This window comes from Mycobacterium innocens, assembly GCF_900566055.1.
Classification (GTDB): Bacteria; Actinomycetota; Actinomycetes; order Mycobacteriales; family Mycobacteriaceae; genus Mycobacterium; species Mycobacterium innocens.
In genome coordinates this window covers 1-41,500 of the sequence record NZ_UPHQ01000216.1, presented here as the reverse complement: position 1 = coordinate 41,500, position 41,500 = coordinate 1, and the positions used below count along the sequence as shown (strand labels likewise).

Here is a 41,500-nt window from a genome sequence, read left to right as displayed (position 1 = left end):
CTGACCAACTGTCGATTCCATGTAACCGGCCGCGCGTAACTCCGCCACGACAACCGCGCCGATCCCACCGACCGTCGTATCCATCACCGTCTCCTTCCACAGACGTACAGATACGACGGACGCTAACCACCACCCGAAACGTTAAGCCGAGAAATTCACCAGCACTCCCCCGCGAGCGCAGGCCATTGATGCAGATCCTCGGCTTAACACAAACCTCGGCATAATCAGAATTAAGCCGAATCCGGCTTAATTCTGACGCCGGAAGCCAGTACACCGCAATACATTTCGGAGAGACATTGATGCTTGAAGGGCTCGTACCGTCGATCGGAACGGTCGGCGACGCCCTCGACAACGCGCTCTGCGAAACGACGATCGGGCTGTACAAGACCGAGTGCGTGCGCGAGGGATCCCCGTTCCGCAACGGACCGCTGGCCAACCTCGCCGACGTCGAGAGCATCACCTCTGCGTGGGTGCATTGGTACAACACGGCCAGGCTGATGCACCGCCTCGAACGACGCCCACCAGCCGAAGTCGAGGCCGAGTACTACGCTCAACAACAGATCGGGCAGCACACCGGTCACACGTAACGAGGTGTGCATGAAACCCGGGATGGTTCAGTATTTCCGTCGTAGCTGTGGCGGCAGCGGCATTGGCCTCGCCGAGCGAGGATCTGATAGTCGCCAAGTCGGTTGCGGCGGTCTGCAACGCCTCGGGCACCACGGACACAAATGACATTGGAGATCTCCTAATCGCACTGAGCGCTTGTCGGGTAACCACATGCTCCCGGACTGCACGCGCCCATTCCCCTCCGTGCAATTGGGTCTCAGCAGAGTAGCACTGCAGTCGCTCGGTTGCAGCATGTCTTTCGACGGTCGTCATTCAGAGTCCCTGGCGTAAGCTACATTTCGGTCAGGCGCCGGCCTTGATCGAGCGGCCGGCTCGTCGTGAACGAGTTCCCACCAGGTATTTCAGGTGATTGCGGGGTGGGCTATCGGACCTTTCGGCGGCCATTGCCGCCGCCTGAGCGCCGGCAATGGCCGGCGCTCCGCTCCGCAGGGCAGGCCGGGGATAGCGGGGTGCCGTGCGGGATACTCCGCATATGCGAAATAGTGCTAATAGACCACGAATTCGTAACCTCCGGCTACGTAAGCGTAGTCATAGCAAACAGTTGACAAAGCGTATAGTTTGTGGGAGCTTTTGTCCGGCTGAAGATCCCGGTTCGGCTGCGGTTCCCGACGACCGCGACGCGACAGCAGATAACCGTCCGCATTGAAAAGGCTGGATTCACTGGATGACTCGGATACTTGTTCACGGATTCTAACTGCTTAGTATTGCGCGCAAACTAGTTCGGCCACCGCCCAGTTGGAATGTCGTTCTAGTCAGCGCGGTTCGGCACCGTTTGGCTTGGTCGTGCGGTAGCCCTTGGGATCAGCGAACATCGTGCGGACGGCCCTCGTCACCAACTAGTTCGAGTTGTCCTGGAGTACAACGAATATCAGTGCGTCTACATTTCAGCGAACGGTCCTGCCGGCTCGTCCACGAAGACCGCCACTGCCAGTCAGGTCGTGCCAGTTCGGTCACGGCATCCTGGTCGAGGCCATTGCCGCGGAGAGGGCAGAGGTGACATCTGAAGGCTGACAGGAGAATTCCCGGAGGTTTCTAGCAGTGCGTCCGAGCCGTGATACGGCGGAAGGTTTGGGGTTGAGATGATTTTGGACTTTGCTTGGTTGCCGCCGGAAGTCAATTCGGCGCGAATCTTTGCCGGCTGCGGGTCGGGCCCGCTGTTGAGAGCGGCGTCGGCCTGGCTGAGCCTGGCAGTGGATTTGCGGGCATCGGCAACGTCGTTTGATTCGGTGGTGACCCGATTGGCGACCGGGCAGTGGTCGGGTCCGGCATCGATGTCGATGGTGGCTGCGGCGGCACCATTTGTGGGCTGGCTGAGTGGGGCGGCCGGGGAGGTGGAGTTGACCGCTGCTCAGGCTCGGGTTGCGGCGACAGCGTTTGAGGCGGCTGTGTCGGCGACGGTGCATCCGGCGGCGGTGACGGCCAATCGGGTGAGATTGCTGTCATTGGTGGCGACGAACTTCTTGGCTCAGAACACCCCGGCGATTGCAGCTACGGAGTTCGACTACCAGGAGATGTGGGCACAGGATGTAGCCGCGATGGCGGGGTATCACGCGGGCGCGGCATCGGTGGCGTCGACAATGACGCCGTTTAGTCCGCCGCCGTCCAATCCTGGGTTGGCCGGGTTGGCGTCGCAAGCTGCCTCGGGTGTGCCGGCGATGCTTTCGTCGGCGGCTGCGCCGGCGCAGGACATCGCGGCGATCGGTTCAAACGCCGGGTCGGGGCTGGGTTCATTGCTGTTGTCGGGTGTGCCGGTGTTGATGTATCCGCTGAGCATGGCGATGTCGCCGATCATGAGTTTGATGAGCAATGCGGCGCGCACGCCAACGGGCGGAATGGCCGGTGCGGTTGCCAGTGGGTTGCCCGCGGACGTGCCGAAGTTGGTGACGCTTCCTCATGCTGAAATCACGTCATTGGGTGGCGGAGGGCTGGGTTCGGCGATGGCGGCGGACTTGGGTAACGCTCGGATGGTTGGAGGCATGTCGGTTCCGCCGACTTGGCAGGGGTCTGTGCCGGCTCCGATGGGCAGTTCGGCGATGTCGGGCTTGGGTGCAGCCGGTATCCCCACCCCGGCGGCGCTGACCGGGGAGCCAAGTTCGCCAGGTATGCCGATGATGCCGATGCCGAGCGGTACCGGTGGTGCCGGGATGCCCGGCGGGATGATAGGTCGCGGCGGGGCCAGCCCTAATGCACCGCAGTCCCGGTCCGGCGTGATACCGGTAACCGGGATCGGATAGCGACTGGGACGGCGCTGCCCCAGTGCCCGAGTTGTAGGACGCGACTGCGACTCCTCTGCCACATCAGTCTCTACGGGTTTGGGGTGCGCGTTGTGCTCCGCCTTGTCAGCGACAAATTCGTTGCGCACCTCGGCGTGTCGCTCAAAGGTGGGCGAATTGTGTACCGGTTCGGCCAGATACCAACGTGAAAGATGCGATTGCCGGGCCCAGGAAGCCGACGAGCGCGGTGATTGGATCAGCACGTCTTAGCTTAGGTAGTCACGCCAAACCGCGCGCAGACGCTGAAAACCTCTTCGAAAATCGAGGCGGGCACGGGTGAACGGCTCGGTGGCAGACACTTCCGACCAGTGCGCCGCGATGTCCTCGGCGGTCGGTTCGCAGTCAGCGCCGGCTGACCATCCCTGACCCAGGCCGACGAATACCCGCGCAAAGCGCCCGGCGCAGGCCGAGTAGTCGTGATGGGTGACCTTGCAGGCCCGGCTGGCCAAAAACACCACGATCGATACCACCAGCTCGGGCCTGATCACCTGCAAAAGCCGCGATCTCGGCGCCGACCTCGTCGGCGACGCTGAGTCGGAGCCCTCGCCATGCATGGTCGCGCCGACATCGTTGACCACCACCGCGGCACCGCGGCGGGCCAACTCCAGCGCGTACAACCGGCCGAGCCCCCGGCCGGCACCCGTGACGATCGCGATCTGGTCGGTGAATCGATCATCGGCAGCCCTCCGTTCTTGGATGCGCAAGGCGCGCACCGACTTCAGTGAGATAGCGGTCGGGTCCACCCAGAAATGCGCTCCAGCTCAGCAGGCGTTTGAGGTACAGGTGAGCGTCGTGCTCCCAGGTGTAGCCGACGCCGCCGAAAATCTGGATCGCCGTGTCGGCGACGGTGGCCAGCCGCCCTGCGAATGCCTTGGCCCGCAGCGCGCACAAGTGTCGCTCGTCGGCGGCGTCGTCGGGCAAGGCATCCGAGGCCCACAACGCGTGGATCACCCCGCTGCGGGCCAGCTCGACCGTCTCGTACATGCCGACGCACAGCTGCTGGATCGCCTGGAACGAGCCGATAGCCTGGCCGAATTGCTTTCGCACCTTCGCATATTCGATGGCCAGGTCCATGACGGCGCCGGCCGCACCGAGCGCGTCGGCCGCCATGGCGATCAGCACGTCGTCGACGACTGCCGCGACGGCGGCCGGCGACGGGGCGGCCAGCCGGTGTGCCGTCACACCGTCGAGCTCGACCCGAAACATCTTGCGGGCCTGGTCGATACCGCGCTCGGGCGTCACCGAAACGCCGGTGGAAGCGGTGTCGACGGCGAAAAGTGCGGTAGTGCCGCCGTTTTGAGCGAAAACCAACAGCACGTGGGCGGCTGCGGCGTCGGGAACCGAGGCGAGCTCACCGTTGAGCGCCGTGCCGTCTGCTGTCGGCAGGGTCTCGACGTCCAACGGGCCCAAGGTGGCGATCGTGGTCCCCTCGGCTATCCCGGTGAAGATCTGGGCCGCGGCTGGGCCGGCGTCGCACCGGCTCAGCGCCCGCGTCGCCGCGACCGCGGTGGACAACCAGGGTCCCGGGTGCAGGGCGGCGCCGAGCTCCTCGGCGACGACGCCGGCCTCGACCATCGTCATGCCGGCACCGCCGTATTCCGGTGGCACCAACAGCCCGGTGGTCCCCAGCTCGGCGAGGCCACGCCACACCGCCTCGGTGGTGCCGGTGGGATCGTCGAGCAGCGCGCGCACGTGTCCCGAAATCGGCGCCTTCTCGGCGAGAAAGCGCCGCACGGTGTCGCGCAGCGCCACCTGCTCCTCGGACAGTTCCAGGTTCATCGGCGCGGCAACCCCAGCACCCGCTGCGCGGTGATGTTCGTGTTGATCTGCGTGGTGCCGCCGGCGATGGTCAGCGAACGTGACGTCAGCCGGTAGTCGGCCCACCGGCCTGCCTGCGGACCCAGCACGTCGAAAGCCAGCGCGGCCAGATCTTGCCCGATCTCGCCCCATACCGTTTTGGCCAGGCTTGCCGACCCGAAGGCGGTGATTTCCGAGCCACCGTGCAAGGTCGCCGAAATCGACCGCAGACAGAGCACTTCGAGATACTTGACGCGCACCGCGATCTCTCCGAGGCGCCGCAAGGTCACCGGGTCTTCGCCGACCCCGAATGCGGCGAAGTCCGCCGCCAGCTCCTCGAGTCGCACCTGCAGTTCGGTGTAAAGTCGCGCCGCCCCGGCCCGCTCGTGGCTCAGCGTGGTGGTGGCGACCTGCCAGCCCGCGTTGAGCGGACCCAGCAGCGCGTCGGCCGGCACCACCACATCGTGGAAGAACACCTCGGCGAAGTCGGTGTCGCCGTTGAGCGTGACCAGCGGCCGTGCCTCGATGCCCGGCAGCCGCATGTCGACGATCAGGCAGGAGATGCCCTGGTGTTTGGCCGCCTCGGGATCGGTGCGGACATACAGTTGGCACCAGTCGGCGCGGTGCCCGAGCGAGGTCCAGATTTTCTGTCCGTTGACCACGAAGGTGTCGCCGTCGCGTATCGCGCGGGTACGTAGCGCGGCGAGGTCGGATCCGGCCTCGGGCTCCGACATGCCCTGGCACCAGATATCGTCCGCGCGCAACATCCGGGGCAGCAGTGTCGTCTTCTGGGCTTCGGTGCCGTATTGCATGATCGCCGGAGCAATGTTGTTCATGCCGATGACGTTGAGCGGCAAGGGGGCTCGGGCGCGGGTGGTTTCCTCGGTGTAGACCAGCTGCTCGAGCACGGTGGCGCCCCGGCCGCCGTACTCACGGGGCCAGGAGACGGCCGCCCAGCCGGCGTCGGCCAAGGCGGCGTTCCAGGTGCGCAACATGTCGAATATCGCGTCGCTGCGGCCGGGGGATCGGCGGGCGGCGATCAATTCGTCGGTCAGATTCGCCGAGAGCCAGCTGCGCAGCTCATCGCGGAACTGTTCCAGGTCCGCCGGGTATGAGAAGTCCACGTGCGTGTGTCGACCTTGCGCAATTGACTGCCTGTCAAGCCGGACTCTACGTTGGAACAGATATTTGGTCAACACGATGAACCAGGACGAACCGCTTGACTGGCGACCAGCACAACACCGATCGGCTGCCGCGACTGGGCATCGTGGCCTCGGCCATCGCGGGCCGTACGGTGCGGGTTACCCCGGCCGGCACCGGTGAGTCGACGTGGACGGATGGCCGGGTGATCTTTGTCGATGCCGGCCTGCCGGGACGCGATCAGCTTGCGTCGCTGGCCGTGCAGGCGTCGCTGCTGGCGGCGGGAAGTCTCGAACCGGATGTGGTCCGCGCGCTCATCCGGCGCCCGGCGGTGGCCAGGCGATATCTCGCGGTGGAAGGGCACCGGGCGCTGGCGGCCAACGAATACTGGTTGCCGGAGCCGACACGGGGGTTGATCGACCGCGACATTGCCGCTCGCACCGCTTCGCCGGCCGACTCTTTGGCTGCCGCGCGAAGCCCGCACCCCATCGCCGGCGCACCGGCGAGCTTCGGCGCCATCCACGCCCGGAAGCTGTTGGCGCAGTTGGCAACGCACAGAGATGCGCCGACGGGCGGTGAGCATGGTCGTCAAGCCGGCCGGGCACTGGCCGACCTCGACGACGATCCCGCCGACCAGCAGGACGTCTTCCCCAGCCCGATCGGCGGCGCCGGAGCCCTCGGCCGGTTGCTGCACCGCATGCTGCGCCCGGTGCGCCGGCTCGGGGACAGCGGTCAGCCGGGGGCCGACGCCCCCGCCCACCGCACCCGCTCAGGGATCGGGGCCGCGCGAGGGGTGTTGTCGACGGCACCGGCCGGATTGTTCGACGAACGCGCCGCCGGACCAAGCGGGAAAGCGGGGTCGGTCAGTTATCCCGAGTGGGATGTCCACCGGCGCTGCTATCGGCCGAACTGGTGCATGGTGCGCGAAATACCGGCGGTTGTCGGCGACACCTCGTTTCCGGATGGCCTGAACCGCTATGCATTGCGGCGCTCCCTGGCCCGCCTCGGTCTGGGGCCGGACTGGTTTCGCCGGCAGCTGCACGGCGAGGACATCGATATCGATGCGGCCGTCGAGGCCCGCGTCGACGCGGTGGCCGGTTCGCTGCCCACTGACGCGATCTACCTCGATCGGCTGCGCCGCCGACGCGATCTTGCGGTGTTGCTGCTGCTGGACATCTCCGGCTCGGTCGCCGAGCCGGGTGCGACCGGAAAGACGGTGCACGAACAGCAGCGGGCCGTCGCCGCAGCACTCGCTGTTGTCTTTCGTGATCTCGGAGATCGGTTGGCGCTCTACGCATTTCACTCGCAGGGGCGGGCGGCCGTACAGCTGGTGCCAATCAAGCGTTTCGACGACCGGCTGGATGCCCTCGCGCTGCGAAGGCTCGGCGGCTTGGTGCCCGGCGCGTATTCGAGGCTCGGTGCCGCGATCCGGCACGGTGCGGCCGTGCTGGAATCCGGTGGCGGCACGACGCGGCGGCTACTGGTCGTGGTGTCCGACGGGTTGGCCTACGACCACGGCTACGAACGCGCCTACGGGGCGGCGGACTCCCGTCGTGCGCTGGCCGAAGCCCGCGGCCGTGGCACCGGCTGTGTCTGCCTGGCCGTCGGGGCTAGCACCGATCCCGAGGAACTGCAGCGGGTGTTCGGCAGCGCCGCGCTGGCCGCCATCGCCGAGCCGGAGCAGCTGCGGCGGGTGGCCGGGCCGGTGTTTCGAGCGGCCCTGCGCTCGGCCGAAGTCCGCAGGCCCACCGAGAGTTGAGCCAAATATCTGTTCCGCGTTACGCTGCGGCCATGCCAGGCACAGGCGACGACGGGACGACACCCGCGGCGGCCCGCCCCTTCTACGTCTCGGTGGGCAATGAGGAACAGGTCTTCAAGGCCGCGTTCCGTCAAGGCCTCTCGGTGTTACTCAAGGGGCCCACCGGCTGCGGCAAGACGCGGTTCCTGGAAGCCATGGCCCATGATCTGCAGCGGCCGCTCGTCACGGTGGCCTGCCACGACGACCTCACGACCGCGGATCTGGTCGGGCGGTTCCTGCTGCGGGGTGGGGAAACGGAGTGGGTCGACGGCCCGCTCACCCGCGCCGTTCGCGAGGGCGCCATCTGCTACCTCGACGAAGTCGTCGAGGCGCGCCAGGACACCACCGTCGTGCTGCACCCACTGGCCGATCACCGACGGCAGCTTCCGATCGAACGCCTGGGCGTGACACTGGACGCCGCACCCGGCTTTTGCCTGGTGGTGTCCTACAACCCCGGGTACCAAAGCGTCCTCAAGGATCTCAAGGACTCCACCCGGCAGCGCCTGGTGGCCATCGAATTCGGCTTTCCCGCAGCCGATGTCGAGGAAAAGATCGTCGCTCACGAGGCCGGTGTCGGCTCCGACGTGGCCGCCGAGTTGGTGCGGCTGGCCCAAGCGATCCGGCGGGTGGAAAACCGCGGATTGCGTGAGGTGGCGTCGACCAGGGTGCTCATTGCCGCGGGCCGGCTGATAGCCGAGGGGCTCAGCACCCGGGAGGCGGCCCGCGCCGCCGTCGCCGGCCCGTTGACCGACGACATTCATACCGGTAACGGCCTGTTGGAGCTGATCGATGTCTACCTGTGCGACACCTAGCCGGTGGCGATTGACGCTGCGCCGCCCACCGCGCTAATGTCAGAACAAATTTTAGGTTTTCGGGACGGCCGCTGACGGAGATGGAGACTTGTCCTACGAGAGCACCGCGCAACCGATCAAAATCGGCTACCTGTTCGACTTCCTGCTGCCCGAGTTCTACCCGCAGGAGATGCGCGACGACCTGACCCGGCCGTTCGAGTTAGTATTCGCCGACGGGCTGCGGCAACGGGTCATCGACCGTCCGGTGGAGATTGTGTACCGGGAGGTGGAGGGGCTGCCCAAAGGCGCCGTCAAGTCCGTGATCGACGCCTACGGCGAACTGGTCGACGAGGGCTGTCTGGCGGTGTTCGGGCCGCATATCAGTGAGAACGCCGTGCCGACCAAGGAGGCGATCGAAGAACGGTTCCGGGTTCCGGCCATCAACGTATGCGGCAGCGACGACTGGTTGGGAGAGTGGACGTTCGCGTTCCCGCAGGGGTCGATGACCGACGAGCCGATCTTCTGGGCGGACTTGCTTGCCAAGGGCGGCCACACCGAGGTGGCCGTGCTGGTCGAGCAATCGCTGGTCGGCCAGAGCTATCTCACCAACTTCCGAAACGCGGGCCGGCGCAAAGGCATTCGCATCGTGGCCGAAGCGCAGATCGCCCAAACCGCCCAGGACGTCGGCCAGGCGATGCGCACCGTGCACGAGTCAAAGCCGTCCGCGCTGGTGCATTGCGGGTTCGGCTTCGGCATCGTGTTCATCAACCCGGCCCTGGCCGAACTCGACTGGGATCCGCCCCGGTTCACCAGCACCGCGTTTCAAAACGCCTGGATCAATCCGATTATGTGGCAAGCCTTGATGGGATGGACCGGGATCGACCAGTACGACGAAGCCAACAGTGTGGGCCAGGCGTTCCTGGACCGCTACGAGTCGGAATATGGCCGTCGCCCCCAATATTGCGTGCCGGTGGTGAACCACGACGTCGCCAATACGCTGCTGCATGCCTTCGCCGACGCCCACCCGCTGAGCCCCCGCGGCGTGAAGGAGGCACTGGAGCGGGTGAAGATGCTGCCCGCCGCCGCCGGTGCCCCAGGGACCCGGGTATCGCTGGGTAAGTGGACCCGGCGGGCCTGGATGGGGGCGGGCTACCTGGTGGCGCGAAGGCTGGACCCCGACGGCGTCAACTCCCGTCTCGTCGATCGCTTCGGCGCCGGTTGAGCGATGACGACGCAGCAGGCAACCCCGTCGATCACGGCCACGCGCCAGAGGAACTCGATGTGGGCGGTCGCGTGGATATTCATGGCCGTCGCCGTGCTCGCCGTTGTCGTTCACTATGCGCGTAAAGGCGCTGTCTCGCCGCGAATCCGCAATCCGGAGGTCGCCGGCGCACCGAGCCCGGTTGAGCCGCTGTTCGGCTACCAGCACTGGCTGGGGCTGTTCCAGATCTTCACGATCATCTCGATGTCGGTCATCATCGCGGTCTACGTGGTCGCCTGGCGCCGCTACCCAGCCCACCCGGTCCTTTTGATGGGCATCGTCACCACCCTGATCGTCTGGCAGGACCCGATCATGAACTGGGCGCCCTACGCGGTTTACAACCCGCAGCTGTGGCATTGGCCCGAAGACTGGCCGCTGGTGTCGCTGTCGCCCACCGTCGAGCCGTTTCTGGTGATCGGCTACATCATGTTCTATCTGGGCCCCTACTTCCCGGCCATCTGGATCCTGCGCAAGGTTCAGGCCCGGCGCCCGCTCGACTCGTTCGTCTGGCGGCACCCGCTGATCACGCTGGCGGTGATCATCCTGCCGGTGGGCATCGTCATCGACGCGATGCTCGAGATGACGCTGGTGCGCACCGGCTTTTATATCTATTCCCAGGTCATTCCGTTCGGGTCGGCCTTCGCCGGCCAGACCTACCAGTTCCCGTTCATCTGGGAAACCGTGATGGTGACTTTCGTGATGATCCCCGCGGGAGTCCTGCTCTACCGCGACGACACCGGCCGCACCGTCGGCGAAAAGCTCGCCCAGGGAGCGCGCATTTTCCCCCGTCGGCCCAAGCTCGCGATGTTCGTGGTGATGTTCGTCCTGATCAACCTCGCCTACTTCGGCTACGGCACCGGCTTCGCCATCATCAAATGGACCAGAACCGCTACCTCCGTCGCCTGCCCGTGGCCGTATCCGGAGGCCAAAGTCTATGACCCGCAAGGCTTTTACGAACGCAACGGTCAGCCGGGCCCGTATTCGGTGGGCATCTGGTCGACCTGGATGAGCGCGCAACCGCACGGCCGCCCGGACGTGACGCCGCCGGCCGATGGTGGTCGCTGTGGACCGGCGCATGGGTGAGCCCCCTGCCGTCGTCATCACCGGCGCGTCTCGCGGGCTGGGCCTCGCGTCGGCCGCGCACCTGTATCGGCAGGGGTGGCGGGTGCTGGCCGCGATGCGCTCACCGGATTCCGGACTGGCAGCTCTGCGATCGAAGTGCAGTGCCGCAGATGGTGATTCGCGGCTGATCCCGGTTCAGCTGGATCTTACCGACCAGGCATCCGTCGAGGCCGCGGCCAAGGCGATAGAGGAGGCCGTCGGCCCGCCGCGGGCGCTGGTGCACAATGCGGGCATATCCGCGGCCGGGACGGTCGAGGAGACGCCGATCGACCTGTGGCAGCGGATGTTTGCGACCCATGTGTTCGGGCCGGTGCTGCTGACCAAGGCGCTGTTGCCGGCAATGCGCGCCGCGGGCCAAGGGCGCATCGTGATGATCTCCAGCCAGGGCGGCGTGCGCGGCATGCCGGAGATCGCGGCGTACTCCGCGGCCAAGGGCGCGCTCGAGCGGTGGGCCGAATCGTTGGCCTCCGAGGTGGCGCCGTTCGGACTCGGCGTCACCGTCTTGGTTGCCGGAACCTTCGACACCGACATCATCACCGACGCCGGAACGTCGGATCACCGTGACCTGTCCGGGCCGTACGCCGCGCTGCACGGCAAGGTCGACCGGCGCGGCCGGGCGGCCATGCGATTGGCGCGCCCGCCCGAGCAGTTCGCCGCGGCGCTGGCCGGCGCGCTGGAAGACCGCTCGCCCTTTGCCCGGCGCGCCGTGGGTCCCGACGCCCGGATGCTGATGGTTGCCAACCGGCTGCTTTCCGGTAAGGCTCTCCATAGGGTGACCCGGCTGGCGCTGGGCCTCCCGCGTCCAGGCACGCTGGGCGCCGCCCGTTCTGCAGAAAGCGACTAAAGATGGCTGACACCGTCCGGTTCGAATCCAGGATGATGATCGACGGCAAGCTCGTCGACGGACAGGCGGGCACCTTCACCAACATCAACCCGGCCACCGAGGAGCCGATCGGGGAGGTCGCCGACGCGTCGCAGGCGGATATGCACCGGGCCATCGACGCGGCCCGGCGAGCCTTCGACGAGACCAACTGGTCGACCAATCGCGCGTTGCGCAAGCGCTGCCTGGAGCAATTGCAAGAGGCCATCGAGGCCGAACGGGAGGAGCTGCGCGAGGAGCTCATCGCCGAAGCCGGCGCGCCCCGGGCGATCACCTACGGTCCGCAACTGGATGCGCCGCTGGCCGACGCGCTGCGCTATCCCGCCAAGCTGATCGACGAATACCCCTGGGAAATCGACCTGGGCGACGCGCTGGTCAGCATCACCGGGCAGATGACCAGCCGCAAGCTCTGGCGGGAACCGGTCGGAGTGGTCGGAGCAATCGTGCCGTGGAACTTCCCGTTCGAGGTCACCATCAACAAGCTCGGCCAGGCGCTGGGCACCGGAAACACGGTGGTGCTCAAACCGGCGCCGGACACCCCGTTCAACGCCACCCGCCTGGGCCGACTGATCGCCGAAAAGACCGACATCCCACCGGGAGTCGTCAACGTCGTCACCGCGTCGGATCACCTGGTCGGCGAAGAGCTCACGTTGTCGCCCAAGGTCGACCTGATCTCGTTCACCGGCTCGACCGTCGTCGGGAAACGGATCATGGAAAAGGGCGCGGCGACGCTCAAGCGGCTGTTCCTCGAACTTGGCGGCAAGTCGGCCACCATCGTCTTGGAGGACGCCGAGTTCGGGTTGGCGTGTGCGATCGGCATCGCGCCGTGCATGCATGCCGGGCAGGGCTGCGCCAACCCGACCCGGATGCTGCTGCCGCGGTCCCGCTACGACGAGGGTGTGGCGATCCTCAAGAGCATCTACGACAACGTCATGCCGGGCGATCCGCAAGACCCGGCCACGTTGTGCGGACCGGTGATCTCCGACAAGCAGCGCAAGCGGGTGCTCGGTTATATCAGCAAGGGAGTCGAGGAGGGCGCCACCTGCCTGGTCGGCGGCCCCGACGCCGCCACCGGTTTCGACAAGGGATTCTATGTCCGGCCAACGCTTTTCGTCGACGTCGATAACTCCATGACGATCGCCCAGGAGGAGATCTTCGGCCCGGTGCTGTCGGTCATCGGATTCGACGACGAGGAAGACGCGATCCGGATCGCCAACGACAGCGTGTACGGGTTGGCCGGCAACGTGATGTCGGGTTCGCTGGAGCACTCGCTGGCGGTCGCCCGGCGGCTGCGGGCCGGCTTCATCGGTGTGCAGGGCGCCGCGCCGTACGGCGCCGACACCCCGTTCGGCGGCTACAAGGACAGCGGGGTAGGCCGGCAGAACGGGATCGCCGGGTTCGACCAGTACACCCAGATCAAGTCGGTGGGCTATCCGGCTACCTGAAGGGGGTGCGCATGCAGCTGTTCGACGATCTCGAGGATTTCGGGGCCTTCGACGACGTGGTCTCCGGCGACGTCCGGGATCCCTACACCGAGCTGGCCCGGTTGCGGCGCGAGGAACCGGTGCAGCGCATCGACTTCTCGGCCATGCCGCACGAGGAATCCAAGCCCGTCTTCATCGTCTACCGCCATGAAGACGTCGCGCAGTTGCTGCGGGACAACGAGACGTTCTCGTCGGCGATCATCATCGATGCCTTCGGTGACGTGCTGGGCCGCCACGTCATGCTCGGCATGGACGAGCCCGAACACGGCCGCCATCGCGCCCTGGTGGCAAAAGCGTTCTCGCAGAAGGCATTGGCGCGCTGGGAGGACGGATTGGTCAGGCAGGTCGGCAACGAGCTGATTGACCGGTTCGCCGGCCGCGGCCACGCCGATCTGGTCAAGGAGTTCACCTTTCCCTATCCGACGCAGATCATCGCCGGTCTGCTAGGGCTGCCGCGCGAGGACTATCCGCAGTTTCAGCGCTGGTCGATCTCACTGCTCAGTTTCACTGTCAACCCGGAGCGGGGCCGCGCCGCTTCGCAGGCTTTGCAAGAGTACTTCGCGCCGATACTCGCCGCGCGGCGCCGGGAACCGCGCGACGATCTGATCAGCGGCCTGGCCCAGGCCGAGATCGACGGGGAGAAGCTCTCCGATGAGGAGATCTTCTCCTTCCTGCTGCTGCTGCTTCCGGCCGGCGTGGAAACAACCTACCGCTCGCTGGGCAACATGTTGCTCGGATTGCTGTGCAGCCCAGAGCAACTCGACGCCGTCCGAACCGACCGCTCGTTGCTTCCGCAGGCGATCGAGGAGGCGGTTCGCTGGGAACCGCCGCTGCTGACCATCACCCGCGTCGCCACCCACGACACCGAGTTGGGCGGGGTGCCGATTCCGGCCGGCTCCTCGGTGATGCCGATGCTGGGTGCGGCCAACCGGCAGGAGGACCGCTACCCCGATCCGGATCGGTTCGACATCTTCCGCCCGCCCAGGGCGCACATCGGCTTCGGCCACGGCGTGCACGTCTGCCTGGGCATGCATCTGGCCCGGCTGGAGATGCGGGTGGCGCTGAACCTGATGTTCGACCGGTTGCCCCGCCTGCGTCTTGATCCCGCGGGTGACGATCCGCATATCCGCGGCCAGGTATTCCGGTCGCCGACGTCGCTTCCGGTGCTATTCGATACGACTTGCCCCGGGGTGTCCTGATCGGGCCTATCCCGATCGTCCTCTTGATGAGATCCGGGAACAGCCCGGATGATCATCTTCGACAGGAGGACACCATGCCGCAATACGCCGCACTGACCTACACCAGGGACGTCGACTGGTCAGCCCCCGAGCAGGCCGCCGACATGGCCGACTACATGAAGTTCGGCCAGGACCACGCCGCAGTGATCCGCGGGGGCGCAGCGCTGTATCCGACCGCGACCGCGACGACGGTGCGGGTCACCGGCGCCCGCGGCGGTGGCGTCGTCACCAGCGACGGTCCGTACGCCGAAACGAAAGAAGCCCTCACCGGCTTCTACCTCATCGAGGCGGCCGACTTGGACGGGGCGCTGCGGATCGCCGCCGAGATCCCGGCGGCCTGGGACGGTGCCGTCGAGGTGCGTCCCATCATCGATTTCGGTTGACCGCGGAATCGGCTCTCGCCGAGACGGTCCGGATGGAGGGGACCCGCATTCTGGCGACCCTCGTCCGGACGCTCGGCTCGCTGCAGGTCGCCGAGGACGCGGTGCAGGAAGCGGCATTACGCGCGCTGCGGGACTGGCCGCGCAACGGTGTGCCCGACGAACCGCGGGCCTGGCTGACGGTGACCGCGCGGCGGGTCGCGATCGACCTGCTGCGACGTGAGGGCGTTCGAGCGCAAAAGGAGCGTGCCAGCGTGGAGCTCGCGGTCCCCGATCTGCCGCCCGACAGCATGGTGGCCGATGACCGGCTGCGGCTGATCTTCACCTGTTGTCATCCGGCGCTGGGGCTTTCGGCTCAGGTGACGCTGGCGTTGCGCACCTTGTGCGGCCTGTCCCCGGCACAGATCGCGACGGTGTTGCTGACCAGCGAAGCGGCCGTCGCCAAGCGCCTGACCCGCACACGCGCCAAGATCGCCCGGGCCGGCATCCCCTATCGGGTGCCGGCCGACGAAGAGCTGCCGGCCCGGGTGGCGGCGGTGTGCGCGGTGGTGCACACGTCCTACACGATTGCCCACACCACGGCCGGCGGCGACCGGCTGACCGACGTCGACGGCACTCGCGAGGCACTGCGCCTGGCGCGGCTGGTGCACCAGCTGATGCCCGACGAACCGGCGCCGATGGCGGTGTTGGCGCTGCTGCTGGTGACCGAATCCCGGCGCGCCGCACGGCTCGACGACGCCGGCGATCCGGTGCCGCTGTCCGAGCAGGACCGCTCGTCGTGGGACGCCGGCGCGATCGCTGAAGGGCTCGGGCTGCTGGATGAATCGCTGCGCCGCACGGGCACGGTCGCCGATCCCTACCAGCTGCAGGCCGCGATCGCGGCCGAGCATGCCCGGGCCGCGTCGTATGAAGCCACCGACTGGGCCGAGATCGTCCGGCTCTACGACCTGCTGTTGTCGGTGCAGCCGAGCGCTCCCGCTGGGCTGGCCCGGGCGGTCGCCGTCGCCGAATCAGGCGGGCCCGCGGCGGGTTTGGCGGAGCTGGACGAACTCGAGCCGGATCAGCGCTGGCATGCCGTCCGGGGTGAACTGCTGGCCCGTCAAGGTAAATTCGCCGAGGCGGTCGCGGCGACACGGCTGTCGCTGACCGATGCGATCACCATGCCGGAACGCCGATACCGCCAGCGGCGCATCGCCGAATGGTCTGCGGGACGAGAAGTGACATGAAAGTCGATGTGACAAGCGAGATACTGATCGCCCGGCGGCGCGCCGAAGTCTTTGGCTATGCCTGTGATCCGGACAACGCTAAGGCGTGGTACGCCAATATCACAGCAGCACAATGGAAAACACCGAAGCCGTTAACCGTCGGCTCGCAGTGTGCCTTTACCGCAAGGTTTCTCGGTCGGACGCTGAGCTATACCTATGAGGTGGTAGACCTGCGGCCGGGCACCAGGTTCGTGATGCGCACCGCGGAAGGACCGTTTCCCATGGAGACGACCTACGTGTGGGAAGACGGCCCGAACGGTACGACCAAGATGATCCTGCGCAATCGCGGTGAGCCGTCAGGGTTTTCCGGACTTGCGGCACCTGTTTTGGCGAAGGCGATCAAGCGGGCCAACGGCAAGGACCTCGCCCGGCTCAAGGCGGTGCTGGAATTGGCGACCTAACCCTCGGGTAGCTGCAGGTTGTCGTGGCGCGCCCAGATATCGGCTCGGTCGCAGCTGCGAGCCGCAAACCCACCAAGAGGCGCGCTCGAGACCCGGGGTCCTCTCGACGACCTGATGCGCTGAGTCCTTACTCCACATCGGCAACGGGTCAGGAGGCGCATAGGACTTGGAACATGCCCCACACTGAAGGACCGTCGGTGGACTGGCCCGCGATTGACAGAACTGTGCGGCCACATTGGTTGCGGACTGGATACGCGTTCTTTCCTTATGCCGCACAGCAGTCCGGTCAGTGGTGGGTGCTGCGACTTAACCACGGATTCCCGGAGCACGAACTGTACACCTTGTTCATCGACGGCAGGCCCGTTGCCGACATCACGGCCAAACCCGATGACCGATCCCCATTGGTCGCCAGCGTGGCTGCCCTTAAGCCGTTCGATCAGGCGGCCGCCGAGCCGGTTCTTGATGTCGGTGCGGCCGCGGCGGTGGTAAGGACCGTCTCGCGCTATGCCAACTACGGCAGCGAATACGACGAACCCTGTGGCTTCTGCTCCGACAACTACGACGGCATGGCGCGCATCTAGTCGGGTTGCGCCAGAATGAGATTCAGGCGCCGGATATCGCCCGAATCGTCTGAGACAAGATCTGATCACTCCCGAACCTGTCGAAATTAGCCTGCTTGGTTGGCTACGCGTCAAGTTTGTGGGGCCGGAGTCTGCGGTCTGAGTACGGCCTGGCGCGGTGGCGTTCGAATTGTGATCACTTACGCATTGGCCATCACCGGGCCGCCCTGATACGAAATGATCGCAGTCTGCCCCAGCGCTTCCGCCCTCAATCGACCACGGAGTGCGTTATTTGGTCGTTAGCAACCTCCAGCGTTCTGCAGCCCACACTCTCGAAGGTCCTGGCGTCCAGCGCACCGTTCTTCACAATTTGGTGCGGTCTCAAAAAGCTGTGAGATCAGCACCTGTCGTTGGGTGACTTTGCTCAATCGAGACGAGAACCAAGACGCACCAAGGGGTTTCGGCGCTGACGACGATCGAAGCAATCCGCAATGTAGGTGCAGCTAGTTCGCTGCTGATTGGCTATTTCGGAGGAGAGCCCGGGACAACTTCGCCCACGCCAAAACGGAATGCACCATCGTGGGGTCAGCTTCGGGAGTCCCGGGCTTTCTTGCCGACGAACACTGATAACCCGCCAATCATCGCAGCTGTGACCAAATATGTGATGTCAGAGCCGGTAGGCCGGTGCAGACACCAGTCGATGACGGTCATGGCACCCAAAGCGGTCAGCAGTAATGTCAACGTGATCCAGGCTCGCCGTGATCGTGCCGGGGCGGCGATGATCAAACCGACCCCGGCTGCCGCGATAATCAGCGGTAGGTAGCTCATTTGCACTGTTGTGGAAGCGGGTGTTCTTTTCGGGTTTCGTTGAGGAACTCGCCCACGCCGCCCATGAAAGCTCCGCCGATCGCACCTTGGACGGCTCCCACGCCCTCGGTCGGTACTCCTGCAGCCAGACCCCCTAAGACCGCGCCCCCGAGCGTCGCGCCCCCGAGATTTTGCAACAGGCTTTGCTGCTGCTCATCGAATGCTTGCTGGCAGGCGACGCTGCCCGGACCGGTCGCGGGCCGTGGCGCCGGCGGTGGGGATGCGGGCATCGGCGGACCCGGCTGCGCAGGCGCTGGCGGTGCCGTGAGGGCCTGCTCGTACTGCGGCAGGAACGCGGGCTGGGGCGCCGGCGGCGTTCCGTCAGGGGTGTCCCACGGCGCGAATGGGGGCGGGGGGCTAGTGCCGCCGTCTTGTTTGAGGTCGACCAACCGGATTCCATTGCGCTGGGTGGCGGGAGCTTGCGGGACAGGGGTGGAGATCGGGTTTTCCGCAAAGCTGACGCTGCTGAGACCTGCGGTGGTGGCGGTAAGTTGGCCTGCAACCTTGGCCTCTGCCCCGTCGAGCTGTTCTGCGCGCAAGCGGATGTCACCGGCGAAAGCTTGCGCCTGAGCCTGTCGGGCGGCCTGCTCCGCGGCCGTCCTGCTCGTGTGTGCGTCAGTGACCGATAAGTCTTCGCCGACAGCGAATCCCGCATTCTGGGCGTCCTCAACGGCATACAGGACTCTTCGCTGGGCCGCACCGATCTCGCTGGCGCCATTGCGCGCAATCCCGGCTGCCTGACGCAACAGATCGGCTTTGGCACTGACAATCGGCAGGTCGGCGCTGGTTCGTTGCCGCAGCCCGTCACCACCAGCGCCATGCCAGGCAATGGCATAAGACTGGTTTCGCATCTGCAGGAACGCGTCTTCCCACTGATCGGCGGTCTTGGTCCAGTAGCCGGCTGTATCGATTAGATGCTCGATGCTCCATGCCCGGATTTGCGACAGGGTGGCCGGCATCTAAACCACCGTCACCTGCGTCACGGCGGCCATCTCGGCGGCCGCCGTCGTCTCTTGATGGGCGTAACCTGCCGCCGCCGCAGTCACCGCGGCAGCCGTAGCCTGAGTTCGGGTGCCAAATTCCGCCGCAGCACCGCCGATTGCTGCGTTGATACCACTCACCGCCGCCGTCGTTGCTTGGAATGGCTGGCCCGGTGACGGCGGCGTGTTCCAGCGGCGAGTTGGGCACCGAGGCCCTGCCATTGGCTGGCCGTAACCCCTAGCTGCCCATGGACGACCTGCAATTCATCCGATCCCACGCGGGCGAGTCTAAATCGAGGCCACCTGGAGGGCTACTCAGACCGCTTCAAGACCGACGAAGGTTAGGACACCACCTCTTGGGGCCAAAGGCAGGGCCCGACCATTCCGAACCCAGATCTGAGATGTGGCCGATCAGAACGCCTGATGCCCGGGCGGGGTCGCTTCTTCATCGACACGTACTCGCCGTGTCCGGGCTCCCAGCTTCGAGTCGTTCAGGAAACTGTCGATGAGCCGAACCGGTCCACCGATACAGGTCCAATCGTCCTCCCAGAGGGTGGATAGCAGCCAGGATCGATCCGCCGGGAAGATCAGGTCCGGTAGGCGGGTAGACCGTGGTGACCATGAGTCGTCGCCGCGCCAGCTGGCGGCCTGCTCCGGTCCGGCCTTCACAAACACGTACGGCCAATCTGCATACATGCGCACCCTCGGAGCGTCGGGAAAGACGACGTCGGAGCAACCGGTATCGAGGTACCCAATCCACCACTGCTGGGCGGACGACTGCCTGCTGAGCAGCGCGACCACAGCCCGCTCGTGCGCGAATTGCTCTTCCGGGGTTTCTGGCAGTACCACGGTGGCGTAGTCGTCGAACACCGGCGGGATCGCCGAGGTGATGCTGAGGCCGATGGACGTGGCTGCGTCAATCCACGCGACATCCGCAGGCGTGCCGAGCAGCCAGCTCCGGTCATCTCGGATGACGCGACTCACCGCACCGACCAACACCGATAGCGCGCTCGCACCAAATCATCATCGCCACATCGTGGGGGATTTCGCCGGCCACCACGCGGCGACACAAAGACCGATCGCCCCGGGCGTCAAGGCGGCGACCTAGCCTGGAGTCCGACCCCCGCCCCTGCCCGCTGATTACATTGGTTAACAATGTACTCAATATCACTCTGTCAAAGGAGACATAGTCATGGCTGAAGCCGTCATCGTCGAGGCGCTACGTTCACCGATCGGAAAGCGCAACGGCGGGCTGTCCGGGGTGCACCCGGCTGACCTGTCCGCCCAGGTCCTCAACGGTCTGGTGCACAAGGCCGGCATCGACCCCGAGCTCGTTGACGACGTCATCTGGGGCTGCGTGATGCAGGCCGGCGAGCAGGCCCTCGACATCGCCCGCACCTCGCTGCTGGCCGCCGGCTGGCCCGAGACGGTCCCCGGGGTGACCGTGGATCGCCAGTGCGGGTCAAGCCAGCAGTCGGTGCACTTCGCGGCGGCCGGGGTCGCGGCCGGCCACTACGACGTCGTCGTCGCCGGCGGGGTGGAGTCGATGTCACGCACCCCGATGGGGTCGTCGCTGGCCAACGGCGGACGGCCCTATCCCAAGTCCTTCCTGGACCGCTACGAAGGCAAGATCCCCAACCAGGGCATTGGTGCGGAGATGATCGCCGAGCGGTGGGGCCTCGACCGCCTCGCGCTCGACGAGTTCTCCCTCGGATCGCACGAAAAGGCCGCAGCCGCACAGGATTCCGGTGCCTTCGATGACCAGATCGTCGGCATCAAGGACCAGGACGGCAATACTGTCCTCAAAGACGAAGGCATCCGCCGCGGCACTCCGATGGAGAAGATGGCGTCGCTGAAGCCGGCGTTCAAGGAAGACGGCGTGATCCATGCCGGCAACTCCTCGCAGATCTCCGACGGCTCGGCCGCGCTGCTGTTCATGTCCGCAGAGAAGGCGAAGTCGTTGGGGCGCAAGCCGATCGCGAAGGTGCACACCGTGGCGCTAGCTGGGGCCGACCCGGTGATCATGCTGACCGCGCCCATCCCGGCCACCCAGAAGGTGCTCAAGCGCTCCGGTCTGTCCATCGGCGAGATCGGCGCATACGAGGTCAACGAGGCGTTCGCCCCGGTGCCGCTGGCCTGGCTGCGCGACATCGGCGCCGACGAGAAGAAGCTCAACCCCAACGGCGGCGCAATCGCACTCGGCCACCCGCTCGGCGGGTCGGGCGCGCGCTTGATGACCACCCTGCTTTACCACATGCGCGACAAGGGAATTCGCTACGGCCTGCAGACAATGTGCGAGGGCGGCGGTCAGGCCAACGCCACCATCCTGGAGCTGCTGTGACCCAAGCCGATGGCCAGCCGGGGGCGCTGGTCGAGCGCCGCGGCAATGTCATGGTCATCACGATCAACCGGCCCGAGGCCCGCAACGCGGTCAACGGCGCTGTCAGCAGCGCCGTCGGGGATGCCCTGGACGAAGCCCAGCACGACCCCGACGTGCGGGCGGTGGTGATCACCGGCGCCGGCGACACGTCGTTCTGCGCCGGCGCCGATCTCAAGGCGATCGCCCGCCGGGAGAACATCTACCACCCCGACCACGCGGATTGGGGCTTCGCCGGTTACGTGCACCATTTCATCGACAAGCCCACCATCGCCGCGGTCAACGGCACCGCCCTGGGCGGCGGCACCGAACTGGCGCTGGCCAGCGACCTGGTGGTGGCTCACGAACGGGCCAAGTTCGGGTTGCCGGAGGTCAAGCGCGGACTGATCGCCGCTGCCGGTGGCGTCTTCCGGATCGTGAACCAGCTGCCCCGCAAATTGGCGATGGAACTGCTGTTGACCGGCGAGCCGATCACCGCAGCCGACGCCTACGACTGGGGCCTGATCAACCAGGTCGTCAGGGAGGGTGCGGTGCTGGACGCCGCGCTGACGCTGGCCGCGCGGGTGACCGTCAACGCGCCGCTGTCGGTGCAGGCCAGCAAGCGCATCGCCTACGGGGTCGACGACGGCGTCATCACCGACGAAGAAGCGGGCTGGCAGCGCACCATGCGCGAGATGAGTTCGCTGATCCGATCCGAGGACGCCAAGGAAGGGCCGTTGGCGTTCGCCGAGAAGCGGGAGCCGATCTGGAAGGCGCGCTGAGTCGCCAGTCTCAATTGCCCGGCTATGCGCGACACCGTTCGTTGTCGCGCATAGCCGGGCAAGCGAGCAGCCCCCACCCGAAGAGACCAATGTTGCGGATGTGGCCAACCTGCCCCCCGCGCTCGTTCACTGCGCAAGCGTGTTAACCGCCCACCGGAAAACCGAGGGCAGCACCGCACCAGCCGGCACGATGGCCCGGCGTGCCGGGTAAGGCGTGCTGGCCAGCACCAGACTCCGGGTGAGCCACCGGTAGTTGCGGGTAACCCGGTGCCAGGCAGCCTCATACGACGCGGGTGCGTCGTCGACGATGGCCTGGACGGCCGCGGCCGCCTGCTTGACGGCGAGGCTGATGCCCTCACCGGTCAGGGCGTCTTCGTAGCCGGCCGCGTCGCCCACCAACAGCACCCGCCCGGCGACGCGGCGGGACACCACCTGCCGCAGTGGGCCGCAGCCGCGTGCGCGCCCGGGTTCGGCGTCTTGCAAATGATGGGAAAGCCAGGGAAACCACGAAAGTTCGGGACGCCGACGGGACAGGATCGCCACGCCCACCAGGTCCGGTTCCACCGGCGTCACGTACGCCTCACCCCAGCGCGACCAGTGCACTTCGACGAACTCCGACCACGCCGGCACCCGGTAATGCCAGCGCACCCCGTAGCGCCGTGGGCTACCCGCCGTCGCGGTGATTTCGACCGCCCGCCGCACCCCCGAGTGCAATCCATCGGCCGCCACCAGCCACCTCGCGCGCACACCGGCGGCCGTCACACCGTGGGCGTCCTGCGACACACCGGTCACCCGGGTCCGAATCCATTCGGTGTCTTGTTCTTTGGCCCGCGCCGCCAACGCCGCGTGCAACGTGGTGCGCCGCACACCGCGGCCCGGACCGCTGCGAAACCGCGCCTCGGCGCGGCGATTTTCGCTGACGTAGGCGATGCCGTGGAACGGCATGCCGGCCGGGTCGACGTCGAGCGCTGTCAGTTCGGCCAGACCGCCGGGCATCAGTCCCTCGCCGCAGGCCTTGTCGATCGGGCTCTCCCGGGGATCGGCGACGATGACCGAAAGTCCGTGCCTGCGTGCGTGTAATGCCGTGGCGAGACCTCCCGGGCCGCCGCCGACGATCAGCAGGTCGGTGTCGTAGGTCATGAATAGCCCAAGACGGAGTTCTCCACCCGCAGGCGCACCGTCAACAACATGGCGTTGGCCACGGTGAAACCGAGCGCGGTCAGCCATGCGGTGTGCACCATCGGCAGCGCGAACCCTTCGGCCACCACTGCAACATAGTTCGGGTGGTGCATCAGCCGGTAGGGCCCCCGCCGCACCAACGGCTCGTGCGGCAGCACGATGACCCTGGTGTTCCAGCGTCGTCCCAGCGACTTGACGCACCACCAGCGCAGGCCCTGGCTCAACACCAGCACACCGACCATCGGCCACCCCAGCCACGGGATGAACGGCCGGTGCAAAGCCCAGGGTTCGACGAGGCAGCCGAGCAGCAGCGCGGTGTGCAGAATGACCATCACCACGTAGTGGGGACGCCCAAACTCCTTGCCGCCCTGGGCGAAAGACCAGCGCGCGTTGCGCCTGGCCACGATCAGCTCGGCCAGTCGTTCCATGCCGACGGCCAGGATCAGCAGGTAATACATCGGCTACCAGCCGAGCAGTACGAATTCGGAAGAAAAACCCGGGCCCATGGCGATCATGATCCCAAACGATCCCGGTGGCGGCGGCGGATCGGCCATGGTGGCCCTAAGCACGTCCAGCACCGACACCGACGACAGGTTGCCATTGTCGCGCAATGAGTCTCGGGTGCGATCCAGGGCGTGAACGGGTAGCTCGAGCGCATTCTCGACGGCGTCGATGACCCTGGGCCCGGCCGCGTGCAGCACCCACGTCGACACGTCTGCGGTGGTCAGACCATGGTCGCCCAGGAAATTGCGGATATCGTCGGCCACGTATTTCTCCACGACGGTCGCCACCTCGACGGACAACACGATCCGGAACCCGTCACTGCCGATCTCCCAGCCCAGTACGTCCTCAGTGTCGGGATAGGTGCGGCTGCGGCTGGCCAGTAGCCTGGGCCCGGCCCGCAATCCGGAAGCCAGCTCGGCGCCGGTCGCGACGACCGCGGCGGCGCCGTCACCGAACAGGCTGGACGCGACGAGATTGGCCACCGAGTGGTCGTCACGCTGAACGGTCAGCGAGCACAGTTCCACCGCCAGCAGCGCTGCGACCTGGTTGGGGAAGCCCCGCAGATAGTCATGCACGCGCGCTACCCCGGCGGCGCCGGCCACGCAGCCCAACCCGAACAGCGGAATGCGTTTGACGTCCTGGCGCAGCCCCACCCGGGTGGCCAATCGCGCTTCCAGGGTCGGCACGGCCAGCCCGGTCACCGTCGTCGAAAAGATGACATCGACATCCGCGGGCTTGACCCTGGCGTCATCGAACGCCGCCAGCAGTGCCCGCTCACCCAGGTCGAGGGCGACGTCGACCCAGGCGTCGTTTGCTTCGGTGAAGCCGCTCAGATGGCCGTAGCGTGACAACGGCAGCGCGGTATGGCGTGCGGTGACTCCGCTGCTATTGGCGAACCGGCGAAACTCCGGGCCGGCAAAGGTCGTCAGCGCACCGATGGTTTCGTCCTGGCTGTACCGGTGTTGTGGGAATGTCACCGCCACGCCGGCTACCGACGGGCTCATTGTCGTCGATGTCCGATCGGCCGCCGGCGCCTGCGCACCGAGGCACGCCGGCCTACCCCCTGTGAATGTATTCATGTGGGGAGTCACGTCGCCGCTGCCGGATCGGTTCAGAGTTCGCAAAATAAGATAGCCGACCTGTAGCGATGCCCAAGGGGTCAAAGCCGGCCAGCCAGCCCGGTGCACCGGCGGCACCAGAAGGCCGCTGCCCCCACTGCCCCTGTCGCGACGCCAGTTGCCCCCGGTGCCGGCGAGCAGGAACCAGCCACTGGACAGAGATAGCCGGCTGCCAATCCCCGCTGACGCTACGATCCCCGGATGGCCGACCAGGAGCCATGTGACGGGGACCAACCGGACCAGATCGACGACGACATGCCCGACACGGGGGAGGATGAATCGACCCCGGCGAGGCGCGTTGCCGGTTGGCAACGCGCGTTGCGATGGGTGGCCTGGCTAACCTTCCTGGGCCTGGCGATCGCCAACTGCGACCGCGAATCCTTCGGTCCGCTGGAGTTGTTGGCGCTGGCTGCGGCGATCGGCATCAGCGCCTGGTGCCTGGCCACGCCGCTGGGCGGGGCCCTGGTGGCGATGGACGAAGCGGCCGACGTGCACGGGACTTTTGTTTCCCGGACGAACTGGGGGTTGCTGTTGATCGGTGTGGCCCTCACGGTTGGCGGCAGTGGCGCCATCGGCGCAATCGTCTGCGACCTGTCCACCGGTCGCGCGACCGTCCATGACGTGCTGACCGACATCGGGACCTTCGTTGCGGGCTGGACGTCCGAAGCGCTCAGCGGCTGGTCCTATGACGCCCACCTGGAACATACCCATGCCTACGCCCTGTTTGTCCTGGTCGTGCCGGGTCTCCTGCTCCTCTGGTGGAATTTCGTTCCGCTCGTCAAACGGGGATGCGAGTTTCGGGTGGAACCCGATGCTTCGATTTCAGTCCGCGGCCCGCGCGGGTGGGGCCAGCTGCTCGAATACGACCTCGAATACGACTATGCGGCCGTCACTGCCGATGGAACGACGATCCGGTTCACCTCTGCCGGTGACGCGACACCGGCCATTATCCTTCCGCAGGCCCGCGTGTTTTCCCGCGAGACCGGTACGAGGCTGCGTCGTCAAGTGAGCGCAGAGCTATTCCGGCAACGGCTGGCCCGCCACGGCTTCACCATCGAAGTGATCGACGCGAAACGCGGCAGCTTCCGCGGCCGTCGCGGCTTGGGCGCGATGTAGTCGAGCAAACCAGGCGATCGTTGCACCTAATGCATCCACACCCGTTGTCTGGGTTGGCGTGTTGATGACTGCGGGCACATCACGCTCGAGGTGATCGGTTCGACCATGCTTGACGGCCGTTCCGGTGCCGACGCCGTTGCGCGGCTAGCTTGGATGTCATGCGGATTCTGGTCACCGGCGCCACCGGCTACGTCGGGTCGCGTCTCGTGACAGCGCTGGTCGCCGACGGCCACGAAGTCCTGGCCGCGAGCCGGAGCCTGGCCCGACTGTTACGGTTGGGCTGGTTCGACGACGTGACACCGGTGCTGCTCGACGCCTCCGACCCCGCGTCGGCACACGCGGCGATGACCGCCGCGGGTCACGTCGACGTGGTCTACTACCTAGTCCATGGGATCGGTCAGCCGGGCTTCCGCGACAGCGACAACGCCGCGGCCGCCAACGTGGCCGTCGCCGCCCGCGCTGCCGGGGTGCGGCGCATCGTCTACCTGGGCGGCTTCGTGCCCGACGCCCCCGAAAACGAGGCGCTGTCTCAGCACCTGACCAGCAGGGCCGAAGTGGCCACGGCCCTGGCCGTGGAGGACGGCCCGGAACTGGTATGGCTGGGCGCCGCGGTCATCATCGGCGCGGGTTCGACGTCGTTCGAGATGTTGCGCTATGTCGGAGACCGCTTCCCGGTCATGCCGATGCCGAACTGGATGGACAATCCGATCGACCCGATCTCCGTTCGAGATGTGCTGCATTACCTGGTCGCCGCGGCCGACACCGACCGGGTACCAGCGGGCGCCTACGACATTTGCGGCCCCGACACCACGTCCTACCGACGGCTGCTCGAGGTGTACGCCCGCATTTCCGGCAGATGGCACGCGGCGGTGCCGGTGGGCAACAGGCTCGACACCGCGATAACGTCGCGCATCACGGCGGCCGCGCTGCCCATTCCGCCGGGCCTGGCCGCGGACCTGGTCGAATCACTGGATCACCCGATGCGGGCCTCGGCCAGCGGCCTGCGAGACCGGGTGCCCGATCCGCCGGGAGGTTTGCTCGGCATCGAGGATGCCGTCGCGCTGGCCCTGGCCGACGCCCCGCATGCGCCGCCGGCTCCGATCAATGCGCTGGCCGATCCCCATTGCCTCGCGGATTCCGACCCCTCCTGGGCCGGTGGTGATGCGTTGCGCATCCGGCGGCTCGCGTGCGCGGTGACGCCACCCGTCGCACGACCCACGCTGAGGCTGCTGAATGTCGTCCCCGGCCCGCTTGCCGGCGCGCTGCGAACTAGTCTGGACATCCTCACCACCCTGACTCCGAAAGTTCTGTCCGCATGAGCCAGTCCACCGCACCCCGCCCCCGGGCGATCCACGACCTTCGCCGCGCGATGACCAATGTCGCAGTGCCGCATCACGAGTCACCCAAGGTGGTGCTGCGCCGGCGCATCGTGGTCTGCGTGGTGCTGCTGATCGGGGCGGCGGTGCTGGGGCTGTCGATGAGTCGCCGGCCCGGGGAGTCGACGTTTCACTGGCTGACCCTGGCTCTGGCTGTGATATGGGCCGTCGGGGCGCTGGCGTCAGGACCGTTGCATCTCGGCGGCTTCTGCTGGCGGGGGCGCAACCAGCGCCCGGTGATCACCGGGACCACGGTGGGGCTGGTTCTTGGTGGCGTGTTTGTCCTGGGCGGCTTGGTCACCAGGGAAATCCCGGCCGTGTCCGAGCTGACCGTCCGGGTGCTGCGATTTGCCGAGCACGGATCTGTGCTGGTGGTGCTGATCACCTTGGTCAATGGCGTCGCCGAGGAGATGTTCTTCCGCGGTGCGCTCTACACCGCCCTGGGCCGGTTCTATCCGGCACTGCTGTCCACCCTTGTGTACGTCGCGGCCATCATGGCCACCGGCAACCCGATGCTCGGATTCGCCGCGGTCATCCTGGGAACGGTGGGTGCGTGGGAGCGGCGTTTCACCGGCGGTGTGCTGGCACCGATCCTGACCCATGTCGTATGGGGCCTGATCATGGTGCTCGCGTTGCCGCCGTTGTTCGGCGTCTAGATCGCCACCCGGCCGACGCGATGATGTCATGTGCCAGCGCGCGCAGCGCGGTGGTGTAGAGCGGGCGCAGCACCGACCAGTACAACCGCCCCGGGATGCCGCGGGGAAAGACAATCGCCCGTTGCGTGTACCTGCTGCCGTCGGTTCGCCGGGGCGTGACCGTGATCTCCAGCCACGCCGGCCCGGGCAATCGGGTGGCCGTGGCCAGCCGCAATGTGGTCGCGTTGCGTTCTGCCACCGTCCACCGCTGCGGCGAGCGCCGGCATCGCGGCGCCAAGGCCAATGAGTACCACCGGCCACTGTTGGCGGCGTTTTGAGCGGACGCCCAGATGTGTTCGGGTTCGGCGGTGGTCACTGCGGTGCGGACATCGTTGTAGACGATTTCGCCGGCCCACTTCGGGTCGCTGGGCAGCAGGTCAGCGGGCTCGGGGTGCAGCGAGTCCCAGGTCGCGTCCGGCAGTCCGCGGGCCGCGCGCGCGAGCGCCAACGTAACCGCCTGGCGGTAGCCGGTCAGCCCGCCCGGTGGCGGCGCGACGAGGGTGTCGATATCCGAGTTGCGCATCACCGCATCGCATTCCAGCGACTCGATCAATGGGCGCGCCAGGCCGGACGGGATCGGCGTCACCGTGCCGACCCACAGGCTGGCAATGCGCGGCGTCAGAAAAGGTAGCACCAACAGGTAGCGCCGGTGCAGTCCGGCGACCTCGGCATATATCCGCATCATGTCGCCGTACTCCAAGACGTCGGGACCGCCGATGTCCCAGGTCCGAGATGACGGCAGGTCCACCGTGGCCGCCGCGACCAGGTAGTACAGCACGTCCCGAACGGCGATCGGCTGAATTCGGTTGTGCACCCATTTCGGCGTGGTCATCACCGGCAACCGGTCGGTGAGGTGCCTGATCATTTCGAACGACGCCGATCCCGATCCGACCACCACGCCGGCTTGCAGTACGACGGTCTCGATACCGGATTGGATCAGAGCCTCGCCTACCGCTTTGCGCGACTCGAGGTGGGGCGAGAGGTGGCGTCCGTCGGGATGTAGACCGCCGAGATACACCACGCGCCGTACTCCGGCTCGTCGGGCCGCTTCCACGACGTTGCGCACTGCCCTGGCTTCCTCGACGGCGAAGTTCTTGGCGGTGCCCATCGAATGGACCAGGTAATACACCACCTGGACCCCGTCGAAAGCTGCGATGAGCGAATCGACGTCACCGAGGTCGCCCCGGGCCACCTCGGTCCGGTCCCGCCACGGCACGCCCGCCAGCTTGTTCGGGTCGCGGGCCAACGCGCGAACTCGATGGCCCTTGTCCAGCAGGTGCGGCACCAGTCGGGCACCGATATAGCCGGTCGCTCCAGTAACGAGGCAGTTGACCTGTCCAGCCGACAATGGAATCTCCGGGGGTCTTTTTCGTTGTCCACCGTTATTCGGAGCCGCCGCCGGTAAGGATTGCCACTTCGTCCCGGAGTCGGGACGCCGCCCCGTCCGGCCCACTCGCAACGGCAATCAGAGGTCGGTGAAGGTCGGCGTGCGGCGCTGCTGGAATGCCCTTGCGCCTTCGGCGAAGTCGGGTGATCGCAACAGCATCGACTGCCCCGCGAACTCCCGTTCGAGAGCATGGTCCAACTCGGTAAGAGTGGCCGCGTTGATCGCGTCCTTGGTCTTGGCGAACGCGACCGCCGGCCCCGCCAGCAACCTCGAAATGACTTGATCCACTTCCCTTTCGAAGTGCTCGGCCGGATAGACCGCGCTGACCAGGCCCCACGACAGCGCCTCGGCGGCCGGCAATCGCTCCGGCAACAGCGCCATCCGCATGGCCCGGATGCGGCCGACCGCGGCGGCCACCAACGCCGATGCTCCGCCGTCGGGCATCAACCCGATTTTGGTGAACGCCAGCATGAAAAATGCTTCGTCAGAAGCCAATACGAGGTCACACGCCAGGGCAAGGGAAACCCCGACCCCGGCGGCCGGGCCCTGTACCACGGCGACCACCGGATGCGGCAGCGCCGTGATGGCCCGGATCGCCCGGTTGATCTCCGCGATGGTTTCGGTGCGGGACTTGCCGCGGACCACATCCTCGGCGCTCATCCCGGCCCCCGAACTGAAGCCGCGGCCCCTGCCGCCCAAGCGCACCACCCGTACCCGCGCATCGGTGGCCGCGTGCTCCATCGCATCGGCGATGCCCGCCAGCACCGCCGCCGTCAGGGAATTCAGCGTCGCCGGCCGGTCGATGGTCACCGACAGCACACCGTCGGCCAGCTTGACGTCAAGTCCCGCGACTGGCGCCAGCGTGTCGATCCCGTCCTGCGGCGGCATGGGCCTCACCTTAGGTGACCGCAACTGCACGGCTGTCGCGGCCGGCTGCGAAGATGCGAACGACGTCACCGCAGACGAAAGGTCGGTAGATCAATGGCAGGACCGCTGAACGGGTTGCGCGTTGTCGAGCTGGCGGGGATCGGGCCGGGTCCGCACGCCGCGATGATCCTGGGGGATCTGGGTGCCGACGTGGTGCGCATCGACCGCCCGTCAGCTGCTGCCGTCGGCGGCGCAGCCAACGACGCCATGCTGCGCAGCCGGCGCATCGTCACCGCTGACCTGAAGTCCGACCAAGGACGCGAACTCGTCCTCAAACTCGTCGCCAAGGCCGACGTGCTGATCGAGGGCTACCGCCCCGGCGTCACCGAGCGGTTGGGTCTGGGCCCCGAAGACTGCGTCAAAGTCAACGACCGGCTCGTCTACGCCCGGATGACCGGCTGGGGTCAGACCGGGCCGCGCAGCCAGCAGGCCGGTCACGACATCAACTACATCTCGCTGAACGGCATCCTGCACGCCATCGGCCGGGTCGACGAACGTCCGGTGCCGCCGCTGAACCTGGTCGGCGACTTCGGCGGCGGCTCGATGTTCCTGCTCGTCGGCATCCTGGCCGCACTCTGGGAACGCCAGAGCTCCGGTAAAGGTCAGGTCATCGACGCGGCGATGGTCGACGGCTCCAGCGTGCTGGTGCAGATGATGTGGGCGATGCGCGCCACCGGGATGTGGACCGACGTGCGGGGCACCAACATGCTCGACGGCGGCGCGCCCTACTACGACACCTACGAGTGCGCCGACGGCCGCCATGTCGCCGTGGGTGCCATCGAGCCGCAGTTCTATGCCGCCATGCTGGCGGGGCTGGGTCTGGACGCGGCCGACTTGCCACCGCAAAACGACGTGACCCGGTGGCCCGAACTGCGGGCGGTGTTGACCGACGCGTTCGGCCGGCGCGACCGTGACCATTGGGCCAAGGTGTTCGCCGACTCCGATGCCTGCGTGACGCCGGTGCTGGCGTTCGGCGAGGTGCAGACCGACCCGCATATCGCCCAGCGGAACACCTTCTACGACGTGAACGGCGGCCTGCAGCCGCGACCGGCGCCGCGGTTCTCGCGCACCGTGCCGGATCAACCGCGGCCGCCCGTGGCGCCGGTGACCGGCATCGAAGCGGTTCTCGAGGACTGGGTATAGTCCCGACCAACCGGTAGGTCGGGTGCTCGGCGAAAGGACTCGCATGGAAATCAGGGACGCCGTAGCCGTCGTTACCGGGGGCGCATCGGGACTGGGACTGGCCACCACCAAGCGGCTGCTGGATGCGGGGGCGCAGGTGGTGGTGCTGGACCTCAAAGGCGACGATGTGGTGGCCCAGCTCGGTGATCGCGCGCGGTTCGCGCAGGCCGACGTGACCGACGAGGCCGCCGTGAGCGCTGCGCTGGATCTGGCGGAATCGCTGGGGCCGCTGCGCATCGTCGTCAACTGCGCTGGCACCGGTAACGCGGTGCGCGTGCTGGGCCGCGACGGTGTCTTCCCGTTGGCCGCGTTCCGCAAGGTCGTGGACATCAACCTGGTCGGCACCTTCAACGTGCTGCGGTTGGGCGCGGAGCGGATGGCCAAGACGGAACCGATCGGGGAAGAGCGCGGCGTCATCGTCAACACCGCGTCGGTGGCGGCGTTCGACGGCCAGATCGGACAGGCCGCCTACTCGGCGTCCAAGGGCGGCGTGGTCGGCATGACCCTGCCGATCGCCCGCGACCTGGCCAGCCACCTGATCCGGGTGATGACCATCGCGCCCGGACTCTTCGACACCCCGCTGCTGGCCGGCCTACCGGAACCGGCGCGGGAGTCGCTGGGCAAGCAGGTGCCGCATCCGTCGCGTCTGGGCAACCCCGATGAGTACGGGGCGCTGGCCGTGCACATCATCGAAAACCCGATGCTCAACGGTGAAGTCATCCGTCTGGACGGCGCCATCCGGATGGCGCCACGCTAACGGCCGGAAACGGAAAACCCCCCGCAATTGCGGGGGGCTCACGTAGGGGAAAAGCATTCAGTTATCGGCGAAACCATCTACTGATGGCAGGTTCGGCAATGAGTAACCGTGCAAGCATGCCCATGGTGTGCCTCAGCTTGCCGTAGGCAGCGGGTGCCAGTCTTCGAGCTGCTCGGAGGTCTCGCCTTCCACCAGCATGTCGCCGTGGTAGAGAGCCTCGAAGTCGGCTTTGATGACGTCGGCACTCGAGTCGTCGATCCACATGTCACTGAGCGTAGGAGTCAGCCTTAAGGAATCGCTGAGTCACGATTCGGAAAATGGTGGCAATTCTTACCGGTGGGTAGGGTGTCGCGGCCGGGAAATGAATGCCGTTCAGGCGGCGCTTTCGCCTCCCGGTGAACCGTAGCGGTACCCCGGTTCGTGAGTAGGGCAGGCGTTGTTTGACGCCTGTAAGTTACCGCTGATAAGTTACCGCGGATACGGTGGGCCGCTCGGGGACGGCCAGCGCCGGCGCTGGAGGGGACGCACCATGTTGCAGGGGATCGCACGACTCGCCATAGCGGCGCCGCGCCGAATCATCGGAGTTGCGTTGCTGGTGTTCCTGGCCGCAGCGGTCTTCGGCATACCGGTCGCCAACAGCCTGTCGCCAGGGGGTTTCCAGGACCCCGACTCTGAATCGGCACGTGCCATCACCGTGCTGACCAACAAGTTCGGCCAGAGCGGGCAGCAGATGCTGATCTTGGTGACCGCTCCGGCCGGGGTCGGCAGCGAGGCCGCTCGCACGGTCGGTACCGACGTCGTCGGCCAGCTGCAGCGGTCGCCGTTGGTCTACAACGCGACATCACCGTGGACGGGGCCGCCGCAGGCCTCTGGCGACCTGGTCAGCACCGACGGCAAGTCGGGGTTGATCGTGGTCAACATCAAGGGCGGCGAGAACAACGCGCAGAAGAACGCCCAGACGCTGGCCGACGAAATTGTCCACGACCGTGACGGTGTCACCGTCCGCGCGGGCGGGTCGGCCATGGAGTACGCCCAGATCAACAAGCAGAATCAAGCGGACCTGCTGGTGATGGAGGCGATCGCGATTCCGCTCAGCTTCCTGGTGCTGGTGTGGGTTTTCGGTGGGCTGCTGGCAGCGGCGCTGCCGATGGCGCTGGGCGCCCTGGCCGTGGTCGGCTCGATGTCGGTGCTGCGACTGGTGACGTTCACCACCGATGTGTCGATCTTCGCCCTCAACCTGAGCACCGCAATGGGTCTGGCCCTGGCCATCGACTACACCCTGCTGATCATCAGCCGCTATCGCGACGAGCTCGCCGAGGGCAGTGACCCGCACGAGGCGCTGATCCGGACGATGGCTACGTCCGGTCGCACGGTCCTGTTCTCGGCGACCACGGTGGCGTTGTCGATGGCGGCCACAGTGGCGTTTCCGATGTACTTCCTGAAGTCGTTCGCCTACGCCGGTGTGGCAACTGTCGCCTTCGTGGCGACCGCGTCGATCGTGATCACTCCGGCCGCGATCGTGCTGCTGGGTCCCCGCCTCGACGCGTTGGACGTTCGCCGCCTGATACGCCGCATGCTGGGTCGCCCCGAGCCGGTGCACAAGCCGGTAGAGCAACTGTTCTGGTATCGGTCCACCAAGTTCGTCATGCGCCGGTGGTTGCCGATCGGTCTGGCGGTGGTCGCGCTGCTGGTGCTGCTGGGACTCCCGTTCTTGTCGGTGAAGTGGGGTTTCCCGGACGACCGGGTGCTCCCGCGTACGGCTTCTGCCCATCAGGTGGGTGATGAGCTGCGCAAGAACTTCGCCCATGACCTGGCGATGGCTGTTCCGGTCGTCGTCCCCGATGCCCGCGGTCTGACTCCGGCCGACCTTGACGGCTATGCCGCCGACCTGTCGCGGGTACCCGACGTGTCGTCGGTGACCGCCCCGAGCGGAACGTTCGTCGGCGGGAACAAGGTGGGCCCGCCGGCGGGAGCCACCGGGTTTGCCGACGGCAGCGCGTTCCTGACCGTCAACAGCACCGCGCCGCTGTTTTCCCAACCCTCCGATACCCAGCTCACCCGCTTGCACCAGGTGGCCGGCCCGGCCGGGCGATCCGTCGAGATGGCCGGCGTGGCGCAGGTCAACCGGGACAGCGTCGATGCGGTGACCGATCGGCTCCCGCTGGTGCTGGGCCTGATGGCCGTCATCACGCTGGTGCTGCTGTTCCTGCTCACCGGCAGCGTCGTGTTGCCGGTCAAGGCGCTGGTTTGTAATGTGCTGTCGCTGAGTGCGGCGTTCGGCGCGCTGGTCTGGATCTTCCAGGACGGCCATCTGGGGGCGCTGGGCACAACCCCGAGCGGGACGCTGGTGGCGAACATGCCGGTGCTGTTGTTCTGCATCGCCTTCGGGCTGTCCATGGATTACGAGGTGTTCCTTGTCGCCCGGATCCGCGAGTACTGGCTGGCTTCCGGGGCTGCCCGTCCGGCAACCCCGAACCCGGCCGCAGCGCATGCCGCCAACGACGAGAGTGTGGCGCTCGGGGTGGCGCGTACCGGGCGGGTGATCACCGCGGCGGCGTTGGTGATGTCGATGTCGTTCGCCGCGCTGATCGCCGCACATGTGTCCTTCATGCGAATGTTCGGTCTGGGCCTGACCCTTGCGGTGGCCGCCGATGCCACCCTGGTGCGCATGGTCTTGGTGCCGGCCTTCATGCACGTGATGGGCAGCTGGAACTGGTGGGCGCCCAAGCCGTTGGTGTGGCTGCACGAGCGGTTTGGCATCGGCGAGGGCGCTGCGGTCAAGCATGAGGCCGGGACGACGAGCCGCAGTGACGAGCCGGCGATCACCGCAGCGTTGACGGGTAAGGGTTGACGTGTCGATGGGCCTGCGTCGCTCACGTGCCCCGCGCGGATCGGGGGACCGGCTACGCCGCGAAATCCTGGACGCGGCCACCGAATTGCTGCTGGAGACAGGGCAGGCCCGGGCGGTCTCGATCCGATCGGTGGCCCAACGCGTGAGCGTCACACCGCCGTCCATCTATCTGCACTTCGAGGACAAAGAGGCGCTGTTGGACGCGGTGTGCGCACGCTACCTGGCCCGCCTGGATGCGGAAATGGAGCGGGTGGCCATCGGTCCACCGTCCACCGTCGACGTGCTACGGGCGCAGGGCCTCGCCTACGTGCGGTTCGCGCTGCAGACCCCACAGCTGTATCGCCTTGCGACCATGGGGGAGTGGCGCTCGGGCAGCGACGTCGATATCGCCCTGGACAGTTCGGCGTTCAAGCACATGCGGGCCTCCGTGCAGGCCCTGATGGACGAGGGCGTCTACCGGACCGACGATCCGACCATGATTGCCCTGGAGCTGTGGACCGCCGCGCATGGGGTGGCCGCCCTGTTGATCACCAAACCGCATCTGCCGTTCGGCGACGTCGAAGCGTTCGCCGACCGGGTGCTCAGCGCGGTGCTGTGCGGACATATGGTGGCCGGCCTGGTCGGCCCGCGCGCAACATCGCGGCAGCTGATCGATTGGGTCCGGCAGCATCGCACGTCGGAAGCGGCCCCGGTATGACCGGCGCCAAAATCGAGCACCCGTTGTTCGCCCGCATCTGGCCGGTCATCGCCGCCCACGAAGCCGAGTCGCTACGAGACCTGCGCCGGGAGAATCTGGACGGCCTGTCGGGCCGGGTACTGGAAGTCGGTGCCGGTGTCGGGACGAACTTCGCCTACTACCCGCAGACCGTGACACAGGTCGTGGCCATGGAGCCGGAGCCGCACTTGACGGCCAAAGCCCGAGCCGCGGCCGTCGATGCGCCAATTCCCGTGCTGGTGACCGGCGATACGGCGGAGGACTTCAGCACCGGGGAGCCCTTCGACGCGGTGGTCTGCTCGCTGGTGCTCTGTTCGGTGAACGACCCGGTGGGGGTGCTGCGACACCTGCACTCATTGCTACGGCCGGGTGGGCAGTTGCGGTATCTCGAGCACGTAGCCAGCGCCGGTGTTCGGGGCCGGCTTCAGCAGTTCGTCGACGCGACGTTCTGGCCGCGGCTGGCCGGCAACTGCCACACCCATCGCGATACCGAACGGGCGATCGTCGCGGCGGGATTCGACGTGGACACCGCACGACGGGAGTGGACATTGCCGGCGTGGGCGCCGTTGCCCGTCTCAGAGTTGGCGCTGGGCCGGGCGCGGCGTCCGTTGCCCTGACCCCGAAACTGCGCTCAGCGCGCGATCCGTGGGGCGAGGGGCGATCTGTGCGCAGGCTCGATGCGACTATCGCAGGCTCGACGCGCGAAACTCCAACGCAGCACGGATCCGGCGAATGATGTCGGCAGGACTATCGGTTGCCGCCACTCGGACGACGAGCCAGCTGAGCCGCTTCAACTCCTCGCGGCGGCGGTGAGCCCGGGCGAGCACGCCTCGGCGGTGCGACCACAGCCACGCGGCAACCGCACGGTGCCGCAGCGTCAGTTGCTGATCGCGCCGGACGTAGACGTCGGGATACGCCAACCGGAATCGGGAACGCAGCTGGTGGGGCCGCAGTGTTCCGCTGTGCACCGCTTCGCTGCCGATAAATGGTTCCTCGCTGGCCATGACGGCAGAATCGCCCGCTTCGCCGACGTCGGCTCACCGAAACTGCGCTGAGCGTGCGGTCCTGTGGGCGAACCGCGAGCTGTGTGTAGCTTCGATGCGACTATCGCAGGCTCGACCCGAAAGCTAACCCAGCAGCGAAGGCAACCGCTGCAACAACCCGGGCAACGCCCGACTCGCCGACTGGCGTACACAGATCGTCGCGCTCCCGGACAACGGTGTCGGCTCAGGATTGACCTCGATCACCGGAATGCCGCGTGCCAGTGCCAGCTCCGGTAGCCCGGCGGCCGGGTAGACGATCGCGGAGGTCCCCACCACCACCATCACATCGGCGGCTTCGGTCGCCTCGACGGCATGTTGCCACGGCCCTTCGGGCAGCGCCTCGCCGAACCACACGATGTCGGGCCGGATCAGGCCGCCGCAGCGGCAGACCGGCGGCTCCACCTCGATAGCCGGTTCGGTCATCACCGGCAGCGCCTCGGTGTAAGGCATACCGCAACGGGCACAACGGAATTCAAAAAGGCTGCCGTGCAGGTGGTGCACTGGTGTGCTGCCGGCACGCTCGTGCAGGTCGTCGACGTTTTGGGTGACGACGGTGACGTCGGCCGCGCTCTGCCAGTCGGCGATCGCGCGATGACCCTCGTTGGGTTCGACCGTGCCCACCAGGTAGTGGCGCCACAGATACCAGCCCCACACCCGCTCGGGGTTGCTCTCCCATCCGTGTGTGCTGGACAGCTCGTAGGGGTCGAAACGGGCCCACAATCCGTTTTTGTCGTCACGAAAGGTCGGGACGCCGCTTTCCGCCGAGATCCCCGCCCCGCTGAGCACCGTCACTCGCATCCCACAAAGATAGCCGTGCTTGGTAGATACTGGGTGGGTGGAGCTGCGCGACTGGTTACGGATCGATGTGAAGGCGGGCAAGCCGCTGTTCGACCAGCTCAGGACCCAGGTTATCGACGGGGTGCGGGCCGGTGCGTTACCACCGGGAACCCGGCTGCCGACGGTGCGCGACCTGGCCGGCCAGCTCGGGGTTGCCGCCAATACGGTGGCCCGCGCCTACCGGGAGCTGGAGTCGGCGGCGATCGTCGAAACGCGCGGGCGCTTCGGTACTTTCATCTCCCGCTTCGACCCGACCGACGCGGCGATGGCCGCCGCAGCCAGGGAATACGTGGAAGTCGCTCGCGCACTGGGCCTGACCAAGTCCGACGCCATGCGTTACCTCACGAACGTGCCCGACGACTGAAGCCTCAGCCGAACTCGAGCAAGGTCAGGCACGGACGCAGCGCGTCGAAGACGGGCATGCGGTAGACCGTCGACAGCGCGGCGTTGAACACCAAGCCGCGTCCCGTGGGCAACGGCACGTCGCGAACCGCGCGGATGCCCGGCACCGTGTTCACCAAATCCGCGGCCTGCGCGACGGACAGGCTGAACGGCATCGGCGGAATCTTGTAGCGCAGCGACGTCCGGATGCCGAGCCGGCTGAAGAGGGTAAACCAGCGCGGCGGCAGGTCGAAGAGCATCTGGCCGCCCGGGAAGTTCTTCGCGCACTCGCTGATCAGTGCCAGCGCCTGCTCGGGCTGCAGGTACATCAGCAGCCCCTCTGCGGTGATGAACACCCCGGCGGATGAGTCGACGCAGTCCATCCAGCTGTAGTCCAGCGCGGACTGGGCGCACACCGACACCCGGGCAGGCGTCGGCAGCAGCCCCGCACGGATAGCGATGATCGGCGCCAGATCGACTGTGAGCCAACGGAATCGGCCGTCCAGAAGGGCCACGTCCAAACGCCAGAAGCTGGTTTGCAGACCTTCTGCCAGCGCCACCACGGTGGCCGATGGATGTCGGCTCAGATAGGACAGCGTTGCGGCGTCGAAGGCCCGGGCCCGCAAGGCGATGTCCTGGCGGGTGCGGCCGAACTTCGCGAAGTCGAAGTCGATGGAATCGACCAGGGCGATGGCCATCGGGTCCTCGATGATCGGGTCGCTGCGGCGGGCCTCCGCTGCCCTGGCATTCAGTGTCAATAAGGCGGTCTCGGAGACTCCGGTGAGGGTGACCTTCTGCTGGGAGGCTTCGTTGGAGGGGGTCATTTCAGCACCTTGTCCAGTGTTCGCAGGTTGCGGGTGGTGGTCGACGACTTGTAGCGCTTCTTTCCCATCGTTTGGCCGATGGCGCTGTCCAGAGTGCTTCCCTTCGGTACTTGCCAATAAACGACGCCGTCGCCGCGGCTGATTTTCTCCTCCGGGCCAGCTGTCAGCGCCGCCAGCTCGTCGAGCACCGCGGGGTCGCTGACGAACGTGACGTGCGACTGGTATCCGTCGACCTCCCGGTCGAACGGGTATCCCCCGTCGATTGCGCGCACGGTGTCGATGTCGTAGACCAACACCCACGCGTCATAGCCGAACCGCGCGCGCAACGCGGCCTCCGCGGTCGCGCGCACCTGCGCGGCATCCAAGGATGCCTCCAGCAGGACGTTGCCGCTGGCCAGGACGGTGCGCACGTGGGCGAACCCGGCGTCGGTCAACGCCGCGGCCACGTCGGCCATTTTCAGGTTGACGCCCCCGACATTGACCCCGCGCAGGAATGCCGCGTATCGAGTCATGATCCGATTCCACCAGGTGGTCTTGGACCGTCGCGAGGCAACGTAGGCTTTCGGGCATGGGACGCCACGTCTTCGACGACAAACTGTTGGCCGTGATCAGCGGCAACTCCCTCGGAGTGCTGGCCACCATCAAACGCGACGGACGTCCCCAGCTGTCCAACGTGCGGTATCACTTCGATCCGCGCACATTGGTGTTTCAGGTATCGATCACCGAGCCGCGGGCCAAGACGCGCAACCTGCGCCGCGACCCGCGGGCGTCGATCCTGGTCGATGCCGACGACGGATGGTCCTATGCCGTCGCCGAGGGCACCGCGGAGCTGACGCCGCCGGCGGCAGCGCCCGGCGACGACACGGTGGAGGCGCTAATCGCCTTGTACCGCAACATCGCCGGCGAGCATCCGGATTGGGACGAATACCGCGAGGCGATGGTCACCGATCGGCGGGTGGTGCTGACCCTGCCGATCTCGCACGTTTACGGTCTGCCGCCGGGTAAACGGTAGACACCCGGGTTAGGCTGCCGAGTATGCCTGCATCGAAGTCCCCCGAGGACGAGACCAAGCGCAAGTTCCGCGAAGCCCTCGACCGCAAGCTGGCCAAGTCGGCGGGTGGATCGGATCACAAGGACGGCGGCGCCAAGCAACCGCGGGCCCACGGTCCGCTGGAGAGCCGACGGGAATTCCGCCGCAAGAGCGGCTAGTCACGGCAAAGCCTCTGCCGGGCAAGCCAATTCGATGCTGTACCGATGCTCTGCCGGCGGGTCGCCCGTTGAGTTCTAAACTGTGTGGGTGGTGAAACTGCAGCTTGCCCAGGACCAGGCCGCCGACGCGCTGCTCGACTCCAACCCGTTCGCGCTGCTGGTCGGCATGCTTCTTGACCAGCAAGTTCCGCTGGAGACCGCGTTCGCCGGGCCCAAGAAGATCGCCGACCGGATGGGCGGCTTCGACGCCGGTGAGATAGCGGACTACGACCCGGAAAAGTTCGTCGCACTGTGCTCGGAAAAGCCTGCGATACACCGCTTTCCGGGCTCGATGGCCAAGCGCATCCAGGCGCTCGCGCAGATCGTCGTGGACCGCTACGGCGGGGACGCGGCCGCCGTGTGGACGGCCGGCGATCCCGATGGTAACGAGTTGCTGCGGCGGCTCAAGGGGCTGCCCGGTTTCGGCGAGCAAAAAGCCCGGATCTTTCTGGCGTTGCTCGGCAAGCAATACGGCGTGACGCCGCCGGGCTGGCGGGAGGCCGCCGGACCGTACGGTCAACCCGGCATCTATATCTCCGTCGCCGATATCGTCGACGCCCGCTCGCTCGGGCAGGTGCGCTCGCACAGGAAACAGATGAAGGCTTCAGTTAAGGGAAAGGCGGCAACGTGAAAACGCACATAACGTGTCCGTGCGGCGAAGCCATCGTCGGCAAGGACGAGGACGAGCTGGTCGAGCTGACCCAGAAACACCTTGCCGACGTTCATCCGGGCCTGGAGTACGACCGCGACGCAATCTTGTTCATGGCGTACTGATGTCGCGACTCGTCAGCTGTCGGCCGCGGCGGCGAGTCACGCCGGGTTGTCGTTGCGCCCAACCGTAAGCCGGCGCCGCCGCGATGCCGGGGCGGCACCCGGTCTAGCTAGGCTAGGGAACCACCGTTGAGCCGATGGTCGGCATGAACTGGCACTGCCGTTCCTTGGTGGTGACCTGACCGAAAATCGTCGACATGATGCTGCCCGAACCGGTGTCGGCGATCACGGTCAACGTGGTCGGCCCGTCCGGATTGATGTCCGGCCGAGGCTTGAGCGTGGCGCTGCCGGACCTGCCGGTCGTCAGGTTCACCCAGGTGACGTTCAACGGCAGCCGCTGCACCTCGGCGGGTCCGGGGGTCCCCACGGCAGTGAACACATAGGCCGTCTGGCCCGGCCCCGGGCCGGGTGACGGAATCTTGGCCGGGCCCGCGACCGAGAGCGCGGTGGCGATCACGTTGCTACCGTCGGCCAGGCAATTCGTGCCGATCGAGGGATACATGAAGTCCTGCGTGGGCGGGGCGTCGGGGCCGAATCCGGGGGCCGCCGCCGGAGCCGCGGCCGGAGCAGGTGGGGCCGCTTCGGGG

43 protein-coding genes and 4 pseudogenes are annotated in these 41,500 nt (G+C 66.7%); 28 read left to right on the top strand and 19 right to left on the bottom strand.

All coding sequences use genetic code 11. From position 1 onward, the window contains the following. Positions 1–248: 248 nt before the first annotated feature. Positions 249–587, top strand: a pseudogene (locus tag EET03_RS20710) (integrase core domain-containing protein); the annotation flags it as partial. Positions 588–627: 40 nt separating this feature from the next. On the opposite strand, the pseudogene EET03_RS32490 reads toward EET03_RS20710, so the two are convergent. Continuing rightward, positions 628–735, bottom strand: a pseudogene (locus EET03_RS32490) (PE domain-containing protein); the annotation flags it as partial. A 971-nt stretch (positions 736–1,706) separates the two neighbouring features. On the opposite strand from EET03_RS32490, the gene EET03_RS20700 reads away from it, so the two are divergent. Continuing rightward, positions 1,707–2,861 carry a PPE family protein gene (locus EET03_RS20700; protein WP_099193704.1) on the top strand — a complete coding sequence of 385 codons (1,155 nt, stop codon included), beginning with the start codon at positions 1,707–1,709 and terminating at the stop codon, positions 2,859–2,861. A gap of 250 nt (positions 2,862–3,111) precedes the next feature. On the opposite strand, the pseudogene EET03_RS20695 reads toward EET03_RS20700, so the two are convergent. The 3 genes and pseudogenes from EET03_RS20695 to EET03_RS20685 form a co-directional block, all read right to left on the bottom strand. Further along, positions 3,112–3,598: pseudogene (locus EET03_RS20695) on the bottom strand (hypothetical protein). Then, on the bottom strand, positions 3,573–4,679 hold the full coding sequence (locus tag EET03_RS20690) for an acyl-CoA dehydrogenase family protein (protein ID WP_099193703.1): 1,107 nt from the start codon (positions 4,677–4,679) through the stop codon (positions 3,573–3,575). The pseudogene EET03_RS20695 and the gene EET03_RS20690 overlap by 26 nt, the downstream one beginning before the upstream one ends. Beyond that, complete coding sequence (locus EET03_RS20685; protein WP_075541457.1) at positions 4,676–5,821, bottom strand: acyl-CoA dehydrogenase family protein; 1,146 nt, start codon at positions 5,819–5,821, stop codon at positions 4,676–4,678. Before EET03_RS20685 ends, EET03_RS20690 begins: the two co-directional genes overlap by 4 nt. Before the next feature lie 95 nt (positions 5,822–5,916). On the opposite strand from EET03_RS20685, the gene EET03_RS20680 reads away from it, so the two are divergent. From EET03_RS20680 to EET03_RS20630, 11 genes are all read left to right on the top strand, one after another. Next, positions 5,917–7,596, top strand: a complete 1,680-nt coding sequence (locus EET03_RS20680; RefSeq protein ID WP_244232460.1) for a nitric oxide reductase activation protein NorD — start codon at positions 5,917–5,919, stop codon at positions 7,594–7,596. Positions 7,597–7,628: 32 nt separating this feature from the next. After that, positions 7,629–8,447, top strand: a complete 819-nt coding sequence (locus tag EET03_RS20675; RefSeq protein WP_075541456.1) for a CbbQ/NirQ/NorQ/GpvN family protein — start codon at positions 7,629–7,631, stop codon at positions 8,445–8,447. Positions 8,448–8,535: 88 nt separating this feature from the next. Next, positions 8,536–9,648 carry an ABC transporter substrate-binding protein gene (locus EET03_RS20670; protein WP_075541455.1) on the top strand — a complete coding sequence of 371 codons (1,113 nt, stop codon included), beginning with the start codon at positions 8,536–8,538 and terminating at the stop codon, positions 9,646–9,648. Between the two features lie 3 nt (positions 9,649–9,651). Next, complete coding sequence (locus EET03_RS20665; protein WP_075541454.1) at positions 9,652–10,770, top strand: spirocyclase AveC family protein; 1,119 nt, start codon at positions 9,652–9,654, stop codon at positions 10,768–10,770. Then, positions 10,763–11,653 (top strand): SDR family oxidoreductase, encoded by an 891-nt coding sequence (locus EET03_RS20660; protein WP_075541470.1) that lies wholly within the window; start codon positions 10,763–10,765, stop codon positions 11,651–11,653. The genes EET03_RS20665 and EET03_RS20660 overlap by 8 nt, the downstream gene beginning before the upstream one ends. A 32-nt stretch (positions 11,654–11,685) precedes the next feature. After that, positions 11,686–13,134, top strand: a complete 1,449-nt coding sequence (locus EET03_RS20655) for an aldehyde dehydrogenase family protein (RefSeq protein WP_075541469.1) — start codon at positions 11,686–11,688, stop codon at positions 13,132–13,134. An 11-nt stretch (positions 13,135–13,145) separates the two neighbouring features. Beyond that, on the top strand, positions 13,146–14,372 hold the full coding sequence (locus EET03_RS20650; RefSeq protein ID WP_075541453.1) for a cytochrome P450: 1,227 nt from the start codon (positions 13,146–13,148) through the stop codon (positions 14,370–14,372). Between the two features lie 26 nt (positions 14,373–14,398). Next, complete coding sequence (locus EET03_RS20645) at positions 14,399–14,794, top strand: YciI family protein (RefSeq protein WP_321182458.1); 396 nt, start codon at positions 14,399–14,401, stop codon at positions 14,792–14,794. Continuing rightward, positions 14,791–16,017 carry an RNA polymerase sigma factor gene (locus EET03_RS20640; RefSeq protein WP_208649105.1) on the top strand — a complete coding sequence of 409 codons (1,227 nt, stop codon included), beginning with the start codon at positions 14,791–14,793 and terminating at the stop codon, positions 16,015–16,017. The genes EET03_RS20645 and EET03_RS20640 overlap by 4 nt, the downstream gene beginning before the upstream one ends. Then, on the top strand, positions 16,014–16,457 hold the full coding sequence (locus tag EET03_RS20635; RefSeq protein ID WP_075541451.1) for an SRPBCC family protein: 444 nt from the start codon (positions 16,014–16,016) through the stop codon (positions 16,455–16,457). Before EET03_RS20640 ends, EET03_RS20635 begins: the two co-directional genes overlap by 4 nt. A 173-nt stretch (positions 16,458–16,630) precedes the next feature. Further along, complete coding sequence (locus tag EET03_RS20630; RefSeq protein ID WP_075541450.1) at positions 16,631–17,038, top strand: hypothetical protein; 408 nt, start codon at positions 16,631–16,633, stop codon at positions 17,036–17,038. A gap of 564 nt (positions 17,039–17,602) precedes the next feature. On the opposite strand, the gene EET03_RS20625 is transcribed toward EET03_RS20630, so the two are convergent. From EET03_RS20625 to EET03_RS30935, 4 genes and pseudogenes are all read right to left on the bottom strand, one after another. Beyond that, positions 17,603–17,845, bottom strand: a complete 243-nt coding sequence (locus tag EET03_RS20625; RefSeq protein ID WP_075541449.1) for a hypothetical protein — start codon at positions 17,843–17,845, stop codon at positions 17,603–17,605. Continuing rightward, positions 17,842–18,843 carry a hypothetical protein gene (locus EET03_RS31810; protein WP_244232458.1) on the bottom strand — a complete coding sequence of 334 codons (1,002 nt, stop codon included), beginning with the start codon at positions 18,841–18,843 and terminating at the stop codon, positions 17,842–17,844. The genes EET03_RS20625 and EET03_RS31810 overlap by 4 nt, the downstream gene beginning before the upstream one ends. Then, a pseudogene (locus tag EET03_RS20615) lies at positions 18,844–19,142 on the bottom strand (hypothetical protein). It lies immediately after the preceding gene. Positions 19,143–19,275: 133 nt separating this feature from the next. Next, complete coding sequence (locus EET03_RS30935) at positions 19,276–19,848, bottom strand: hypothetical protein (RefSeq protein WP_208649104.1); 573 nt, start codon at positions 19,846–19,848, stop codon at positions 19,276–19,278. Between the two features lie 208 nt (positions 19,849–20,056). On the opposite strand from EET03_RS30935, the gene EET03_RS20605 reads away from it, so the two are divergent. Together EET03_RS20605 and EET03_RS20600 are read left to right on the top strand one after the other, a co-directional pair. Beyond that, complete coding sequence (locus tag EET03_RS20605; protein ID WP_075541447.1) at positions 20,057–21,205, top strand: thiolase family protein; 1,149 nt, start codon at positions 20,057–20,059, stop codon at positions 21,203–21,205. Continuing rightward, the gene (locus tag EET03_RS20600) at positions 21,202–22,002 is read left to right on the top strand and encodes a crotonase/enoyl-CoA hydratase family protein (RefSeq protein WP_099193702.1); all 801 of its coding nucleotides are present in this window, start codon (positions 21,202–21,204) and stop codon (positions 22,000–22,002) included. The genes EET03_RS20605 and EET03_RS20600 overlap by 4 nt, the downstream gene beginning before the upstream one ends. Before the next feature lie 126 nt (positions 22,003–22,128). Here the strand turns inward: EET03_RS20600 and EET03_RS20595 are convergent, their stop codons facing one another. From EET03_RS20595 to EET03_RS20585, 3 genes are read right to left on the bottom strand one after another with little or no spacing between them, the layout of a single operon-like run. Continuing rightward, positions 22,129–23,142 carry an NAD(P)/FAD-dependent oxidoreductase gene (locus tag EET03_RS20595; RefSeq protein ID WP_099193701.1) on the bottom strand — a complete coding sequence of 338 codons (1,014 nt, stop codon included), beginning with the start codon at positions 23,140–23,142 and terminating at the stop codon, positions 22,129–22,131. Next, on the bottom strand, positions 23,139–23,639 hold the full coding sequence (locus EET03_RS20590; protein ID WP_075541444.1) for an isoprenylcysteine carboxyl methyltransferase family protein: 501 nt from the start codon (positions 23,637–23,639) through the stop codon (positions 23,139–23,141). Before EET03_RS20590 ends, EET03_RS20595 begins: the two co-directional genes overlap by 4 nt. 3 nt (positions 23,640–23,642) lie before the next feature. Further along, positions 23,643–24,689, bottom strand: coding sequence for a type III polyketide synthase (locus tag EET03_RS20585; protein ID WP_244232457.1), 1,047 nt, complete (start codon positions 24,687–24,689; stop codon positions 23,643–23,645). Between the two features lie 315 nt (positions 24,690–25,004). Here EET03_RS20585 and EET03_RS20580 point away from each other — a divergent pair, with 315 nt between their 5' ends. The 3 genes from EET03_RS20580 (at position 25,005) to EET03_RS20570 (ending at position 27,951) form a co-directional block, all read left to right on the top strand. Then, positions 25,005–25,919, top strand: a complete 915-nt coding sequence (locus tag EET03_RS20580; protein ID WP_075541443.1) for a hypothetical protein — start codon at positions 25,005–25,007, stop codon at positions 25,917–25,919. A 158-nt stretch (positions 25,920–26,077) separates the two neighbouring features. After that, positions 26,078–27,238, top strand: coding sequence for an NAD(P)H-binding protein (locus tag EET03_RS20575; RefSeq protein ID WP_075541442.1), 1,161 nt, complete (start codon positions 26,078–26,080; stop codon positions 27,236–27,238). Beyond that, positions 27,235–27,951 (top strand): CPBP family intramembrane glutamic endopeptidase, encoded by a 717-nt coding sequence (locus tag EET03_RS20570; protein ID WP_075541441.1) that lies wholly within the window; start codon positions 27,235–27,237, stop codon positions 27,949–27,951. The genes EET03_RS20575 and EET03_RS20570 overlap by 4 nt, the downstream gene beginning before the upstream one ends. Here EET03_RS20570 and EET03_RS20565 read toward each other — a convergent pair. Together EET03_RS20565 and EET03_RS20560 are read right to left on the bottom strand one after the other, a co-directional pair. Next, a complete protein-coding gene (locus EET03_RS20565; RefSeq protein WP_075541440.1) occupies positions 27,914–29,338 on the bottom strand; it encodes a DUF2867 domain-containing protein in 1,425 nt (474 codons plus the stop codon). The two genes, EET03_RS20570 and EET03_RS20565, sit on opposite strands and share 38 nt — an antisense overlap. Positions 29,339–29,455: 117 nt before the next feature. Beyond that, a complete protein-coding gene (locus EET03_RS20560) occupies positions 29,456–30,265 on the bottom strand; it encodes an enoyl-CoA hydratase (protein WP_075541439.1) in 810 nt (269 codons plus the stop codon). A 93-nt stretch (positions 30,266–30,358) separates the two neighbouring features. Between EET03_RS20560 and EET03_RS20555 the strand changes: the two genes are divergently transcribed. After that, complete coding sequence (locus tag EET03_RS20555) at positions 30,359–31,447, top strand: CaiB/BaiF CoA transferase family protein (protein ID WP_075541438.1); 1,089 nt, start codon at positions 30,359–30,361, stop codon at positions 31,445–31,447. A 43-nt stretch (positions 31,448–31,490) separates the two neighbouring features. After that, a complete protein-coding gene (locus EET03_RS20550) occupies positions 31,491–32,243 on the top strand; it encodes a 3-hydroxyacyl-CoA dehydrogenase (RefSeq protein WP_063472894.1) in 753 nt (250 codons plus the stop codon). Positions 32,244–32,375: 132 nt separating this feature from the next. Here EET03_RS20550 and EET03_RS32485 read toward each other — a convergent pair whose 3' ends face one another. Further along, positions 32,376–32,507 carry a hypothetical protein gene (locus EET03_RS32485; protein ID WP_023366671.1) on the bottom strand — a complete coding sequence of 44 codons (132 nt, stop codon included), beginning with the start codon at positions 32,505–32,507 and terminating at the stop codon, positions 32,376–32,378. 265 nt (positions 32,508–32,772) lie between these two features. On the opposite strand from EET03_RS32485, the gene EET03_RS20540 reads away from it, so the two are divergent. The 3 genes from EET03_RS20540 to EET03_RS20530 are packed head-to-tail and all read left to right on the top strand — an operon-like array spanning position 32,773 to position 36,426. Further along, positions 32,773–35,094 carry an MMPL family transporter gene (locus EET03_RS20540; RefSeq protein WP_099193700.1) on the top strand — a complete coding sequence of 774 codons (2,322 nt, stop codon included), beginning with the start codon at positions 32,773–32,775 and terminating at the stop codon, positions 35,092–35,094. Positions 35,095–35,101: 7 nt separating this feature from the next. Next, on the top strand, positions 35,102–35,791 hold the full coding sequence (locus EET03_RS20535) for a TetR/AcrR family transcriptional regulator (RefSeq protein ID WP_075541465.1): 690 nt from the start codon (positions 35,102–35,104) through the stop codon (positions 35,789–35,791). Beyond that, positions 35,788–36,426, top strand: coding sequence for a class I SAM-dependent methyltransferase (locus tag EET03_RS20530; RefSeq protein ID WP_075541436.1), 639 nt, complete (start codon positions 35,788–35,790; stop codon positions 36,424–36,426). Before EET03_RS20535 ends, EET03_RS20530 begins: the two co-directional genes overlap by 4 nt. Before the next feature lie 66 nt (positions 36,427–36,492). Here the strand turns inward: EET03_RS20530 and EET03_RS20525 are convergent, their stop codons facing one another. Together EET03_RS20525 and EET03_RS20520 are read right to left on the bottom strand one after the other, a co-directional pair. Beyond that, positions 36,493–36,813 (bottom strand): hypothetical protein, encoded by a 321-nt coding sequence (locus EET03_RS20525; RefSeq protein WP_075541435.1) that lies wholly within the window; start codon positions 36,811–36,813, stop codon positions 36,493–36,495. Between the two features lie 123 nt (positions 36,814–36,936). Further along, complete coding sequence (locus EET03_RS20520; protein WP_075541434.1) at positions 36,937–37,650, bottom strand: NAD-dependent deacylase; 714 nt, start codon at positions 37,648–37,650, stop codon at positions 36,937–36,939. A 37-nt stretch (positions 37,651–37,687) separates the two neighbouring features. On the opposite strand from EET03_RS20520, the gene EET03_RS20515 reads away from it, so the two are divergent. Beyond that, positions 37,688–38,053 (top strand): Rv1152 family transcriptional regulator, encoded by a 366-nt coding sequence (locus EET03_RS20515; RefSeq protein ID WP_036414293.1) that lies wholly within the window; start codon positions 37,688–37,690, stop codon positions 38,051–38,053. A gap of 4 nt (positions 38,054–38,057) precedes the next feature. Here EET03_RS20515 and EET03_RS20510 read toward each other — a convergent pair whose 3' ends face one another. Both EET03_RS20510 and EET03_RS20505 read right to left on the bottom strand, forming a co-directional pair. Further along, the gene (locus EET03_RS20510; RefSeq protein WP_099193699.1) at positions 38,058–38,894 is read right to left on the bottom strand and encodes a class I SAM-dependent methyltransferase; all 837 of its coding nucleotides are present in this window, start codon (positions 38,892–38,894) and stop codon (positions 38,058–38,060) included. Next, a complete protein-coding gene (locus tag EET03_RS20505; RefSeq protein ID WP_075541432.1) occupies positions 38,891–39,406 on the bottom strand; it encodes a DUF1697 domain-containing protein in 516 nt (171 codons plus the stop codon). Before EET03_RS20505 ends, EET03_RS20510 begins: the two co-directional genes overlap by 4 nt. Positions 39,407–39,462: 56 nt before the next feature. On the opposite strand from EET03_RS20505, the gene EET03_RS20500 reads away from it, so the two are divergent. The 4 genes from EET03_RS20500 to EET03_RS20485 all read left to right on the top strand — a co-directional run bounded on the left by EET03_RS20500 (position 39,463) and on the right by EET03_RS20485 (position 40,916). Then, entirely contained in the window at positions 39,463–39,906 is a 444-nt protein-coding gene (locus EET03_RS20500) for a PPOX class F420-dependent oxidoreductase (protein ID WP_063472888.1), read from the top strand. 23 nt (positions 39,907–39,929) lie between these two features. After that, a complete protein-coding gene (locus tag EET03_RS20495; protein WP_099193698.1) occupies positions 39,930–40,103 on the top strand; it encodes a DUF5302 domain-containing protein in 174 nt (57 codons plus the stop codon). An 88-nt stretch (positions 40,104–40,191) separates the two neighbouring features. After that, positions 40,192–40,773, top strand: coding sequence for an HhH-GPD-type base excision DNA repair protein (locus EET03_RS20490; protein ID WP_075541464.1), 582 nt, complete (start codon positions 40,192–40,194; stop codon positions 40,771–40,773). Beyond that, a complete protein-coding gene (locus EET03_RS20485) occupies positions 40,770–40,916 on the top strand; it encodes a hypothetical protein (protein ID WP_064774821.1) in 147 nt (48 codons plus the stop codon). The genes EET03_RS20490 and EET03_RS20485 overlap by 4 nt, the downstream gene beginning before the upstream one ends. Before the next feature lie 112 nt (positions 40,917–41,028). Here the strand turns inward: EET03_RS20485 and EET03_RS20480 are convergent. Beyond that, on the bottom strand, positions 41,029–41,500 hold a 472-nt coding region (locus tag EET03_RS20480; RefSeq protein WP_482805338.1), incomplete at its 5' end, for an Rv1157c family protein.

Bases quoted from the DNA above. Each gene is read 5' to 3' on its own strand.
- EET03_RS20700 (WP_099193704.1), top strand. From the start codon at position 1,707: ATGATTTTGGACTTTGCTTGGTTGCCGCCGGAAGTCAATTCGGCGCGA.
- EET03_RS20690 (WP_099193703.1), bottom strand. From the start codon at position 4,679: ATGAACCTGGAACTGTCCGAGGAGCAGGTGGCGCTGCGCGACACCGTG.
- EET03_RS20675 (WP_075541456.1), top strand. From the start codon at position 7,629: ATGCCAGGCACAGGCGACGACGGGACGACACCCGCGGCGGCCCGCCCC.
- EET03_RS20665 (WP_075541454.1), top strand. From the start codon at position 9,652: ATGACGACGCAGCAGGCAACCCCGTCGATCACGGCCACGCGCCAGAGG.
- EET03_RS20660 (WP_075541470.1), top strand. From the start codon at position 10,763: ATGGGTGAGCCCCCTGCCGTCGTCATCACCGGCGCGTCTCGCGGGCTG.
- EET03_RS20655 (WP_075541469.1), top strand. From the start codon at position 11,686: ATGATGATCGACGGCAAGCTCGTCGACGGACAGGCGGGCACCTTCACC.
- EET03_RS20650 (WP_075541453.1), top strand. From the start codon at position 13,146: ATGCAGCTGTTCGACGATCTCGAGGATTTCGGGGCCTTCGACGACGTG.
- EET03_RS20645 (WP_321182458.1), top strand. From the start codon at position 14,399: ATGAGATCCGGGAACAGCCCGGATGATCATCTTCGACAGGAGGACACC.
- EET03_RS20635 (WP_075541451.1), top strand. From the start codon at position 16,014: ATGAAAGTCGATGTGACAAGCGAGATACTGATCGCCCGGCGGCGCGCC.
- EET03_RS20630 (WP_075541450.1), top strand. From the start codon at position 16,631: ATGCCCCACACTGAAGGACCGTCGGTGGACTGGCCCGCGATTGACAGA.
- EET03_RS20625 (WP_075541449.1), bottom strand. From the start codon at position 17,845: ATGAGCTACCTACCGCTGATTATCGCGGCAGCCGGGGTCGGTTTGATC.
- EET03_RS31810 (WP_244232458.1), bottom strand. From the start codon at position 18,843: ATGCCGGCCACCCTGTCGCAAATCCGGGCATGGAGCATCGAGCATCTA.
- EET03_RS20605 (WP_075541447.1), top strand. From the start codon at position 20,057: ATGGCTGAAGCCGTCATCGTCGAGGCGCTACGTTCACCGATCGGAAAG.
- EET03_RS20595 (WP_099193701.1), bottom strand. From the start codon at position 23,142: ATGACCTACGACACCGACCTGCTGATCGTCGGCGGCGGCCCGGGAGGT.
- EET03_RS20590 (WP_075541444.1), bottom strand. From the start codon at position 23,639: ATGTATTACCTGCTGATCCTGGCCGTCGGCATGGAACGACTGGCCGAG.
- EET03_RS20585 (WP_244232457.1), bottom strand. From the start codon at position 24,689: ATGAGCCCGTCGGTAGCCGGCGTGGCGGTGACATTCCCACAACACCGG.
- EET03_RS20580 (WP_075541443.1), top strand. From the start codon at position 25,005: ATGGCCGACCAGGAGCCATGTGACGGGGACCAACCGGACCAGATCGAC.
- EET03_RS20575 (WP_075541442.1), top strand. From the start codon at position 26,078: ATGCGGATTCTGGTCACCGGCGCCACCGGCTACGTCGGGTCGCGTCTC.
- EET03_RS20570 (WP_075541441.1), top strand. From the start codon at position 27,235: ATGAGCCAGTCCACCGCACCCCGCCCCCGGGCGATCCACGACCTTCGC.
- EET03_RS20560 (WP_075541439.1), bottom strand. From the start codon at position 30,265: ATGCCGCCGCAGGACGGGATCGACACGCTGGCGCCAGTCGCGGGACTT.
- EET03_RS20555 (WP_075541438.1), top strand. From the start codon at position 30,359: ATGGCAGGACCGCTGAACGGGTTGCGCGTTGTCGAGCTGGCGGGGATC.
- EET03_RS20550 (WP_063472894.1), top strand. From the start codon at position 31,491: ATGGAAATCAGGGACGCCGTAGCCGTCGTTACCGGGGGCGCATCGGGA.
- EET03_RS32485 (WP_023366671.1), bottom strand. From the start codon at position 32,507: ATGTGGATCGACGACTCGAGTGCCGACGTCATCAAAGCCGACTTCGAG.
- EET03_RS20540 (WP_099193700.1), top strand. From the start codon at position 32,773: ATGTTGCAGGGGATCGCACGACTCGCCATAGCGGCGCCGCGCCGAATC.
- EET03_RS20535 (WP_075541465.1), top strand. From the start codon at position 35,102: ATGGGCCTGCGTCGCTCACGTGCCCCGCGCGGATCGGGGGACCGGCTA.
- EET03_RS20530 (WP_075541436.1), top strand. From the start codon at position 35,788: ATGACCGGCGCCAAAATCGAGCACCCGTTGTTCGCCCGCATCTGGCCG.
- EET03_RS20525 (WP_075541435.1), bottom strand. From the start codon at position 36,813: ATGGCCAGCGAGGAACCATTTATCGGCAGCGAAGCGGTGCACAGCGGA.
- EET03_RS20520 (WP_075541434.1), bottom strand. From the start codon at position 37,650: ATGCGAGTGACGGTGCTCAGCGGGGCGGGGATCTCGGCGGAAAGCGGC.
- EET03_RS20510 (WP_099193699.1), bottom strand. From the start codon at position 38,894: ATGACCCCCTCCAACGAAGCCTCCCAGCAGAAGGTCACCCTCACCGGA.
- EET03_RS20505 (WP_075541432.1), bottom strand. From the start codon at position 39,406: ATGACTCGATACGCGGCATTCCTGCGCGGGGTCAATGTCGGGGGCGTC.
- EET03_RS20500 (WP_063472888.1), top strand. From the start codon at position 39,463: ATGGGACGCCACGTCTTCGACGACAAACTGTTGGCCGTGATCAGCGGC.
- EET03_RS20495 (WP_099193698.1), top strand. From the start codon at position 39,930: ATGCCTGCATCGAAGTCCCCCGAGGACGAGACCAAGCGCAAGTTCCGC.